General features: G+C 50.0%; 51 protein-coding genes, 4 tRNA genes and 1 other RNA gene (2 of these 56 running past the window's edge). 28 read left to right on the plus strand and 28 right to left on the minus strand.

Translation table 11 applies throughout. The features are described from left to right. On the minus strand, positions 1–449 hold the 5' end (the start) of the coding sequence (gene thrS / locus AC9UFE_RS00840) for a threonine--tRNA ligase (RefSeq protein ID WP_509545101.1). Its footprint begins 1,456 nt before the window's first position; the window shows 449 of its 1,905 coding nt (coding positions 1–449); its start codon is at positions 447–449; the stop codon falls past the left edge of the window. A gap of 201 nt (positions 450–650) precedes the next feature. On the opposite strand from thrS, the gene AC9UFE_RS00845 reads away from it, so the two are divergent. Further along, positions 651–1,223, plus strand: coding sequence for a VIT1/CCC1 transporter family protein (locus AC9UFE_RS00845; protein ID WP_509544780.1), 573 nt, complete (start codon positions 651–653; stop codon positions 1,221–1,223). Here AC9UFE_RS00845 and mqo read toward each other — a convergent pair. From mqo to AC9UFE_RS00870, 5 genes are all read right to left on the minus strand, one after another. After that, positions 1,220–2,686, minus strand: a complete 1,467-nt coding sequence (gene mqo / locus AC9UFE_RS00850) for a malate dehydrogenase (quinone) (protein ID WP_509544783.1) — start codon at positions 2,684–2,686, stop codon at positions 1,220–1,222. The two genes, AC9UFE_RS00845 and mqo, sit on opposite strands and share 4 nt — an antisense overlap. Before the next feature lie 35 nt (positions 2,687–2,721). Continuing rightward, positions 2,722–2,793: transfer RNA gene (locus AC9UFE_RS00855), tRNA-Val, on the minus strand. A 10-nt stretch (positions 2,794–2,803) separates the two neighbouring features. After that, positions 2,804–2,874, minus strand: a tRNA-Cys gene (locus AC9UFE_RS00860). A 24-nt stretch (positions 2,875–2,898) separates the two neighbouring features. Continuing rightward, positions 2,899–2,970 (minus strand) — tRNA-Gly (locus AC9UFE_RS00865). Positions 2,971–3,067: 97 nt separating this feature from the next. Further along, complete coding sequence (locus tag AC9UFE_RS00870) at positions 3,068–4,327, minus strand: ammonium transporter (protein ID WP_509544786.1); 1,260 nt, start codon at positions 4,325–4,327, stop codon at positions 3,068–3,070. Positions 4,328–4,477: 150 nt separating this feature from the next. Here AC9UFE_RS00870 and nhaA point away from each other — a divergent pair, with 150 nt between their 5' ends. Then, entirely contained in the window at positions 4,478–5,641 is a 1,164-nt protein-coding gene (nhaA, locus tag AC9UFE_RS00875; protein WP_509544789.1) for a Na+/H+ antiporter NhaA, read from the plus strand. On the opposite strand, the gene zapE is transcribed toward nhaA, so the two are convergent. Continuing rightward, complete coding sequence (gene zapE, locus AC9UFE_RS00880; RefSeq protein WP_509544792.1) at positions 5,604–6,626, minus strand: cell division protein ZapE; 1,023 nt, start codon at positions 6,624–6,626, stop codon at positions 5,604–5,606. The genes nhaA and zapE overlap by 38 nt on opposite strands. Before the next feature lie 48 nt (positions 6,627–6,674). Here zapE and AC9UFE_RS00885 point away from each other — a divergent pair, with 48 nt between their 5' ends. From AC9UFE_RS00885 to AC9UFE_RS00905, 5 genes are read left to right on the plus strand one after another with little or no spacing between them, the layout of a single operon-like run. After that, entirely contained in the window at positions 6,675–7,577 is a 903-nt protein-coding gene (locus tag AC9UFE_RS00885) for a sulfurtransferase (protein ID WP_509544796.1), read from the plus strand. After that, positions 7,578–8,009: a SufE family protein gene (locus tag AC9UFE_RS00890; protein WP_509544798.1), complete on the plus strand. Its 432-nt coding sequence runs from the start codon at positions 7,578–7,580 to the stop codon at positions 8,007–8,009. Continuing rightward, entirely contained in the window at positions 8,006–8,659 is a 654-nt protein-coding gene (locus AC9UFE_RS00895; RefSeq protein ID WP_509544800.1) for a dihydrofolate reductase family protein, read from the plus strand. The genes AC9UFE_RS00890 and AC9UFE_RS00895 overlap by 4 nt, the downstream gene beginning before the upstream one ends. 48 nt (positions 8,660–8,707) lie before the next feature. After that, positions 8,708–9,277 (plus strand): DUF3000 domain-containing protein, encoded by a 570-nt coding sequence (locus AC9UFE_RS00900; RefSeq protein WP_509544802.1) that lies wholly within the window; start codon positions 8,708–8,710, stop codon positions 9,275–9,277. Position 9,278: 1 nt separating this feature from the next. Beyond that, positions 9,279–10,562 carry an HRDC domain-containing protein gene (locus AC9UFE_RS00905; protein WP_509544805.1) on the plus strand — a complete coding sequence of 428 codons (1,284 nt, stop codon included), beginning with the start codon at positions 9,279–9,281 and terminating at the stop codon, positions 10,560–10,562. Here AC9UFE_RS00905 and dxs read toward each other — a convergent pair. Genes dxs through dut form a run of 5 tightly spaced genes read right to left on the minus strand, consistent with a single transcriptional unit; the run spans position 10,513 to position 16,890 of the window. Next, entirely contained in the window at positions 10,513–12,453 is a 1,941-nt protein-coding gene (dxs, locus tag AC9UFE_RS00910) for a 1-deoxy-D-xylulose-5-phosphate synthase (protein ID WP_509544807.1), read from the minus strand. The two genes, AC9UFE_RS00905 and dxs, sit on opposite strands and share 50 nt — an antisense overlap. 18 nt (positions 12,454–12,471) lie before the next feature. Further along, complete coding sequence (gene acnA / locus AC9UFE_RS00915) at positions 12,472–15,153, minus strand: aconitate hydratase AcnA (RefSeq protein WP_509544809.1); 2,682 nt, start codon at positions 15,151–15,153, stop codon at positions 12,472–12,474. Positions 15,154–15,205: 52 nt separating this feature from the next. Continuing rightward, a complete protein-coding gene (locus tag AC9UFE_RS00920) occupies positions 15,206–15,877 on the minus strand; it encodes a DUF3159 domain-containing protein (RefSeq protein WP_509544812.1) in 672 nt (223 codons plus the stop codon). Continuing rightward, a complete protein-coding gene (locus tag AC9UFE_RS00925) occupies positions 15,877–16,455 on the minus strand; it encodes a DUF3710 domain-containing protein (protein WP_509544814.1) in 579 nt (192 codons plus the stop codon). The genes AC9UFE_RS00920 and AC9UFE_RS00925 overlap by 1 nt, the downstream gene beginning before the upstream one ends. Continuing rightward, entirely contained in the window at positions 16,456–16,890 is a 435-nt protein-coding gene (gene dut / locus AC9UFE_RS00930; protein WP_509544817.1) for a dUTP diphosphatase, read from the minus strand. A 25-nt stretch (positions 16,891–16,915) separates the two neighbouring features. Here dut and AC9UFE_RS00935 point away from each other — a divergent pair, with 25 nt between their 5' ends. Continuing rightward, entirely contained in the window at positions 16,916–17,374 is a 459-nt protein-coding gene (locus AC9UFE_RS00935) for a DUF3093 domain-containing protein (protein WP_509545103.1), read from the plus strand. Here AC9UFE_RS00935 and AC9UFE_RS00940 read toward each other — a convergent pair. Next, entirely contained in the window at positions 17,371–17,652 is a 282-nt protein-coding gene (locus AC9UFE_RS00940; RefSeq protein ID WP_509544819.1) for a DUF4193 family protein, read from the minus strand. The two genes, AC9UFE_RS00935 and AC9UFE_RS00940, sit on opposite strands and share 4 nt — an antisense overlap. A gap of 156 nt (positions 17,653–17,808) precedes the next feature. On the opposite strand from AC9UFE_RS00940, the gene sepH reads away from it, so the two are divergent. Then, positions 17,809–18,771: a septation protein SepH gene (gene sepH, locus AC9UFE_RS00945; protein ID WP_509544822.1), complete on the plus strand. Its 963-nt coding sequence runs from the start codon at positions 17,809–17,811 to the stop codon at positions 18,769–18,771. Here the strand turns inward: sepH and AC9UFE_RS00950 are convergent. Then, on the minus strand, positions 18,768–19,892 hold the full coding sequence (locus AC9UFE_RS00950) for an alkaline phosphatase family protein (protein WP_509544825.1): 1,125 nt from the start codon (positions 19,890–19,892) through the stop codon (positions 18,768–18,770). The two genes, sepH and AC9UFE_RS00950, sit on opposite strands and share 4 nt — an antisense overlap. A 15-nt stretch (positions 19,893–19,907) precedes the next feature. On the opposite strand from AC9UFE_RS00950, the gene AC9UFE_RS00955 reads away from it, so the two are divergent. After that, on the plus strand, positions 19,908–22,301 hold the full coding sequence (locus AC9UFE_RS00955; protein WP_509544828.1) for a DNA gyrase/topoisomerase IV subunit A: 2,394 nt from the start codon (positions 19,908–19,910) through the stop codon (positions 22,299–22,301). Here the strand turns inward: AC9UFE_RS00955 and AC9UFE_RS00960 are convergent. Further along, entirely contained in the window at positions 22,298–24,379 is a 2,082-nt protein-coding gene (locus AC9UFE_RS00960) for a DNA gyrase/topoisomerase IV subunit B (RefSeq protein ID WP_509544831.1), read from the minus strand. The two genes, AC9UFE_RS00955 and AC9UFE_RS00960, sit on opposite strands and share 4 nt — an antisense overlap. 150 nt (positions 24,380–24,529) lie before the next feature. Here AC9UFE_RS00960 and AC9UFE_RS00965 point away from each other — a divergent pair, with 150 nt between their 5' ends. Further along, a complete protein-coding gene (locus AC9UFE_RS00965; protein WP_509544834.1) occupies positions 24,530–24,742 on the plus strand; it encodes a DUF7455 domain-containing protein in 213 nt (70 codons plus the stop codon). 16 nt (positions 24,743–24,758) lie between these two features. Here the strand turns inward: AC9UFE_RS00965 and AC9UFE_RS00970 are convergent, their stop codons facing one another. Next, positions 24,759–26,183 (minus strand): RNA polymerase sigma factor, encoded by a 1,425-nt coding sequence (locus tag AC9UFE_RS00970; protein WP_509544837.1) that lies wholly within the window; start codon positions 26,181–26,183, stop codon positions 24,759–24,761. Between the two features lie 184 nt (positions 26,184–26,367). On the opposite strand from AC9UFE_RS00970, the gene AC9UFE_RS00975 reads away from it, so the two are divergent. Then, positions 26,368–27,207 (plus strand): SDR family NAD(P)-dependent oxidoreductase, encoded by an 840-nt coding sequence (locus AC9UFE_RS00975; protein WP_509544840.1) that lies wholly within the window; start codon positions 26,368–26,370, stop codon positions 27,205–27,207. Here AC9UFE_RS00975 and AC9UFE_RS00980 read toward each other — a convergent pair. Then, entirely contained in the window at positions 27,196–28,116 is a 921-nt protein-coding gene (locus AC9UFE_RS00980; protein WP_509544843.1) for a proteasome assembly chaperone family protein, read from the minus strand. The two genes, AC9UFE_RS00975 and AC9UFE_RS00980, sit on opposite strands and share 12 nt — an antisense overlap. 30 nt (positions 28,117–28,146) lie before the next feature. On the opposite strand from AC9UFE_RS00980, the gene AC9UFE_RS00985 reads away from it, so the two are divergent. From AC9UFE_RS00985 to AC9UFE_RS00995, 3 genes are read left to right on the plus strand one after another with little or no spacing between them, the layout of a single operon-like run. Then, the gene (locus AC9UFE_RS00985; RefSeq protein ID WP_509544846.1) at positions 28,147–29,622 is read left to right on the plus strand and encodes a leucyl aminopeptidase; all 1,476 of its coding nucleotides are present in this window, start codon (positions 28,147–28,149) and stop codon (positions 29,620–29,622) included. Between the two features lie 58 nt (positions 29,623–29,680). Then, complete coding sequence (gene lpdA, locus AC9UFE_RS00990) at positions 29,681–31,060, plus strand: dihydrolipoyl dehydrogenase (RefSeq protein ID WP_509544849.1); 1,380 nt, start codon at positions 29,681–29,683, stop codon at positions 31,058–31,060. 31 nt (positions 31,061–31,091) lie between these two features. Continuing rightward, entirely contained in the window at positions 31,092–32,516 is a 1,425-nt protein-coding gene (locus AC9UFE_RS00995; protein WP_509544852.1) for a 2-oxo acid dehydrogenase subunit E2, read from the plus strand. Here AC9UFE_RS00995 and AC9UFE_RS01000 read toward each other — a convergent pair. Beyond that, positions 32,513–33,229, minus strand: coding sequence for a hypothetical protein (locus tag AC9UFE_RS01000; protein WP_509544855.1), 717 nt, complete (start codon positions 33,227–33,229; stop codon positions 32,513–32,515). The genes AC9UFE_RS00995 and AC9UFE_RS01000 overlap by 4 nt on opposite strands. 87 nt (positions 33,230–33,316) lie before the next feature. Here AC9UFE_RS01000 and lipB point away from each other — a divergent pair, with 87 nt between their 5' ends. From lipB to glnA (AC9UFE_RS01020), 4 genes are all read left to right on the plus strand, one after another. Then, entirely contained in the window at positions 33,317–33,952 is a 636-nt protein-coding gene (gene lipB / locus AC9UFE_RS01005; RefSeq protein ID WP_509544858.1) for a lipoyl(octanoyl) transferase LipB, read from the plus strand. Beyond that, positions 33,949–34,956 (plus strand): lipoyl synthase, encoded by a 1,008-nt coding sequence (lipA, locus tag AC9UFE_RS01010; protein WP_509544861.1) that lies wholly within the window; start codon positions 33,949–33,951, stop codon positions 34,954–34,956. Before lipB ends, lipA begins: the two co-directional genes overlap by 4 nt. Before the next feature lie 14 nt (positions 34,957–34,970). Then, on the plus strand, positions 34,971–35,672 hold the full coding sequence (locus tag AC9UFE_RS01015; protein WP_509544863.1) for a DUF4191 family protein: 702 nt from the start codon (positions 34,971–34,973) through the stop codon (positions 35,670–35,672). Between the two features lie 90 nt (positions 35,673–35,762). After that, positions 35,763–37,187, plus strand: coding sequence for a type I glutamate--ammonia ligase (glnA, locus tag AC9UFE_RS01020; RefSeq protein WP_509544866.1), 1,425 nt, complete (start codon positions 35,763–35,765; stop codon positions 37,185–37,187). Here the strand turns inward: glnA (AC9UFE_RS01020) and AC9UFE_RS01025 are convergent. Next, positions 37,184–40,135, minus strand: coding sequence for a bifunctional [glutamine synthetase] adenylyltransferase/[glutamine synthetase]-adenylyl-L-tyrosine phosphorylase (locus AC9UFE_RS01025; protein ID WP_509544869.1), 2,952 nt, complete (start codon positions 40,133–40,135; stop codon positions 37,184–37,186). The genes glnA (AC9UFE_RS01020) and AC9UFE_RS01025 overlap by 4 nt on opposite strands. A gap of 6 nt (positions 40,136–40,141) precedes the next feature. Beyond that, the gene (gene glnA / locus AC9UFE_RS01030) at positions 40,142–41,479 is read right to left on the minus strand and encodes a type I glutamate--ammonia ligase (RefSeq protein ID WP_509544872.1); all 1,338 of its coding nucleotides are present in this window, start codon (positions 41,477–41,479) and stop codon (positions 40,142–40,144) included. Positions 41,480–41,517: 38 nt separating this feature from the next. On the opposite strand from glnA (AC9UFE_RS01030), the gene AC9UFE_RS01035 reads away from it, so the two are divergent. Together AC9UFE_RS01035 and panB are read left to right on the plus strand one after the other, a co-directional pair. Continuing rightward, a complete protein-coding gene (locus AC9UFE_RS01035; protein ID WP_509544875.1) occupies positions 41,518–43,161 on the plus strand; it encodes an NAD+ synthase in 1,644 nt (547 codons plus the stop codon). A gap of 8 nt (positions 43,162–43,169) precedes the next feature. Beyond that, positions 43,170–43,979 carry a 3-methyl-2-oxobutanoate hydroxymethyltransferase gene (gene panB, locus AC9UFE_RS01040; RefSeq protein WP_509544877.1) on the plus strand — a complete coding sequence of 270 codons (810 nt, stop codon included), beginning with the start codon at positions 43,170–43,172 and terminating at the stop codon, positions 43,977–43,979. Here the strand turns inward: panB and AC9UFE_RS01045 are convergent. Continuing rightward, positions 43,976–44,155 (minus strand): SPOR domain-containing protein, encoded by a 180-nt coding sequence (locus AC9UFE_RS01045; RefSeq protein ID WP_509544879.1) that lies wholly within the window; start codon positions 44,153–44,155, stop codon positions 43,976–43,978. The genes panB and AC9UFE_RS01045 overlap by 4 nt on opposite strands. Before the next feature lie 52 nt (positions 44,156–44,207). Here AC9UFE_RS01045 and map point away from each other — a divergent pair, with 52 nt between their 5' ends. Next, positions 44,208–45,077: a type I methionyl aminopeptidase gene (map, locus tag AC9UFE_RS01050; protein ID WP_509544882.1), complete on the plus strand. Its 870-nt coding sequence runs from the start codon at positions 44,208–44,210 to the stop codon at positions 45,075–45,077. Between the two features lie 12 nt (positions 45,078–45,089). After that, complete coding sequence (gene ppgK / locus AC9UFE_RS01055; protein WP_509544885.1) at positions 45,090–45,845, plus strand: polyphosphate--glucose phosphotransferase; 756 nt, start codon at positions 45,090–45,092, stop codon at positions 45,843–45,845. A gap of 1 nt (position 45,846) precedes the next feature. On the opposite strand, the gene rnpB is transcribed toward ppgK, so the two are convergent. The 7 genes from rnpB to AC9UFE_RS01090 all read right to left on the minus strand — a co-directional run bounded on the left by rnpB (position 45,847) and on the right by AC9UFE_RS01090 (position 51,537). Continuing rightward, an RNA gene (gene rnpB / locus AC9UFE_RS01060) (RNase P RNA component class A) lies at positions 45,847–46,195 on the minus strand. A gap of 26 nt (positions 46,196–46,221) precedes the next feature. Then, positions 46,222–47,379, minus strand: coding sequence for a bifunctional RNase H/acid phosphatase (locus tag AC9UFE_RS01065; RefSeq protein WP_509544888.1), 1,158 nt, complete (start codon positions 47,377–47,379; stop codon positions 46,222–46,224). Further along, a complete protein-coding gene (locus AC9UFE_RS01070; RefSeq protein WP_509544891.1) occupies positions 47,343–48,059 on the minus strand; it encodes a zinc ribbon domain-containing protein in 717 nt (238 codons plus the stop codon). Before AC9UFE_RS01070 ends, AC9UFE_RS01065 begins: the two co-directional genes overlap by 37 nt. Beyond that, positions 48,059–48,874: a Nif3-like dinuclear metal center hexameric protein gene (locus AC9UFE_RS01075; protein WP_509544894.1), complete on the minus strand. Its 816-nt coding sequence runs from the start codon at positions 48,872–48,874 to the stop codon at positions 48,059–48,061. Before AC9UFE_RS01075 ends, AC9UFE_RS01070 begins: the two co-directional genes overlap by 1 nt. 4 nt (positions 48,875–48,878) lie before the next feature. Beyond that, positions 48,879–50,930: a cytosine permease gene (locus AC9UFE_RS01080; RefSeq protein ID WP_509544897.1), complete on the minus strand. Its 2,052-nt coding sequence runs from the start codon at positions 50,928–50,930 to the stop codon at positions 48,879–48,881. Positions 50,931–50,970: 40 nt separating this feature from the next. Further along, positions 50,971–51,043, minus strand: a tRNA-Val gene (locus AC9UFE_RS01085). A 35-nt stretch (positions 51,044–51,078) separates the two neighbouring features. Then, a complete protein-coding gene (locus tag AC9UFE_RS01090) occupies positions 51,079–51,537 on the minus strand; it encodes a peroxiredoxin (protein WP_509544900.1) in 459 nt (152 codons plus the stop codon). Between the two features lie 206 nt (positions 51,538–51,743). Here AC9UFE_RS01090 and aceE point away from each other — a divergent pair, with 206 nt between their 5' ends. The 5 genes in view from aceE to AC9UFE_RS01115 are tightly spaced (at most 39 nt apart) and all read left to right on the plus strand, a layout consistent with a single transcriptional unit that may run on beyond the window. Further along, positions 51,744–54,425, plus strand: a complete 2,682-nt coding sequence (gene aceE / locus AC9UFE_RS01095; RefSeq protein ID WP_509545105.1) for a pyruvate dehydrogenase (acetyl-transferring), homodimeric type — start codon at positions 51,744–51,746, stop codon at positions 54,423–54,425. Beyond that, positions 54,412–55,596, plus strand: a complete 1,185-nt coding sequence (locus AC9UFE_RS01100) for a PucR family transcriptional regulator (RefSeq protein WP_509544903.1) — start codon at positions 54,412–54,414, stop codon at positions 55,594–55,596. The genes aceE and AC9UFE_RS01100 overlap by 14 nt, the downstream gene beginning before the upstream one ends. After that, positions 55,593–56,519: an ACP S-malonyltransferase gene (locus AC9UFE_RS01105; RefSeq protein WP_509544906.1), complete on the plus strand. Its 927-nt coding sequence runs from the start codon at positions 55,593–55,595 to the stop codon at positions 56,517–56,519. The genes AC9UFE_RS01100 and AC9UFE_RS01105 overlap by 4 nt, the downstream gene beginning before the upstream one ends. Further along, positions 56,519–57,517, plus strand: coding sequence for a beta-ketoacyl-ACP synthase III (locus tag AC9UFE_RS01110; protein ID WP_509544909.1), 999 nt, complete (start codon positions 56,519–56,521; stop codon positions 57,515–57,517). The genes AC9UFE_RS01105 and AC9UFE_RS01110 overlap by 1 nt, the downstream gene beginning before the upstream one ends. A 39-nt stretch (positions 57,518–57,556) precedes the next feature. Next, positions 57,557–57,671, plus strand: the 5' portion of a protein-coding gene (locus tag AC9UFE_RS01115) for an acyl carrier protein (RefSeq protein ID WP_509544912.1). Its footprint extends 134 nt past the window's final position; only the first 115 of its 249 coding nucleotides appear in the window; its start codon is at positions 57,557–57,559; its stop codon lies beyond the right edge, outside the window.

Below are 57,671 nucleotides of genomic sequence, written 5' to 3' on the forward strand. Positions count from 1 at the left end.
TTTGCGTCCGTGTTGTGATAAATCGTTAACTCGCCTGCGCCAACTTCGGCTGAACCTTCAGCCAAGTCGCTTGATCCTTTGAGTGAAATTAGTTCCAGCTTGTAAGGCTCGGCAGACAACTGGCTGCGGGCCTCGTCTTCAGAAACCGCTGTTCTCACAAAACGTTGCCCGGAGCGAATAATCCGCTCCATTTCTTTTTCGATACTTTTTAGATCCTCCGGCGTAAAAGGCTCAGCAACATCAAAGTCATAGTAAAAGCCGTCAGCAATGGGTGGGCCTATGCCCAATTTCGCCTGAGGGTTAATGTTTTGTACCGCTTGCGCAAGAACATGAGCGGTTGAATGCCTAAGAATGCTCAATCCGTCTGGGGACGAGATGATCACTGCCTCAACCGAGTCGCCATCTAAAACAATGTGTGCGAGATCCCTGAGCTCACCCGAAACGCGCATCGCAACAACAGACTTGTCGGTAAACAGCTCAAAGCCAGTACTCCCAACCTTTACCTGCTGTTTGACGCCATCTACAACGATGGATATCTGCTGTTCCAATTGAATCTTCCATTCTGACCTGCGACTATGGTCAATCCTAACCAGCTAGGAGCTTTCGCCTTGGTAACATTGCGAGTCTAGATAAGCCTTGGAAGAAGAAAAATGGAAACCGCTCAGCCTCACGTGATCAGTAAAGAGCTTGCCAAAAAGCTTAATTGGCTAAGAGCAGCCGTCCTGGGCGCAAACGATGGCATCGTATCCACTGCAGGACTCGTGATGGGTGTGGCAGGAGCAACAACTGACAATGGTGCAATTCTGATTGCTGGAGTTGCTGCTCTAGTTGCCGGCTCAATTTCGATGGCTGGCGGTGAGTACGCTTCTGTTAGTGCCCAGCGCGACAGCGAGATTGCATCTCGCTTGAAGCGCGAAGGAAGCAAGCGAAAATTTGCAAAGGATGATCACGTATCACCGATGGCTGCGGCTGTAGCATCTTTTTTCTCATTTGCGCTTGGGTCAGTACTTCCAATCGTTGCCATTACTGGTCCGTGGACTCAATATCGGGAAGCAGCGACGATAGTTTCCGTTGTCATATCCCTAGCAATCACAGGCTACGTTGCTGCAATTATCGGAGGAGCGAAGCCGCTTCGCCCCGTGCTTCGAAACGTTGCCGTGTCGCTAGTGACGATGGCGGCGGCGTACGGGGTTGGAACGCTACTTGGCGTAGCGGTGGCCTAAGCTTTCAGCTTTAAAGTTCTTGCTGTCGCGCTGAGCGATTCACGCGCTTTAGATGGATCATCGTTTAGCTTCAATCCATAGCTTGGTACTGAATCTGCAATGTCCTTGATCCAAGGGTTCTGGCTTTCCGGAAACATCCTCGAGGCAACATCAAGCATCACCCTGGTCGCAACCGATGCCCCAGGAGAGGCTCCAAGTAAGCCTGCGATGGATCCATCGGCTGAGCTGATTACTTCAGTCCCAAACTGTAAAACTCCTAGGCCTTTTACCGGCTTGATGACCTGGGCTCTCTGTCCAGCTTCGTAGAGTTGCCAATCTTCTGCTCTGGCGTTTGGAACAAACTCTCGAAGACTTTGAATTTTCTGTTTTGAAGATTTGAAAATCTCTTTGACTAAGTAGATAACCAATGGGAAGTTCTTGACAGCAACAGAGAGGTAAGAAACGATGTTTCCGAACCGAATTGACGCCGGAAGATCAAGCCAAGAGCCGTGTTTTAGGAACTTAAGATTCAATCCTGCGAACGGCCCGAAGAGTAATGATGTTCTACCGTCAATAACTCTGGTGTCTAGGTGAGGAACAGACATTGGAGGGGCGCCAACTGCGGCTTGCGAGTAAACCTTTGCCTGATGCCTTGCAACCAGTTCAGGGTTTTCTGTCTTGAAAAAATGTCCACTCACAGGAAAAGTGCCGTAGCCATTAATCTCTTTGAGCTTGGCCTTCTGAAGAAGCTTTAGTGCCCATCCCCCAGCCCCGACAAATACTCGAGGTGTGGTGAACTCAAATCTTGAAGTCGAGTTTTTTCCAGTTATTTGCCATAAGCCCTCCTTTTTCCGAAGAGAGCTCACCTCATGGCTTGTCAGCACTTCAACGTTCTTGGTCTTGAGCCATTCATAAAGTTGCTCGGTCAGCGCACCGTAGTCGACATCTGTTCCCTGTTCGATTCTGGTTGCAGCAATTTCAGATGCTGGGCGACCTTCGATCATTAGAGGAGCCCACTTGCCAATCTCCTCAAAGTCTTTCGAAAACTCGATTCCGGCGAAAAGCGGTTGGTCTTTGAGGGCCTTGAAGCGACGCTCTAGGTAGTCAACGTCCTTAGCGCCTTGCACAAATGTCATGTGTGGAACGGAGTGAATGAATGTCTCTGGATCTTTGAGGACACCTTCTTTCACCAAGCTGGACCAGAACTCTCTTGACTCCTGAAACTGCTGGTTGATTGAAATGGCCTTTTCTGCTGATGGCAAATTACCAGGTCGGTCATCTGGCATGTAGTTCAATTCGCAAAGAGCTGCGTGTCCGGTTCCAGCGTTGTTCCAAGCGTTGGATGACTCCAAAGAAACTTTGTCTAGACGTTCCAGAACTATCATTTTCAGTTCCGGATTTGCCTGGCGAAGCAATACTGCCAAGGTGGCGCTCATAATCCCGCCACCCACGAGGACCAAGTCGTACTGCCTAGCTGTTGGCACTTACTTTCCTTCTTTGAAGCCTCGATATATTCTTGTGGGCGATACTGGGTTCGAACCAGTGACCTCTTCCGTGTCAGGGAAGCGCGCTACCACTGCGCCAATCGCCCGGGTAATTCGAGGTGAAGACGGGATTCGAACCCGTGTAGACGGCTTTGCAGGCCGCTGCCTAGCCTCTCGGCCACTCCACCGATGCGTAGCTCATGGCCACTGCGAGCGGATGACGAGATTCGAACTCGCGACCCTCACCTTGGCAAGGTGATGCTCTACCACTGAGCCACATCCGCGTGCAACCTAGGTTGCTTGGCTACTCTAACCCAAATCCAAGCTAGCTGCCAGTAGCCCCGATGCGAGCCTTGACTCTAAAGGGCACGCATCAACTAGCTAGTTCTGGCGGTCGCTTCCAAACGAATAAGCCTCTTCACCATGGACTGAAGTGTCTATTCCGGCTAGCTCGGCATCGGCTTGGACCCGGAAGCCCATCGTTTTCTCGATTGCGAATCCAATGGCGAGGGCCATCACGAAACTGTAGCCAAAGACTGCGGCTGCACCTATTGTTTGAGCAATCAGTTGATCAAAGCCGAATCCAAAGAACAATCCAACATCAACGCCAACCAAACCAATAAACAGTGTTCCAATGACACCTCCGACTAAGTGGATTCCCACAACATCGAGCGAATCATCAAAGCCGAATCTGAACTTCAAATCAACTGCCAGAGCGCAAAGCGATCCAGCAACCAAGCCCAGCACTATTGCCCAAACCGGGTCAATCGAAGCACAGGCTGGGGTGATTGCAACCAAGCCGGCAATCGCACCAGAGGCTGCTCCAATCGATGTTCCTTTACCGTGACGAATTTTCTCGATCGAAATCCAACCGAGCATCGCTGCTGCAGGGGCAGCAATGGTGTTGATTACAACTAGGGACGCAATTCCATCAGCAGCCAACTGTGATCCGGCGTTGAAGCCAAACCACCCGAACCAGAGTAGTGACGCGCCAATCAGGGTTAGTGGAACGTTGTGAGGCTGTGTTATTCCTTTAGAAAAGCCAAAACGCTTTCCTAAAACTATGGCTAGCGCCAAAGCTGCAGCCCCGGCGTTAATGTGAACAGCCGTTCCTCCAGCAAAATCAATGGCTCCTAGCTTGTCAACAATCCAGCCACCGTCATCTTCAGGAGTGAAATTGAATACCCAACCTGCCACAGGGAAGTAAACGAAAGTTGCCCAAAGGCCCGCGAACACCATCCAGGCGCCAAATTTTGCCCGGTCAGCAATTGCACCCGAAATCAGGGCAACCGTGATGATTGCAAACGTTGCCTGGAAGCTAACGAATGCAAGTTCCGGAAAAGCTCCTACCGGATTCTCAGACTCCGTCACTTGAGCACTTAGGCCCAGCGAGCTGGTGTCGATTCCTACGATGTGCGGAATCCCTATCCACCCTGTGTCGCCTACGTCCGCAAAGGTGATCGCGTAGCCATAGAGCACCCACAAAACAGCTATCAGTGCTAGCGAACCGAAAGAAAGCATGATCATACTCACGACTGATTTTGCCTTCACGAGCCCACCGTAGAAAAAAGCGAGTCCTGGAGTCATTAGCAGCACTAACGCGGCTGAGAACAGAACGAATGCGGTATTTCCTTGATCCATGGGGTGCCTTTCTCGAAAGAACGTGAATGCAATTGTTAGCTCGATGCTGGCGTCTTAAGGTTTCAACTAGTTACTTGCTGGATTTCCAGAATGTTACGAACTCCAATACGAGATGAACATCTTGTTTCGTAAATGAGGTATTTTTGAAGTATGAAATCTGAACGCAACGCTGCCATGATCATGATGACAGCCGCGATGATTGGGCTGGTTCTGGCAAACTCGCCATTTGGGGAGCCACTGCTCGACGCAATCGCCTACAAGCTGAATCTGGAATTTATCGGAATCCAGATCACCGTTGGTCACACAATTTCTGACCTATTTCTGGCTGTATTTTTCTTAGTGGCGGGTTTGGAGCTCAAGTACGAGCTCAAGAGTGGAGCGCTATCATCTCCAAAGAAAGCAATGGTTCCAGTTATTGCCGCCTTGGCCGGAGTTATAGTTCCTTCCGCGATCTACGCCTATCTAAACTGGGGCACCGAAGGAATCGTTGGATGGCCTATCCCCGCCGCAACTGACATCGCATTCGCTCTTGGCGTCCTAGCGATTTTTGGAAGAGGAATGCCTTCCGCAGCGCGTATTTTCCTGCTAGCGCTGGCAATTTTTGATGACCTAATTGCGATTAGCATCATCGCTATTTTCTACACCACAAAACTGGAGCCTGCCTGGCTGATTGCCAGCGCGGTGGTTGCCGCTGCCTTTAGATTTGCAGAGACCTCAAAGTTTGCAAACAAGTGGCTTGTTAGGGCAGTGTTTGGCTTGGTCCTTTGGTACACGTTCTACCAAAGCGGCGTACACGCAACTGTTGCCGGTGTGATCCTAGGAATCTTGATTCCCGCTGTCAGAGCACACACAGTCATGAACAAGGTGCAACCAGCAACTAATTTCTTTATTCTCCCAGTTTTTGCCTTCACGGCAGTTGCAGTTGTCATGCCAACAATGGCAGGCGATTCGCAGCCGGTGTTCTCTGGAATCTTCTTTGGTCTTGCGGTTGGTAAAGTCGTTGGAATTTCTATAGCTGCAGTTATCGCAAACAAGCTTTTGGCACCAAAGGATCGACTTCCATTATCCGTGCTTGATTTCATCCCGCTAGGTCTGTTGGCTGGAATTGGATTCACGGTTTCACTTCTGATTGCGCATCTGGCATTCATTGATGATCGAGAGCTCTATGCTCAGGCAACTCTTGGTGTTTTACTTGGCTCGTTTGTGGCAATGTCGCTCGGTGGAGCGGCCTTATGGTTTCGAGGTAGATGGCACCTATCGAAAAAGAAAAAGAAGCCTAAGCCAGCTCGGTCAAAGACCCGATCCGCGAAATAGCTCGAAGGTACTTCTTTCTGTAACCGCCGGCAATGTGCTCATCTGAGAACACTTCTGTTAAACCAATACCGGTTGAAGCAATCGCAACCCTTGACTCATAGAGCCTGTCTACGAATGAAACGAATCTAAGCGCTGCGTTCTGGTCAGTGAGCTTGTGGGCGGAAGTCAAAATCAAAACGTCTATTGACTCGATCAGCTTTAGAAACTTTGAAGGATGCACCTTGGCTAGGTGCTGAAGTAATTTGGAAAAGTCGTCACGAGACACGTTTTTGCCCGAGGCCAGTGAGTCTCTGATTAGCTCCTCGATATCAGAATCAGATAAGGCAGCGGTGTGCCCATCGATTGGTCTATGGCGATAGTCTTCACCATCAACGCTCACTATCTGGAATCTATCTGCCATCGCAGCAATCTCCCTTGCAAAGTCTCTTGCAGCAAACCTTCCCTCTCCTAGCGCATTTGGAGGGGTGTTCGATGTTGCTGCAAATCGAATACCTTTTGAACCGAGCTCAGACAATAGCCTGGACATCAGCATTGTGTCGCCTGGATCATCAAGCTCAAACTCGTCTATGCAGATCAGTTGGTACTGACTCAGGTGCTTCAGGGCGTCAGCAAACCCCAGAAGGCCTATCAAACTGGTGTAGGCCAAGAAGCTTCCAAATGCCTTCTTGCCGGCAAACTCGTGCCAGATTGCGGCCAAGAGATGTGTTTTTCCAACCCCAAAACCACCGTCTAGGTAAATCCCTGAGTATGCGGGAGCTTTCCCCTTGGAAAACAGTGACTTCATAACTCCTGGTTTTACGAAAGCCCTTGCTGAAGCTAGGGCCGAGGCCTGAGAAGGGAAGTCGGAATTTGGCAGATAGTTATCGAAGCGCGCCTTGGTAAACTCTCTGGGAGGAACCAGTTGATTCAAGACCTCACCAAGGGTGGGGTTGGGTTGAATTTCAACCAGGGAACAAATTGTTCCTGAATTGGTTGACAATAGCACCGCCTACATGAGGATCAATTGAATCCCCAAGTCTACAAGGAGATAACTTTGCCAATCGACATTGACAGTTCCGAGAAGTTTGGACAGTACGCAGACCCATCAGCTCTTGTGAGCACTAAATGGCTAGAAGAGAATCTTGGCAAGCCCGGTCTTGTTTTGCTCGAGTCCGATGAGGACGTTTTGCTTTACCAAACCGGTCACATCCCAACAGCTCTGAAAGTCGACTGGCACACCGACCTAAACGACCCAGTAACCCGCGATTACATCGACGGTGAAGGGTTTTCCAAGGTGTTTTCAAGACTTGGAATCAACCGCGAAGACACCATCGTTTTGTACGGCGACAAGAGCAACTGGTGGGCTGCCTACGCTCTTTGGGTTATCAAGCTCTTCGGTCACGAGGACGTTCGATTACTAGATGGCGGAAGAGATAAGTGGACTGCCGAAGGCAGGGAACTCACCAAAGACGAGACCAAGGCTGTAGCTTCCAATTACCCGGTTATTCAAAGAGACGACAGCACGCTTCGAGCATTCCGCGATGATGTTGTTTCTCACTTTGGAAAGCCGCTTATTGATGTTCGTTCCCCAGAAGAATATGCCGGTGAGCGTCTAACGGCTCCTGGTTACCCGGACGAGGGAGCATCCCGCGCGGGCCACATACCATCAGCAGCATCGGTGCCCTGGTCAAAAGCATGCAACGAAGATCAGAGCTTTAAGGATCTAGCTGGACTAGAAGAGGTCTATCTAAAAGGCGCCAAGCTAGATGGCCATTCCGATGTCATCGCGTATTGCAGAATCGGCGAGCGTTCATCACACACCTGGTTTGTCTTAAAGTATCTACTGGGTATTGAAACCGTTAGAAACTATGACGGCTCATGGAGCGAGTGGGGTTCTCTTGTGAAGGCACCTATTGCATTAGGTAGCGAACCTGGCCCGGTACCACAGCTGGTCTAATTGGCAACATTAGAACTTCCGGAAACTCTAATTGAGGACTTTGCCTCAATCAGAGAGTCTGAACGACTTGATTTGTTGCTGGAGTTCTCAGAAGCGTTACCTGAGTTACCTGATCGGTACGCCGATCACCCAGAGCTACTCGAAAGAGTCGAGGAGTGTCAATCTCCCATTTTCTTATTTGTGGAGATTGACGAAAACAACTTAACAAGGTTGTTTTTCAGCGCTCCACCGGAAGCTCCCACAACTAGAGGATTTGCAAGTTTGCTTTTTAGTGTCATCGATGGGCTAAGCGTGCAAGAGGCTCTCGATTTTGACATTGACTTTCCTTCGAAGCTATCGCTTCAGAAAGTTGTTTCCCCATTGAGGCTTCGCGGGATGATCGGAATCCTGTCCCGCATCAAGCGTCAACTTCGGGAAAAATCGAGTCAATGATTACAGGGCGTTCTGGGCTCGCGCTTTCCAGTCAAGTCACTAATGTAGAAGAACTCGCGCTTAGTTACGGTAGCTGGACTGGGATACGCACTAACCATGTCATTAGCGCTAGCGGTAACTTCTTCGATGAGTCAGGATCGTCGAGGGGAATATCCACCAAAGAGGATCTTGCGCTTTTGCTGGCACTTCGAAGACAAGCAGACGTTGTCATCGTGGACGCAAAGACTGCCCGCAACGAGAGGTACAGGAAGCTATCGTCAGCGCACCTAGCGATTGTCTCAGCTTCTGGAAACTTTCAGTCGATCCCAGCAGTAATCTCCATAAGTGAAGTGACTCTTTTTAGTCCGAACACGCCAACTAGCGACAGCGAATTTAATATTGAACATGTCGCTATCGACCCAGCCGAACCTTTTGTTGCTTTACTGGCTTGGGCTAACCAAATGAAGTTCAGCTCCATGCTTCTTGAGGCAGGACCGACCCTCACAAGGGTGTGCTTCGAAACCGCTGAAGTCGCACAATCTGCAATAACGGTCACTCCAAGGCTTCCTGAAGATCTGCTAGAGCGACCGTTTAATCCTTTTAGCCATGAAGGTTCACTGGTGTCTCTTGCAGAGTCTGAGGACGCGACATTCGCCCTCTGGAGCTACTAACGGCGTGGCTAGCAGGTAAATTTAGGGAGGGCTCTTAAGCTGGAAAAAATGCTTGAGATCGCGGATGTGACCGATACAGCTGCTGATTTTCAGCTAGCTGTGATGTCCTTGCGTCAAGCAGACATTAGATCAGATCTAAACGTCACAGAGATTCCCTCCCCTGAAAAACTTGCCAGGCACTCGCTTGCTCTGGCCGCCCACGTTGGAGCAGAGTCCCACGCTGCGCAAGCGGACGCGGGCACTGGAAGATTTGTGGTGCTGAATTCCGACACCCCTCAAGAGGGTTGGGGTGGAAACTTTCGCATCATCTGTTTTGCCAAATCTCCCCTCGAAACTGACATTGGCCAGGATGAGCTGATCACAGACGTTTGCTGGGCTTGGTTAGAAGACTCGCTAAAGGCTCGTGGCGCCGGTTACACCCTTCAAGCTGGAACCATCACAAGGATTATCTCTCAGGGATATGGATCCATGTCTGGTCAAAGTGACCATGCCGAGTTGGAACTTCGCGCGTCCTGGTCACCCACTGACTCAAATTTCGCAGCTCACCTAGAAGCCTGGCAGGATCTTTTATGCATGATGTCTGGATTGCCTCCGGAATCAGGAATAAGCAGAATCTAACTTGGCTGCAGAAGATCCAGACCTACTAGATACACCTTCGCTGACTCTCGAGAAACTTGCAGCCCCGAAAACGAGATATCATCTGATTGAGAACTCTCAAGAGCTCGCGACTGCACTTGAGCTTCTGCTAAAAACTCAAGGCCCCGTCGCAGTTGATGCGGAAAGAGCCTCAGGTTTTAAGTATTCTCAGCGCGCGTACCTTATTCAGCTAAAGACAGAAAACTCTGACATTTTTCTATTAGACCCGACATCAGATACTGCATTGGTGGAGTCTAAAGAGTTCTCAGAGCTTCGAAATTTTCTTGGCGATAGGCAGTGGATACTCCACGCTGCAACTCAGGACATACCGTGCCTTCAAGAACTTGGATTGCACCCCAAAGCAATCTTCGACACTGAGTTAGCTGGGCGGCTAACAGGCCAGCCAAGAGTCGGCCTTGGTTCTTTAGTTGAATCACTACTTGGTATAGCAATAGCAAAGGAGCATTCCGCTGCTGATTGGAGCACGAGGCCCCTACCGGAGAGCTGGTTGAACTATGCAGCCCTCGATGTTGAGCTCCTACATGAGCTTCAAGCAAGCCTGACGGGCTTGCTTGACCAACAAGGTAAATCGGGCTGGGCTGCCGAAGAGTTTGAAAACCTGCTTTCATTCAAGCAAAAGCCAGCGAAGCAAGATCGCTGGCGCGGAATATCCGGCCTTAGTAAAGTTTCGGACCAGTTGTCCTTAGAGATCGCAAGACAACTTTGGATGGCGCGGGAAGAACTCGCCATCAAGATGGACGTCTCACCCGGGAGGTTGGTTCCTGATGCAGCCATTTTGGCCGCGGCAGTAGCAAAACCTAGAACTAGACCCGAGCTGGCATCACTACGAACCTTTACTGGTCGAGCTTCAAGAAGTTACTTGGATCTATGGTGGGAAGCGCTGCAATCATCCTATAAAGCTACTGTTCTTCCAGCTATCAGAGCAGAGAAGACAGAAGGGATTCCAAACCATCGCAACTGGGCAGCTAAGTACCCGGAGGCTGATCGGCGTTTGCGTCACGCAAAGAATGCTTTGACAAAAATTAGCGAGAGCTCAAATTTGCCACTAGAGAACTTGCTCACGCCAGATTATTTACGCCAAGTTTGTTTTGCGCCATCAGAACCCTCAACTCTTGAGAATGTTAGACAAGCTCTTTTGGGTTTTGGGGCAAGAGCGTGGCAGGTCGATCTAACGGCAGAAGCAATACTGGATTCAATTAGTCGGCTAGACGAGCCTGATCTGAAACTACAGAGTCCTCAGGAATAGCCCTCGCGTGCGGCACTCTCGCACCAAGCACTTGAGCCACAATCTCTCTGGAAATATCTTGTGCGTTGAGACCAACGCGGTCCAATATTTCATCTCTTGAGGCATGCTCCAGAAACTCATCGGGTAGTCCGATCTCGCTGAGGGCCGTATCAACCTGAGCCGCGCGAAGATCCTGGCGCACTCTGGTACCTATGCCACCAACTCGAATACCATCTTCGATTGTGACAACAAGCCTGTGCTTGCTCGCAAGGCTAACTACAGAGGCAGGAACTGGAATGACCCAACGAGGATCAATTACTGTTGCACCAATTCCCTGATCTGCAAGCATCTTGGCAACTTGTAGTCCCACGTGAGCCATTGAACCAACGGTCAAGATAAGTACGTCTTTAGCTGGGCTCTCCATAAGTACATCAACGCCGTCATCTAGTCGTCTTATTGCTTCGATCTCTTGAGAAACAGAACCCTTCGGGAACCTAATAACAGTCGGTCCATCAGATACTTCGATTGCTTCATTGAGCTCTTCAACCAGCCTCTTGCCATCTCTAGGTGATGCGATTCGGATGCCAGGAACAATCTGTAGCATGGCCAGATCCCACATACCGTGATGGCTAGCGCCGTCAGGACCAGTTACACCCGCACGGTCCAGCACAAAAGTGACTCCTGCCTTGTGCAAAGCAACATCCATCAAAACCTGATCAAACGCGCGACCCATGAAAGTGGCGTAGACAGCCACAACAGGATGCAGCCCTCCAAAAGCCATTCCAGCCGCGGAAGTCACCGCATGCTGCTCGGCGATTCCAACATCGAATACCCGCTCTGGATACTTCTGGGCAAACTTGTGAAGCCCTACGGGAATTAACATCGCTGCAGTAATCCCAATTACGTTGGGCTTGTTCTTTGCAATCTCAACCATTTCATCTGCGAAAACGCCGGTCCAACTCTGCTTGCCTGAATCTCCAACAGCTTTTCCGGTGTCTGGATCAATTTGACCAACCGCGTGGAACTGATCAGCTTCATCGCTCACAGCCGGTTCGTAACCTTTACCTTTTTGGGTAATTGCGTGCACGATAACTGGATTGGCATACTTCTTTGCCTGCTTTAGGGCTTCTTCCATGGCGTTCATATCGTGACCGTTAACTGGACCGATGTACTTCAAATCAAGATTTGGGAAGATTCCCTTAGGTGCGAAGGTGCCAAGTAATCCCTTAGCGGCACCGCGCAATGTCGAGTAAGCCATTCTTCCTGGCATACCGAATTTATAGAAAACCTTGCGAATAAGTCTGTAAAGCCTGCGATAAATACGTTCGGTTCGAATGCCGTTGAGATACCTGGCCAACCCACCGATAGTTGGTGCGTATGATCTTCCATTGTCGTTGACAACAATCACCAGCTTGCGGTCGTTGTCGTCGCTGATGTTGTTGAGCGCTTCCCAGGTCATGCCACCTGTGAGAGCACCGTCTCCAACAACCACAATCACATAGCGATCGTCCTGTTTTGTTAGGCGATAGGCCTTTGCGATGCCGTCTCCCCAAGATATAGAAGATGAAGCGTGTGAGCTTTCAACAATGTCGTGCACCGACTCGGAGCGTTGTGGGTAGCCGGCTAGACCCTCCTTGGAGCGCAAATTGTCGAAGTTCTTTCTTCCAGTAAGCAACTTGTGAACATATGACTGGTGACCGGTGTCAAAAATGATGCTGTCTTTTGGTGAATCAAATACTCGGTGGATAGCAAGAGTGGTTTCAACCACACCCAAGTTAGGACCTAGGTGCCCTCCAGTTTTTGCAACCTTGGATATTAAAAACTCACGAATATCCGATGCGAGTTCGATGACCTCAGCGTCCTTTAGACCCTTCAGGTCCTCCGGTCCATTGACCCTGTCTAGAATGCTCATTTTGGTATGTGACTTCCTCTATGCCTTTACTAACGATCGAAGCACATACTGCAAGATTCCGCCATGGCGGAAATAGTCAGCTTCTCCAGGGGTGTCGATTCTCAAAGTCGCCTCAAACTGAACAGTTTGCTTTCCAGGCTTGGAGTGCTCACTTGGCTTGGCAAGTACCTGCAGGGTTTTAGGTGTAACACCCTCGTTTAGTTTCTCAACTCCGGAGATGTCAAAAATCTCCGTGCCATCAAGGCCCAATGAGTCAGCCGAAGATCCGGACGGGAATTCCAAGGGCAGGACACCCATTCCAATTAGGTTGCTGCGGTGAATGCGCTCGAAGCTTTGGGTGATGACAGCTCGAACACCAAGCAAGCTGGTACCCTTTGCAGCCCAGTCCCTTGAAGATCCAGAACCATATTCTTTCCCGCCAAGAATTACTAGCGGTGTTCCAGCGGCCTGATAGTTTTCTGCAGCGTCGTAAATAAAAGCCTGATCCCCTGAGGTAGTTGTGAAGTCTCTGGTGTAACCACCCTCAACATCTTGAAGTAGCTGGTTACGCAAACGAATGTTGGCAAATGTTCCACGAATCATAACCTCGTGATTTCCACGGCGAGATCCATAGCTGTTGAAATCAACCCTTGATACTCCGTGCTCGGTTAGGTACTTACCGGCAGGTGAATCAGCCTTGATTGATCCAGCTGGACTGATGTGATCAGTTGTCACAGAATCACCGAGCTTCGCAAGCACGCGAGCTCCGTGGATATCTGTAACCGGTGTGGGGTCCATTTTCATTCCGTCGAAGTAAGGCGGTTTGCGAACATAGGTTGACTTGGCATCCCAAGAAAAGGTATCTCCGGTTGGAGTCTCAAGAGATTGCCATCTCTTATCACCATCGAAAACACCTGCGTACTGAGTGGTGAACATATCCGAGTTGATTGACGAGTCAATAGTGTTTTGCACTTCCTCGGGAGTCGGCCAGATGTCTCTCAAGAAGACATCTTCTCCGGAAGAGTCTTCACCAAGCGAATCTTTCTCAAAATCAAAATCCATGGTTCCAGCTAGCGCGTAAGCAATTACTAGCGGCGGCGAGGCCAAGTAGTTCATTTTCACATCCGGATTGATGCGTCCCTCAAAGTTTCTATTTCCAGAAAGCACAGCGGTAACAGCTAGGTCGTTTTCGTTCACTGCGGCAGAGATTTCCTCATCAAGAGGTCCGGAGTTTCCAATACACGTTGTGCAGCCGTAGCCAACCAGTTGGAAACCCAGAGCGTCTAGGTCCTTAGTTAATCCGGCCTTGTCGTAGTAGTCGGTAACAACCTTTGATCCAGGGGCTAAGGATGTCTTGACCCAAGGCTTTGCTTTCAGGCCCTTTGCAACAGCTTTTCTTGCAAGAAGTCCCGCCGCCATCATCACAGAAGGGTTTGAAGTGTTGGTGCAAGAGGTTATCGAAGCGATGCTCACGTGTCCGTTGTCCATCGAGAAATCTTTTCCGGATACCTTTGCTGGCTTAGAAGCTTTTGAGGAGTAGGTAAGGATGTCTTTCGCGAACTGATTCTTTGACTTGGACAATTCGATTCGATCCTGGGGACGCTTAGGCCCGGCTATTGATGGAACAACGGTTGAAAGGTCAAGCTCTAGGTATTCGCTGTAACTAGGTTCGATCGAAGGATCGTGCCAAAGTCCCTGCGCTTTGCTGTACTGCTCGACAAGTTCAATTTCAGCTGGCTTTCTCCCAGTAAAGCGAAGGTAGTCAAGAGTTACTGCGTCAATTGGGAAGATTGCAACAGTTGAACCAAACTCAGGGCTCATGTTTCCAATTGTTGCTCGGTTCGCTAGAGGCACTGAGGCTACCCCTGCTCCATAGAACTCAACGAACTTACCCACTACACCGTGCTCGCGAAGTTTCTGAGTGATGGTCAGCACAACATCAGTTGCCGTTGCTCCCATCGGAATCTGACCAGTGAGCTTGAAGCCAACAACTTTTGGAATGAGCATGGAAACTGGCTGGCCAAGCATCGCAGCCTCGGCCTCAATTCCACCAACACCCCAACCCAAAACTCCAAGGCCGTTAACCATTGTGGTGTGGGAATCGGTTCCAACACAGGAGTCTGGGTAGGCAAGTAACTGTCCATTAACGTTCCTGGTCATCACGGTGCGGGCTAGGTACTCTATGTTGACCTGGTGCACGATTCCGGTGCCAGGAGGAACTACCTTGAAATCGTCGAACGCCATCTGCCCCCAACGAAGGAATTGGTAGCGCTCAGCGTTTCGCTGGTATTCATATTCGACGTTCTTTTCAAAAGCATCCGCGGACCCCGCGACGTCGATAACCACCGAGTGGTCGATAACTAGCTCAGCTGGAGCTAGCGGGTTAATCTTCTTTGGGTCTCCCCCGAGATCAACCATGGCTTCGCGCATGGTTGCCAGATCTACTACACATGGGACACCAGTGAAGTCCTGCATGATCACTCGTGCCGGTGTGAACTGAATCTCAGTGTCCGGTTCCGCCTTTGGGTCCCAGTCCAGAATGGATTGAATGTGAGAAGAAGTTACGTTAGCTCCATCTTCAGTTCGAAGAAGGTTCTCCAGAAGAATCTTTAAGCTGTAGGGCAAGGTCTTGGCCTCTAGCTTGCTGATGTCGAAGATGCGGTAGGACTCGGTGCCCACCAAAAGATCGCGCCCTACGCCGAAACTGTCAATCTTTGACATCTATAACTCCTAGGTATTTGAGCAAATGAGCTCCAGCTATCAAATTTACCACTTACCGGGTCCGAAGCACCGTGGCTCGAAGTATCAGCCAGGTCACCAGGATAACCAGCGCATAAAGCGGTGGACCCATGGCCACTCTTGCGGTTGCCAGTAGTTCAACGCTTCCAGCTAGAAAAAGAGGAACCTGGACGGCCAGCCGAAGACTGAAAAACCCTACCCACATCGCAGTAACCAGTGAGTAGATCGTTAGTTTCTTTCGGTCCTTGCGCCAACTGGTTGCATTGCCTCGAAGAATCTCTACCAAAACACCAATAATCGGCCAGCGAACCAAGATTGAGATCAAAAGGACACTGCCGTAAACAGCGTTGGTAATAAATCCCGGTACAAAGTAGTCAACTGCATCACCGCCTTCGCGAAGAGCAAGCCAGGCAGCAAAACCCACGGCTATAGCACCGATTAGTGCGCTGCTTGCAGATTTGCGTGTGATCAAGCGATAGAGAATAAACAGCGCTGAAGTTCCACCCGCTAACGAAACCGCAATAATCGCTTCACCGGTTAGGGCAAAGCTTGCCCCAAACAGCACGCTTGGCAAAATCGTCTCTGTGATTCCAAGCTTTCCGCCCATGCCTTCTAGCAAGGATTTTCCATCAAGACTGAGGTTGCCGTCAGTGGAACTAATTCCAAGCCGCTTCGCGGCAGAAGCGCGAACTTTATCGTCGCTCATTAGCTCACACTCTTTTGGGCGCCCGCTGGAGCAACAAGTTCTAAAAGTTCCTTTGGTGGCATTGGTGCGCTACCGCGAACCACGGCAACGGATCTAAAAATGTCAATCATGTGTGACATTGATAACGTGTCACCAAGTGCGAGGCCACTTATTACACCGCGTAGGAACCACTTTGGGCCATCAACCCCAATAAACTTTGCCAGCCTCGAAGTGCCATCTCTAGTTGGTATCTGAGCGTTTAGCTCAGGACCCAAAGGACCAACCACGCTCTCAGTTTTGCCACCCTGTGCCGTTATTGACTGCTCTAGAGCAGATCGAACCTCGTGCCAGACTCCTTCGGCTCCCGGGGCACTAAACGCTTGAAGTTGTAACGTGGAGCCCCTGTGCTCGACCGTTAGTGCCACGATTCGATTAGTTGCTTCTTCAACTTCGAGCTTGTAAACAACGTCATCTCGCATTGGAAGCTGGATGGCTCCAAAATCAATGCTGGGGCGAACCTGAATCAATTCGGTAATGTCAAACGGGCCAGCACTGAACCGATCAAGCGGCTGTGACTTAGTAGTGCCGTAATTATCCACTTACTTGTTTCCCGTCGATCCAAAGCCAGATTGGCCCCTGTCGCTGTCAGGTAGTTGTTCAACTGCGATGAAGTCCGCGCGCTCTACCTTTTGAATTAGCAGTTGAGCGATGCGGTCTCCTTCCTCCACATCAAAGGATTCAGAGGAAGAGTTATAGAGCGTGACCATAATCTCGCCGCGATACCCGGCGTCAATCGTGCCCGGTGAATTTAGAACCGTTACACCATGCTTTAGAGCAAGACCAGAACGAGGGTGAACTAGACCTACAAACCCAGACGGCAAAGCTATCGAAACTCCAGTTGGAACGAGTTCGCGGCTACCAGGGGCAATTGAAAGCTTCTTGGTGGAGCGAAGATCTGCTCCAGCGTCACCAGCCTTAGCGTAGCTAGGCTCGAAACCTGGAAGTGCTGAGATTAGAACAGGTACGTCAGTCATAGATTCCCAGCGTAATCTATTGAGTGTGACTGAACTAGTAAAGCCTGATTCGTTGCTCTACAGCGAGCGTGTGCTTCCCAATTTTGGGACCTTTGCCGCAGTATTTGTGCTGTTGCCATCAACGGTGATAATCGCTGAGCCATTTGACCTAATAATTGGGCTAGTGGTGGGCCTGATTGCCGTTTCCACAATTTGGGGTTTGCTTGTATTCAGAGCACCAAGGATTCAGGTTTCAAAGAACCATCTCCGGGTGGGCAGGGTGTCGATCGCTAGAAACTTAGTTGGAACACCCCAAGCCATAGACAAGAGTGAAATATTTGCAGAACGTGGTCCAAACCTTGACCCTGCTGCCCACAAGGTTTTTCAAGGATCGGTAAAGACAGCTGTGAAAATCCCGGTTACAGATCCCGAGGATCCGACTCCCTACTGGCTGGTGTCGACAAGAAATCCAAAGAAGCTAGTTGAGGCGCTTAGCAAATCCTAAGAATCACACTCGGAACAGATAGGGCCGTTCTTGGTCTTTCTCGCAACTAACGAACGGTGCTTGACGATAAAGCAGTTCGAGCAGGTGAATTCATCTTCCTGAGGCGGCAAGACCACTACTTCGAGATCTTCTGAAACCACGTCTGGGATTGAGAAAGAGTCCCCGGCGTCAATGTCTTCGGTGTCCGAAGCCGCTTTGGCGGGGCCGCGTTCCTTTATGGCTTCGAGCGACTCTGTGTCGTCGTCAGCTTTTCTAGGAGCGTCGTAATCGGTAGCCATGGTTGGCCCTTTCTTTCGTTCTTTAGGCGCTAGTAGTGTCTAACAAATACCCCCCAATAGCAAACTGACACAGCGTTAATTTCCTTGGAATTTGCCGTGTTTTTGCGCTTCGAGAACAAGCTTGCTGGCAAACTCTTAGACAGGAGATAGCAAGCCATGAAAGACATCAGATTCTTGGGTTCAGACGGTGATTTTCTATTGCTGGAAGACTCCGAGGGTCAAAAATATCGCCTACTTCTGGATCAGCCACTCCGAAGCGCCATTAAGAACGAAGTTCCCCGGATGCTGGATCAGCCCAGGTTGAGCCCGAGGGAGATCCAAGAAGAAATACGTGTGGGCCGAAGCATTGAAGAGATTGTCCAAGCCAGCGGCGCTCCAGTTGACTACGTTATGAAATTTGCTCAACCAGTTCTCGATGAACTAAATCATGCGGTCTTGAATGCACTAACTGTTCGCCTCGAAGTGCCAGGTGACCGATTCAACAATCCAACAACTCGGGAATTTGGAGAAATCATCAAGGCAAGACTTGCTGCCAGCGGAGCAGGAATTGAAAAATGGTCTGCCATGAAAGCCCCGGAGCATGGGTTCTATATTTACTGCGAGTACGAACTTGCTGGCAAGCAAAACAAAGCCACTTGGCTCTACGACCCAAAGCGTCTAGCACTTATCCCAGAAAATGAGTCAGCGATTTCACTCTCATCCGGAGACCGGATAGCTAGTCCAGCGCCTAAGTTGCGTCCGGTACAAACCCCAGCCTCAGACTTCACTTCAAATCTTGCAGACACCGTTGAAATCGTTCGTGAAGTACCCAAGGTGACACCGACACCTCTTCAGGAATCAGCTGCGCCACTCACACCGATCTCCGACACTGCTGACCTATTGGAAGCGCTTCGAAAAAAGCGTAACGAGCGAGAGCTGCTAGAAGAGCAAGAAGACATTCCCTCCACGGACTTTTTGTCCGTTGTTCCCGACTTCGAAGAGCAAGAGTCGTTTTCAGAAGAAGACGTGAGTCAGGACCCTCCAGAAGTTACCCCCGAGACACCACCGGCCAACAAAAGAGGAAGGGCATCTATCCCAAGCTGGGACGAGATAGTCTTTGGAACTAAAACCGAAGATTAGAAAACAATTAGTGGAACTTCCCATTCCGCTTGCATCATTCCCCCGTGTTGACCGATCATCAAAAGAGATCTTGATTTCGCAAAACCGCGATGGTAAACAACACGATTTGATTTCGGCAGAAGAACAAGATCAGGGGAAATCAGAATTGCCTGATGTGACAATTCTGCGAGCCACTTGGCCTCTACTAGTTCGGCAACGGTTACGACATCGCATACGTTTCCAACTTCTTGGTTGATCTGTTCTAGCTTTGAAGCGAGATTGACGGATTCCGGAAAATACAGAAAACCAACTCTTGGATCGCCGCCGATTTGCTCAAGATCGTCAAAACAGTCGTATTCATCAAGATATATGTGTCTATCCATCGGAACGTCTATGACTCCGTGGTCGGCAGTCAGAATCACGCCATCATTCGAACTTAGCGATCGTGCAAATTTGGCCAGTTCGGCGTCCAGGTCTTCCAACTTGTTTAGCCATCGCAGAGATTTTGAGCCATAGCGATGTGCGAGTTGATCAAGTTCGGGAAAGTAGAGGTAGGTCAAGCTGTTTGGAACGCTGAGAGCCTTTTTTGCCGATGAAAAACGATCCTCGAAGCTAGCGGCTGGAATGTATTTTGCATTTGGCATTGTTGCCAACGTGAAACCTGACTGGTCGTATTCCAAAGGGCCAATTGTTGAAACAATCACACCTTGAGCGGCGGCTGTTTCGGAGATCGTGTCCAGATCCTGATACTTGCGCGGGTCTAATTCGGAACCAAGGTCGTTTAGAAAGTTTATGTTTTGCTTAATTGCTCGGTCGTACACTCGGTGACCCAAAACTGCATGACTACCATTTGGTTTACCGGTTGCCATCGAAGTTAAGCTCGAACTGGTGGTTGCCGGAAAGCCGGCGAATAGTGAACTGGCTGCTTTTAGCTTCTGGTTCAAAAATGAGGCATGCCCGGCGGCTGATCTGATATTTTCAGTTCCAAGGCCATCCACGAGAATTACTAGATAACTCTTCTTCTTAGCTAGTTTGAGCGGATTGTCTGCTGAGTCGAGCGCAAGATACGCACTCGAGTAGGCATCGGAAAGCCTCCCGAGTGATTTGGGAACAGAAGGTAGCATCGAAGCTAAGTTTGCCACAGCAACAGGAAGACCATGGCCAAAGATCCTATTGAAGTAGTTCCAGAGCGCATCTTCGACATCGACCTCTCGAAGGAGATGCAGGATTCGTTTCTTGAGTATTCCTATTCCGTTATTTACTCAAGAGCATTGCCCGACGCTAGGGATGGCCTTAAGCCTGTTCATAGGCGCATCGTCTACCAAATGGGTGAGATGGGTCTTCGTCCAGACAAGGGTCATGTGAAATCCGCCCGAGTAACTGGCGAGGTCATGGGAAAGCTCCACCCCCACGGTGATAGCGCTATCTATGACGCACTAGTTCGAATGGCCCAGCCGTTCTCACTTCGCGCTCCACTAATTGACGGTCACGGAAACTTCGGAAGCTTGGACGATGGGCCAGCTGCGGCTCGGTATACAGAAGTAAGACTCTCTGCGGCAGCCCTAATGATGAATGAGGGCTTGAATGAGGATGTCGTTGATTTCAAGCCCAACTACGACGCTCAGCTTTCAGAGCCCGAGGTTCTACCTGCTGCTTTCCCGAATCTTCTAGTAAACGGGGCTTCTGGAATTGCCGTTGGTATGGCTACCAACATGCCTCCTCACAATATGCGTGAGGTTATCAAAGCGGCAATACACCTTCTTAAGCACCCAAAGAGCACGCTCCAGGATCTAATGAAAATCGTTCCTGCTCCAGATTTTCCAAACGGTGGAATCATCATTGCCGGGGAGGGAATCGCTGAGGCATACGAAACCGGCCGCGGCTCTTTCAAGACGCGTGCCAGGGTTTCGGTTGAGAGCGTTGCCCCGAGAAAAATGGGGTTGGTTGTAACCGAGCTTCCCTATTTGATTGGCCCGGAAAAGGTAATCGAAAAAATCAAGGAGGGTGTCAACAGCAAGAAGATTCAGGGTATATCTGATGTGATTGATCTGACCGATCGCAGCAACGGACTAAAGCTGATTATTGAGCTCAAGACTGGCTTCGACCCACAAGTAGTTCTTGATCTTCTTTACCGCTACACCCCAATGGAAGATAGCTTCGGTATCAACAACGTGGCTCTCGTTGACGGTCAGCCACAAACCCTCGGACTTCGAGACCTACTGGGTGTCTATCTAGCTCACCGGGTTGTTGTCACCAAGCGTCGCAGTCAAAACCGCCTGGGTAAGCGTCAGGCCAGATTGCACCTAGTCGAAGGAATGCTGCTTGCAATCGTGGCGATCGATGAGGTCATCAAGATTATTAGGGCTTCAGAAGAGGTGCAAGAGGCCAAAACCAAGCTCATGAAGAAGTTCAAGCTCTCTGACATCCAAGCCGAATACATACTGGAACTTCGACTCAGAAGGCTAACTAAGTTCTCCAAGCTCGAATTAGACAACGAGAAGAAACAGCTTAAGAAAGAGATTGAGGAACTCGAGAAGATTCTTTCTTCCGACAAGATCTTGAAAGAACTAGTTGCCACTGAGCTGCAAGAAGTTGCTGACAACTACGGCGATGACCGCCGAACATCAATACAAGCCGAGGAAATTGCTGCGCCGGTTTCCAGCGGTAAAGATCAAGTATCGGCGCAGCTAACCGACTCCCCCACAGCCGTTACTCTAACTTCGAACGGACGTGTTTTCCGATCAGAGTCATCTGATGCACCAACCTCAAGAAAGCTTGGATACAGAAGCTGGTTCCCTTCCACGACTCGATCTGACGTAGTTTTCATTACAGACCTCGGGAGAATGCTCAGAACTCACATCGGGGATATTCCAGTCGGTGAGTATGGCGCCCAGAACCCTGGCCCAATGGCCGCGGAATTCCTGGGAATCGGCAAGAAGGAAAAAGTTATCGCAATCATTCCGGTTGACGATAAGAGCGTGGTTGCCCTCGGGACCAAAAATGGAACTGTAAAAAGAGTTCTTCCAGACTTTCCTCAAAAATCAGACTTCGAATGCATCAACTTGAAAGCTGGCGACAAACTAGTGGGAGCTGCACTTTCGGAAGAAAACGATGAACTCGTTTTTATCACTCAGGACGCGCAGCTACTTCGATTCGATGCCAAGACCGTCCGACCTCAGGGTAGAAACGGCGCGGGAATGGCCGGAATCAAGACAGAGTCAGAGGTCATATTCTTTGGTGTCCTAAAGCCAAAGGACAAGAACATCGTCTTCACGATCGCAAACAGCTCCAAATCTCTCCCTGGAACGGATCCCGGGGCTTTCAAGGTCAGCAAGATTGATGAATTCCCCAAGAAGGGTAGGGCTACCGGTGGAATGAGATCTCACAAATTCACTAAGGCTAGAGATCAGATCGCTTTAGCTTTTGTTGGTCCAGAGACATTCCAACTACTCGACGCCAAGGGTAAAGCAATCGGTATTGAGTACGAAATTCAAAAGCGAGATACCTCGGGAGACGCAGCACCAGCCATTAGCTTTATCGGATTAGCTTAGGCGTCGATTCTTTCTCGCTCTAAGGTGTCTGCAGAGTCGATAATAAAGTCTCTTCTTGGACCGACCTCATTACCCATCAACAGCTCAAACATTTTCTCGGCTGCCGCGGCATCTTTTACGGTGACTCTCCTAAGGGCGCGCTTTGATCGGTCCATGGTCGTTTCGGCCAGTTGTTCGGCGTCCATCTCTCCGAGTCCCTTATAGCGCTGAATTGGTTCTTGGTAACTCTTCTTGGCGGTCTTTAGTTTTGCAAGTAACTTCTCTAGCTCGGCCTGCGAATAGGTATAGATATGCTCGTTTGCTTTGGTCCCAGGATTTATCACCGTCACTCGATGAAGCGGTGGCACCGCCGCATAAACTCTTCCAGCCTCAACCAGGGGCCGCATGTATCTAAAGAAAAGGGTCAATAGCAATGTTCTGATGTGTGCGCCATCAACATCTGCATCGCTCATTAGAATCACTTTTCCATACCGTGCGGCAGGAAGTTCAAAGCTACGACCGGAACCTGCTCCCAGCACTTGGATAATCGATGCGCACTCTGTGTTGGAGAGCATGTCGGCTACCGAGGCCTTTTGAACATTCAGAATTTTGCCTCGTATTGGAAGCAGTGCTTGGTACTCGCTGTTACGTGCCAGCTTTGCGGTTCCCAGAGCCGAATCGCCCTCAACTATGAAAAGCTCTGAAACTTCAGTCTCGGATGTTCGGCAGTCAACAAGTTTGCTAGGCAATGACGAGCTCTCGAGGGCGTTTTTTCTGCGCTGGGTTTCCTTATGAGTTCTTGCAGACACTCTCGATTTTGTTTCGGCGACTATCTTCTCTAGGACAAGAGCCGATTGGGTCTTGTCGTCTCTTTTACCTGAAGAGAATCTCTCGTTAAGTCGCTTGGCGACAATTGCGGAAACAATGTTCTTTACTGCAGGCGTCCCAAGAATCTCCTTGGTCTGACCTTCGAACTGTGGCTCAGCCAGGCGGACCGCAACAACAGCTGTTAGCCCTGCAAGGATGTCTTCTTTTTCGACCTTGTCGTTGCCAAGCTTTAGCTTTCTAGAATTTGCCTCAATCTCGGCACGGATCGCCTTCACGGCTCCTTGTTCAAAGCCAGAGACGTGGGTTCCACCCTTGGGTGTTGCAATGACGTTCACAAACGACCGGAAGCTGGTTTCGTAACCGGTTCCCCAGCGAAGCGCAATGTCCACCTCACATTTTCTAGTGACCTCGGTGGAAACCATGTTTCCTTTTTTGTCGAGAACCGGAACTGTCTCGGTGAACTCTGTTTCTCCCCGGAGTCTCCAAATTGCTGTCAGAGCTGCGTCAGGAGCAAGGAAGTCAACAAACTCCGAGATGCCGCCGTCAAACTTGAATTCTTGCTTGGTGGCTTTGCCGCTTCTTTTGTCCACGACCGAAAGCACTAAGCCAGGAACTAGAAAGGCTGTTTGCCTGGCTCGATCTTCAAGATCTTTCAAATCAAAAGCTGTCTCTTTTACGAAGATTTGTGGGTCTGGCCAATACCTGACTCTTGTTCCGGTTTTGTTCTTGGCTACTTTCCCAAGAACCTTGAGTTCGCTTTTCTTGGCAAAAGCCTTGAAGGGGTTTTGTGGAGAAATTGATTTCTTGTCGTCGAAAACACCTGGTTCGCCACGATGGAACGACATTGCCCAGGTTTGGCCGTTTCGATCGACTTCAACATCCAATCTTTCAGACAATGCGTTTACAACAGATGCACCAACACCGTGCAGACCTCCAGAAGCTGCGTAGGAGCCGCTTCCAAACTTTCCACCAGCGTGCAGTTTGGTGAAAACAACTTCAACACCGGAAAGTCCAGTTTTTGGCTCTATGTCTACCGGAACTCCGCGCCCGTCATCTTCCACGGTGACGCTGCCGTCCTTGTTCAGCTCGATCGTCACGTGCTTGCCGTGACCAGCTAACGCCTCATCAACGCTGTTATCGATGATCTCCCATAAGCAGTGCATGAGTCCGCGGCCATCGGTAGAGCCGATGTACATACCAGGGCGCTTACGTACAGCCTCAAGGCCTTCTAGGACGGAGAGATGTCTAGCTGAATAGTCTTCACTTGCCACTATGAAATGCTAATCTCGGCGAAGCCCTAGACAGTCTCCAAACACCCGAAGTCGTGAAATAACTTCGCAGTTAGCGAAATATGGACCTATTTGAACGAAAGCGAGTGTTTGGTGTGCTCAAATAGGAGCCGGAAGGGAAACAATCGAAAAATGCAGCCATTAGAAACTCAAGACCAGAACCCAAGTGAAGTACTAAGTGCAGCTGACCGCTGCGACGTGTGTGGAGCTCAGGCTTACATTCGTGCTTCTCTTGCTACCGGCGAGCTGCTTTTTTGTGCCCACCACGGCAATGCCAACAAGGCCAAGTTAGAGCCAATTGCAAAAGGTTGGCTAGACGAAACCGCCAGACTGCTAAGCAAGTAGTTTAAGAGAACTTAAGCTACTGCTCCAAGTAATCGCGCAGCATCTGGGATCTGGACGGGTGCCTAAGCTTCGACATCGTCTTTGATTCAATCTGTCTTATTCGCTCACGCGTCACGCCAAACTCTTCACCAATTTGGTCGAGAGTCTTCTGAACTCCATCGCCTAAACCAAACCTGCTCTTGATTACCCCTGCTTCCCGCGGATGCAAAGATCCAAGAATTCTTTCTAGCTCACGCTGCAGCATGGTGAAACCTACGGCGTCCGCTGGAACAACAGCCTCGGTATCCTCAATCAGGTCACCGAACTCGCTGTCACCATCTTCACCAAGTGGTGTGGAAAGAGAGATTGGCTCGCGCCCATACTTTTGAACCTCGACGACCTTTTCCGGTGTCATGTCTAACTCTCTAGCTAGTTCTTCTGGAGTTGGTTCGCGACCGAGATCTTGGAGCAACTGCCTCTGCACTCTGGCTAGTTTGTTGATGACCTCAACCATGTGAACCGGAATTCGAATAGTACGTGCCTGATCAGCCATGGCCCTAGTAATGGCTTGGCGAATCCACCAAGTTGCATAGGTAGAGAACTTGTAACCCTTGGTGTAGTCAAACTTCTCTACAGCACGGATAAGACCTAAGTTACCTTCTTGAATCAAATCCAAAAATTGCATACCGCGTCCGGTGTAACGCTTTGCTAGTGAAACAACAAGTCTGAGGTTAGCTTCCAAAAGATGGCTCTTGGCTTTTTGACCGTCCTTGACAACCCAACGAAGATCGCGCTCTAGGTCTTTGGAGAGCTGGCGCTTGCCAGCCAATTTCTCTTCGGCAAACAAACCAGCTTCAATTCTTTTAGCAAGCTCAACTTCGAGCTCGGCATTCAAAAGTGCGACTTTACCGATTTGCTTTAGGTAGTCCTTTACAGGGTCAGCTGTGGCGCCGGTAATGGTAGTTGTCTGGGCTGGGATGTCATCTTCTTCGGTGTTCTTAAGAACAAATCCGCCACCGGGAACAACAACCTCTTCAACTTCTTCAACGGCTAAGTCAATTTCAACAGCTGTGATATCAACGGCTTCTGCAACGTCGGCAACGATGTCCTCAACCGACTCGAGAACATCATCATCGTCGTCGTCAAGCTCGTCTTCGGGAAGATCTCCAGCCTTTGATTTAGTGGCTTTAGTTTTGAGCGAAGATTTCTTTACTTTCTCTGCTGGTCCAGTTGAGCCAGACTTTGACTTTGGGCCTGGTTTTACAGCGGCAGGCTTGGAAACTTTTTTAGCGGCAGGCTTCGCAGGTTTTGCACTTTTGTTCCCCGCAGGCTTAGCGGCAACTTTTGACTTGGCACTTTTCGGAGCGGCCTTTGATGTGATTGGCGCTTTCTTGACCTTCGGGTCAGCTTTCAAGGAGGCTTTAGGGGAAGCCTTCTTTGGAGCTACTGTCGCTTTCGCCACTCTGACCTTTCGATACTGCCTTGATTTCGGGAATTACTAAGACCCATGTCAAGTCGAAAAGTTGCTTCGACGACTGGGTCTTCTCCAATTATGGCACCTATTTGCATGTGTTCTTGCGCACGGCACCCTGGACTAGCTAGAACCTTGGTTTGGGCTGATCTATTCCTGTTCTAGCCTTAGACACATGCCATTAGCGATCATCACGGGGGCCAATACTGGGCTGGGTTTTGAAACTGCCACAGCCTTGGCATCCAAGGGATACCAAGTTCTTATTACTAGTCGAAGCGCTTCCAAGGGTAATGAGGCTGTTGCTCGAATCACTAACGCCAACCCAATGGCCATGGCCTCGATGCTGGAACTTGATCTCTCGTCCATGGAATCAATCAACAGCTTTGTTTCTAACTACAGCGCCAGCTATGGTGCATGGGACGTGCTGGTAAACAATGCCGGAGCAAAGATACTTTCTAATTACTCCGAGACAGATTTTGGAGTCGAATACCACTTCGGAGTCAACGCCGTCGGCCATTTTGCACTGACGATGGATCTACTAAAACACCGCGCAGAGAATTCTCGAGTGGTTTCCGTAGCTTCGATCATTGCAAGAGTTGCGCCCAAAAAACTCGGGCCTGCGGGTTCAAGAGATAACTACCAAGCAGGGATGAGCTATAGCGCGAGCAAACTTGCAAACCTTGCTTTTGCCCTGGAGCTGGAAAATCTTCTTGGCTCGAATTCATTTTCATCTTTAGCTGCTCATCCAGGTTTTGCAAGAGCAGAGCCCTATGGCCCCAAGACCACTAGGTTCTTTGAGTCGTTTCTTGCTCAGTCGGCAAAAGCCGGTGCGAGACCAATAGTTGAAGCTGCCTCTAACATGAAAAATCCAGGTGGGTCGTACCTAGGTCCAAAATATTTCGAGCTTTGGGGAGATTCTGCTTCGGCCAAGATTCCATCAAGGCTGACGCAAGAAGAACTCAGGCATAACTGGCAAATTCTGGAAAAACTTTCCGGAAAAAATCTAGTCGTTTGATTCGTCGGGCTTGTTTCTTTGGCGAGAAGCCAGATAACCCTCAAGCTCTGCAGCGATTTCTTCCGCGTTTGGCAACTTAACTGAAGGTTTTCTAATTGGAGCTCTTGATGGCCCAGTCACTTCATTTTGGTAACCCTGCTCCAAGGTGGAAATCATTTTCTGCAATTCTGCGTTCTCTGAAATCTGATCGTTCAACTTGGTAAGAAACTCTGTGCCGTCGTCTCGAAGGTCATCGGTTGGAAATACTAAACCAGTTGAGGAAGAAACTAACTCAAAGGCAGAAACCGCAGCTTGCGGGAAGTCGTTGTCGGCCAAGTAGTGCGGACACAACAATACGTAGCCGACAATTGGGAGGCCAGTCTTGGCAACTTTGAACTCCAGAAGATGTAAGACATTGCCTGGAACCTGAGTTTGAGGTTTCCATTCGGAAAGCTGGTTCACGATGTCCATACGGTTTCCAGAAACTGTGACACCTGTTTCTCTGGTGTGAGGAATTGGGAAAGGAATCGAATGCAACCAGGTCACGTCTTTGACCTGAAGGCGCTTAATTAGCCTTAGAACCGCATCCGTAAATGCGTCCCATCGAAAATCTGGCTCGTATCCATGCAGAAACAAAAATGGCTGGTTCACCTCGTCATGCACTAGATAAAGCGCCAAACTTGCTGGCTCGTAATCTTCGATGTGGTCTTTCTCGAAGAACATCACAGGTCTCCTGGACCTGTAATCAAGCAACTCGTCGTTATCAAAGTGCAGCACCTGCGAAGAATCAAGATTTGCAAAGATGTGCTCTGAAAATTGGTTTAGAACCCCACCTGCATCAGTGAATCCAGTCAATCCGGCAATCAAGTGCAGGCCGGCTGGGATCTCTTGGTGATCAGGCTCGAAGTGATAGATGGGCTCGGATGACATGAATCAATCCTAAGCAATGTCTCGATTATCATGGTCAACATGACAAAACTAAAGCACGCCATTAGCGAAACTTCCCCAGCCGCTTCAAAATCGACTGCCTATGTAATAGGTGTAAAAGCGGATGGGGCAAAGTCAGCACTTGCCAAATCCAGTCTTGATGCCAAATTCCTAGCTTCCATCAACTTGGAATCTCTTGGAGTGAGTTCAGCGTTGGGCAAGACCTCAAAGTTTTCCGGGCCAAGTTCGAGCGTTGTTCTTCTGATTGGTTTAGGGGCCTCGCCAGACCTTGACTCGCTAAGGTTTGTAGCTGGAGTCGCCGCTCGCGAGTTAGGTGGATCCGAACACGTGGTGCTCGATGTTCCAGTGAAATCGGCTACCGAAACTTTGGCACTATTTGAGGGCTTCTTGCTTGGCAACTATGACTTTCAAAACTACAAGTCAGAGCCAGTTAAGCGCAGCCTGTCCAAGCTAACGATTGTCTCTAAATCAAAACCGAAGGCAGCGGAGCTTTCAGCGATTGAAACGGTTGTTACAGCCGTGCACGCCTGTCGCGACCTGGTGAATCAACCAGCAAATGATTTATACCCTGAGGTGATGACCCAGCAAGCCAAGAAGGCATCCAAAGGTCTGCCGATCAAGGTAACCGTTTGGGAAGAAAAGGATCTTGTCACAGCAGGCCTTGGCGGAATCCATGCCGTAGGTAAAGGATCGTCCCGGCCTCCGCGACTTGTGAAGTTGGAATACAAGCCTGCTGGTGCAAAGACCTCGTTGGCCCTAGTGGGCAAAGGAATCACGTTTGACACCGGAGGGCTTTCCCTCAAGCCTGCAGAGTCAATGGTTGGCATGAAATACGACATGACTGGTGCTGCTGCAGTCATGCAAGCTCTGGTGGCAATAGCGACTCTGGGTATAAAGGTAAAGGCAACCGCTTGGCTTTGCCTAGCGGAGAACATGCCTTCTGGCTCGGCGACCAGACCAAACGACATTATCAAGATCAGAAACGGTAAGACCGTTGAGGTTCTCAACACTGACGCTGAAGGGCGACTGGTTCTTGCAGACGGATTATCTATGGCCGTTGAAGAATCCCCCGATTACTTGATCGACGTGGCGACCCTAACCGGTGCCGCCACTATCGCTCTAGGTAATAGGTATGCGGGATTGATGGGAGACGAGGCAGCAATCAAAAAGGTTGAGAAAGCCTCAGAGTCTGTTGGTGAGCTGGTTTGGCACATGCCGCTTCCGGAAGAGCTAAGACCTCTGCTTGATTCCGACATTGCAGATATAGCGAATGTAAAAATTGGAAACAGGGCCGGTGGAATGCTAATCGGAGGTTTGTTCCTTAGGGAGTTTGTTGGCGCTGACCAGGCAAAAAAGCCAGCCTGGGCACACCTTGATATTGCAGGGCCTGCAAACAACGACTCCGCTGCCTATGGCCACACACCAAAAGGAGCCACCGGCGTAACCGTGAGAACTCTGATCCAGCTGGCGCGGGACCTAGCAAACTAGACAACAGTAGTAAACTCTTCTAGTCCCCAGAAGAATCCAACAACTAGGAGCATTTGCCTTGTCTGAGAACTCATTCGATGTTGTAATCCTTGGTGGCGGAAGCGGCGGTTACGCAGCTGCTCTTCGCTCAGCCCAGCTAGGTAAGTCTGTTGCCCTAATCGAAAAAGACAAGCTTGGTGGAACCTGCCTCCACCGCGGTTGTATTCCAACCAAGGCTCTGCTTCACTCAGCAGAGATTGCTGACAACACCCGGGAGGCTGCCTCCTATGGCATAAACGCTACTTTCGGCTCAATCGACATGCCAAAAGTCAATGCTTACCGCGATTCAATCGTCGACAAGCTTTTCAAAGGCCTTACTGGGTTGGTGGGCGCTGGCAAGAACATAACTATGGTTGCTGGCGAGGGCCGACTAACTGGTCCAAAAACTGTCACCGTAAACGGTGATACCTACACCGGTACAAATCTCGTTCTAGCAACCGGTTCATACTCCAAGACTTTGCCAGGCCTAGACATTGGCGGAAGAGTAATTACTTCTGATCATGCACTCAAGCTGAACTTTGTTCCAAAAAGCGTGATTGTTCTTGGTGGCGGAGTAATTGGTGTTGAGTTTGCTTCAATCTGGCGCTCATTCGGTGCCGAGGTAACAATCATTGAAGGCCTTCCTCACCTGGTTCCAAACGAAGAAGAATCAATTTCCAAGGCTCTTGAGCGCGCTTATCGCAAGCGTGGCATCGATTACAAACTTGGTGTTCGCTTCTCAGGAGTTGAGCAAACCGACACTTCCGTTACTGCGGTTCTGGAAGATGGCACTCGCGTGGAAGCCGAACTGATGCTTGTGGCGGTTGGTCGCGGACCAAACACAGCCGGTTTGGGATACGAAGAGCAAGGTCTCACGATGGATCGTGGCTGGGTCATCACCAATGATCGTCTACAAACAAACTTGCAAGGGGTATACGCAGCAGGAGATATCGTTCCAGGTGTTCAACTTGCACACCGTGGATTCCAACAGGGTATTTTTATCGCTGAAGACATCGCGGGATTAGCACCAGCTGTTATTGATGAAGACGGTATCCCAAAGGTGACTTACTGCGAGCCTGAGATTGCCTCTGTTGGATTGTCTGAGGCAAAAGCCAAGGCAAAGTTCGGCGCCGAGAACGTTTCGACCTACGAATACAACCTCGCCGGTAACGGAAAGTCAAACATTTTGGGGACCGCTGGATTTATCAAGCTCGTTCGTCAAAACAACGGGCCTGTTGTCGGTGTCCACATGATCGGTTCTCGAGTTGGAGAGCAAATCGGTGAAGGCCAACTGATCGTGAACTGGGAAGCACATCCTGAAGATGTTGCCAGCTTGGTCCACGCTCACCCAACCATGAACGAGGCCATCGGAGAGGCTCACCTAGCCCTTGCCGGTAAGCCACTGCACGCCCACGCTTAGAATTAGAAAATACCCACAAGGAGTTTAGAAAATGAGCGAATCCGTAGTTCTACCGGCCCTCGGTGAATCAGTAACCGAAGGCACAGTAACTAGATGGCTTAAAAAAGTCGGAGACTCAGTCGCTGTTGACGAACCACTTGTAGAAGTATCAACCGACAAGGTCGACACCGAGATTCCTTCACCGGTAGCTGGTGTTATCGAGCAGATTTTGGTTCAAGAAGACGAGACAGTCCAAGTTGGCGCAGTGCTAGTAATCATTTCCGGCGGATCTGGTGCGGCAGCAGCTGCGCCAGTAGCGCAAGCACCGGCTGCACCTCCTGTTGCACCAGCAGCTCCCGTTGCTCCACCTGTTGCACCGCCAGCACCTGTGGCTGCGCCAGTAGCTCCCCCAGTTGCACCACCGGTTGTAACACCAGTAGCTACACCAATGATTTACACACCGGCTGCTCCCGTTACTCCAGTTGTTCCTGTTACACCGGTAGTGCCCGCGACCCCGGTTGCACCGGTTGCACCGGTTGCAGCACCTGCAGCTACTGCAGCTACTCCATCTATGGACGCAGGATATGTGACTCCGCTTGTTCGAAAGCTCGCTCAAGATTCTGGAGTGGATCTAACTCGCGTAGTTGGCACCGGTGTTGGTGGAAGAATTCGAAAAGAAGATGTGATGTCCGCAACAGCCGGCTCTTCACAAGCAATGTCTTCTCCTGCGGCCGCGCACGTGCCGGCACCAGTTAGTGCCCAGCGCGGAACCACAGAGCCTATGTCAAGGCTAAGAAAAGTGCTTGCGGAGCGCGCAGTAGCTTCCATGGTTTCCTCGGCTCAGCTAACAACCGTGGTTGAAGTTGATGTGTCACGAATTGCCGAAATGCGTAAGGTAGTGCAGCCAGCGTTCCTTGCAGCAACTGGAACAAAACTGAACTTCATGCCGTTTTTCTTCCTGGCGGCAGCAGAGGCTCTTAGGTCTCACCCGAAGCTAAACGCTTCTATTGAGGGCGAAATGATCAACTACCACCCAACCGAGAACATCAGCTTCGCGGTTGACACTGAGCGTGGACTTCTTACCCCGGTCATTAGAGACGCAGCAACATTGAATCTTGCACAAATCGCATCCCAGATCGCAGACCTTGCTTCTCGCACTCGCGAGAACAAACTAAAGCCGGATGAAATGATGGGCGGCACCTTCACGCTGACCAACACCGGCTCCCGTGGCGCATTGTTTGACACTCCTGTTGTGTTCTTGCCCCAGGTTGCAATTTTGGGAACTGGAGTTGTTCAGAAGAGACCAGTTGCAATCACAACAGCTGATGGACAAGAGTCAATCGCGATTCGCTCGATGGTTTATCTAGCTCTTAGCTACGACCACCGTCTAATTGATGGTGCGGACGCTTCGAGGTTCCTGGTGGACGTGAAGGCAAGACTAGAGTCTGCTAACTTCCAAGCAAACCTGGGAATCTAACCCCCCAGTTCAAAAACCGCACCTTCTCCTGAGGTGTCAATGCGATGGTTTACCAAACGCTCCCTGCCGTCGGCGCAAACCGCCTTACCAGTTACCTTGGCAGCTGAACCAATGGTGTTCTCAACAACAATGTTCAGTTGACCTAACTCGGTTTGCCTTTGAAGCTCCATTCCTGCGCCAAGTGTTACCTCGTAGTCCAAAGATTCGCTCAACCAGTTTTCGAAATCGGCTGGATTCAAATCGACAACGCAAGTGTCCGCAACTGGAGCCGCAACCACACTCTGCTTTTTTTGTTGACTACCACCCCAAAAGATTCCAAGGGCAACTACGCAAACAATAGAGGCCAGCGGCAGGGCTAAAGGCTTTAGATCAGGTTTCGGTTTGCTCTCAAGCTCAACGAAACCAATCCCTTCGAGGTGTACTTGCTTACCGCGGGAGGTATTCGCGATTTGAAACAAGCTCCCGATGAGATCTCTGGCATCTGATGAGTCTGGAATCAGTACGGCCGGGGTATTACCAAGTGTTATCAGCGTCTGTCTTGGAACAAGATGCTCAAGAGATTTGAAAATTTGAACCCAGCTCGGTCCATAGAAGACATTCAAAACTAGTAGTAGACAATCTCCTCGCGGGTTTGTCAGACAAGTGGCCTCCACACCTCGGAGTTTGAGCTTCTGGCCTATTGAGTAGCCCAAAGCATTCAGTTTTCTAGACACCAAAGCACGCATCCCTAGACGCTAGTTTGCTGCAGCTAGAAATTGAGACCCGAGGCTAAGGTTTGGGATAACTCTTAGACTTGATTGGTGCCCGAATTTCTAGTTGCAGGCTTCGATCCTGATTTCGTTGGATACAACGACGGGCTTCGGCTTCAGCGCGAGGTCCATAAAGAAGTAGTTGCCAAGACCAGGCCAGACACCGTCATTTTGCTTGAACACAGCAGCGTATACACAGCCGGGAAAAGAACTGAGGACTCTGAGCGCCCAGATGATGGCACCGAGGTCATCGAAGTCGATCGCGGGGGAAAACTCACCTGGCATGGACCCGGCCAACTGGTTGGCTACCCGATTATGAAACTTCCAGAACCTTTTGATGTCGTGGGCTACGTACGCTTTCTCGAGCAAGTGCTAATTGATGTTTGTGCTGATTTTGGATTAGCAACCGAGCGGGTAGCTGGGCGCTCTGGAGTTTGGGCCCCTACCGGTGACACACACCTAAAGGTTGCGGCCATTGGAATTAGGGTTTCAGAACGGGTGGCGATGCACGGCTTTGCCCTGAACTGTTCAAACTCAATGGAAGCCTACGAACACATCGTGGCTTGTGGGATTGACGATGCTGGAACTAGCTCGATTACCGAGCTAACGGGGTCTTTGGTCACTCCAGCTATGGCTGCAGAGCGAGTAAAGATCAGGCTTACCGACATTGCTAAAGTTGTCCTATGAGCCAGATAGAACAGGGTGAAAAGCCTGCCAAGAAGATGCTTCGCATCGAGGCTCGAAACTCGGCTATCCCGATCGAACGTAAGCCCGAATGGATTAGAACCGTTGCAAAAATGGGTCCTGAGTATCAGGCCATGCAAAAACTTGTTAAGGCTGAGAATTTAAACACCGTTTGCCAAGAAGCAGGCTGCCCGAACATATATGAATGCTGGGAAGACCGCGAAGCCACTTTCCTGATCGGTGGCTCGCAGTGCACGAGGCGTTGCGACTTCTGCCAGATTGACACCGGTAAGCCAGTGGCATTCGATCCTGATGAGCCTAGGAGAGTTGCGGTTTCTGTAAAGCAAATGCAACTTCGCTACGCGACTGTTACCGGTGTTGCAAGAGATGATCTTCCAGATGAGGGTGCTTGGCTCTATGCCGAGACAATCAAGCAAATTCACAAGAAGTCTCCTGGTACCGGTGTTGAGATCTTGGTTCCGGACTTCTCAGGTAACCCACTTCTTCTAAAGAAAGTTTTTGACGCCAAGCCAGAAGTATTTGCGCATAACGTCGAGACTGTACCTCGTATCTTCAAGGAGATACGCCCTGCCTTTAGTTACGAGAGGTCACTTGATGTAATTACTCAAGCCAGAAACTACGGCCTTGTTACTAAGTCAAACTTGATTCTTGGAATGGGTGAAACCATTGAAGAAATTTCTCAAGCTATGAAGGATCTTTACGATGCCGGAACCGACATCTTGACCATTACCCAGTATTTGCGACCAACTCCAAAACATCATCCAGTTTCGCGCTGGGTAAAGCCGCAGGAGTTTGTTGAGCTCAAAAATGAAGCGGAGAAACTTGGCTACTTGGGTGTGCTTAGTGGTCCCCTGGTTAGGTCTTCCTATCGCGCGGGTAGGCTATGGGCTCAATCTATGAACAAAAAGGGACTTCCGGTTCCAGAGAATCTCCAACACCTGGCAGAAGCAGCAGCAAAAGATGGCTTCTCGCAGGCCGTTGCATAACAAGTAAGGAAATGATGGCAGAGAAAAAGCCGAAGATTAAAAGAGAGCCAGGCAAAATCAAGCAACTGTTACAGGTCTATAAGCTAACTGCCAAGGCAGATAAGAACTTTGTTCCACTAGGAATACTTTCTTTTGTTGGACCAATGGCAATTGGTATTGTCGCAATCCTGCTCTTCTTTATGGACCAGCCACTTTCGATCTTCCTATGGTCTATTTCCACTATCTTGTTCTCTCTGCTTCTGACATTGAGTGTGCTTTCCAGAAGAGCAGAGCGAGCGGCATTCATGAGAATTTCTGGACAGCCAGGAGCTGTCGCGGCAGTTATTAGCTCAACGCTAAAGCGCGGATATTCAACCAGTGAAATGCCGGTTGCCGTTGACCCCAAATCAAGAGATGCCGTTTACCGAGCTGTTGGTAAGGCTGGGGTTGTTTTGATTGCCGAGGGTAACTCTGCTCGTCTACGGCAAATTGTTGAAGACGAGAAGCGCAAGGTCTCTAGGGCTATTCCAGGGGTCACCGTGTCGGTGCTTTCCGTTAACGAACAGCCAGGATCGGTCCCGCTTTACGCCTTGACCAAGGCCATTTACAAGCTCAAAAAGACCCTCAGCCGAGCTGAGATCTCCGTGGTTAATAAGAGACTCGCCGGACTTGGCCTGAACATCCCTATTCCTAAAGGAATTGACCCGAACCGGATTCGTGCCGGCCGGAGAATGTAGATTTTACATTCCCGAAACATTTCAAAAACTGTTTGAAACATCTAGCTAGCTAAGATTTGTCTATAACCAGTTGATTTGAAGGGAACCCTAATGTTCAAAACCGCCGCAGAAGTAGTCAAGTACATCAAAGACCACGACGTAAAGTTTCTAGACGTTCGCTTCACTGATTTGCCTGGTGTTCAGCAGCACTTCAACCTTCCAGCGGCCATGATTGATGAGCAGTTCTTCATCGACGGTCAGCTCTTTGACGGTTCATCAATTAGAGGTTTTGCTTCAATTCATGAATCAGACATGCAACTAATTCCTGATGTAACTACAGCTTTTCTGGACGCGTTCCGCGTTGAAAAGACTTTGAACATGGTTTTTGACATCTACAACCCAAGAACTGGTGAAATCTACAGCCGTGACCCACGTCAGGTTGCCAAGAAGGCTCAGGCCTATCTTTCAACTACCGGCATTGCCGACACGGCGTATTTTGCCCCAGAAGCAGAATTTTTCATCTTTGACGATGTTCGTTACGAAGTAAAAGCCAACACCGCTTACCACTTCATCGACAGCTCAGAAGCTGCCTGGAACTCAGGTCGTGAAGAAGCAGGCGGAAACTTAGCCAATAAGACTCCATACAAGGGCGGCTACTTCCCTGTGTCTCCTGTTGATCAGCACGCAGACATTCGCGACCAGATCGTACTAGAGCTAGAAGCAGCAGGACTATCTGTTGAAAGAAGCCATCACGAAGTAGGTACTGCAGGTCAGGGCGAAATCAACTACCGCTTTGACACTTTGCTTCGCGCCGGCGATGACATCTTGAAGTTCAAATACATTGTGAAAAATGTTGCTCATTCATTTGGCAAGACTGCAACCTTTATGCCAAAGCCGCTATTTGGTGACAATGGTTCAGGTATGCACGTTCATCAGTCACTATGGAAAGATGGCAAGCCACTGTTCTACGACGAAAGCGGTTACGGTGGCCTAAGCGACATGGCTCGCTGGTACATCGGTGGAATCCTAAAGCACGCGCCAAGCTTGCTTGCCTTTACAAACCCGAGCGTTAACTCCTACCACCGCCTTGTACCTGGCTTTGAAGCTCCGGTAAACCTTGTTTACTCAGCTGGAAACAGATCGGCTGCAATTCGTATTCCACTTACTGGAACGAACCCAAAGGCCAAGCGCATTGAGTTCCGAGCTCCTGATGCATCATCGAACCCATATCTTGCTTTCGCTGCCATGCTTATGGCCGGTCTTGATGGAATCAAGAACCGAACTGAGCCACACGAGCCAGTAGATAAAGATCTCTACGAGCTGCCACCAGAAGAAGCCAAGTTGATTCCCCAGGTTCCAGGAACTCTTGAAGAGGTTCTAAAGGCGCTAGAGGCAGATCATGACTACCTGCTTGAGGGTGACGTATTTACCAAGGATCTAATTGAAACCTGGATCTCTTACAAGAGAGAAAAGGAAATAGCTCCTTTGGCACTTCGTCCACACCCTTACGAGTTCGAGCTTTACTACGGCGTTTAGTCGTAAAAAAGTTTCTCGAACACAGCTCTAGCTCTTCGAGTGGTGGCTAGGTAATCCTGCTCTAAAGCTCCTGCCCCACCACGAGGATACTCAAGCAATCTGGCAACAGATTCGAGTTGCTGACGGTCGGTTGGTAAGACATCAGTTCGCTTGTTTTGCGCTAACATCACGGCAGAGCGAATCGCGGAAGATAGCTGCCAAGCCTGCTTGAGCACAATTGCATCGGATGCCTGAACGAATCCTGCAATTTCCAGCTGCTCAAGAGCTTGCAGGGTGTGAGGCGTTTGTAGGCTCGTGTTTGAACATCCGTGCTTCAGTTGAAGAAGTTGCACTAACCACTCGACATCGCTAATAGACCCCCGGCCAAGCTTTAGATGCCTTGCTGGGTCAGCGCCGAGCGGAAGCCTTTCGACTTCTACCCTGGCTTTGATTCTCCTTATCTCAACTACTGCAGCCGCTTCAATTTGTTCTGGATAGCGATAGTGATCAATCAGAGCTACAAACTCGTTCTTAACTGAATCTTCTCCAGAAATAACTCGTGCTCGAAGCAGGGCTTGAGATTCCCAAGTTCCAGCCCAACGTTTGTAGTAGCTGGCGTAGGAGTCAATCGATCTAACAATGGGGCCGTTCTTGCCTTCTGGTCGAAGATCCAAATCCAGTTCGAACTCAAGAATTTGATCAGAGCAGAGCCTACGAATTTCAGAAACCAGCTCTTGGGCCTCAGTTTGCGCGATGTTCACATCGTCAACCGTGGGTTTGTATACAAACATCACATCAGCATCGGAGCCAAAACCAAGCTCTGCTCCGCCAAACCGACCCATGGCAACAATTGCAAGTTCCTGGCTCAGGGTCTCGAGCTTTTCACGCATCGCGTCAGTGGCAAGAGCTTGCATGCTCACAAGATATGCCTCTGTGAGATCAGATAGGCCTTTTGAGGTTGCATCAAGATCGAGTGAGCCGACAACAAATCCAATTGCTACCCTGAGAGTCTCTTTCCTCCTAATTGCCTTGATGCTGGCTGCAGCCAAATCCGGATCTTCATGCCGGGAAATAATGGCTTGGAACTGGGTAAGTAACTGCTCCATTTTTTGTGGCACGAGCTCTTCTTCGCGTTCAAACCAGGCAGCTGCTTCTGGCATGCGCTCAAACAATGAAGTTGCTAAGCGGCTCGTTGAAAACACTTGCGTCATGCGCTTGGCGGCTCCTGAGGAGTCACGAAGCATTCGAAGGTACCAGTGCGACTCTCCTAGATCTTCGCTCAGTCTTCTAAAAGCCAAGAGTGCAGCATCGGGGTCTGTGCCCTCGGCGAACCACTGCAGCAACACTGGAAGAAGCTGTCTTTGAATAGATGCGCGCCTTGACAGGCCAGAGGTCAACGCGGTGATGTGCGAAAGAGCGCTTTGGGTATCTTGAAAACCAATTGCACCGAGTCGATCCTGGGCCTGAGCGCTTGTAAGCTCAAGATCTTCTTGACTGAGTCCTGAGACCGCGCTTAGTAGTGGCCTATAGAAAAGCTGTTGGTGTAAATCGCGAACTTCTAGCTTTACCGCTTCCCATCTTTGAACTAGCTTCACAGCGCTTAGCTCCAATGACAGTGCCCGTGCAATTGCTCTTCTGGAGCGCTCATCACCTGGCATCAGATGGGTACGTCTTAGCTGACTGAGCTGAATTCGGTGCTCGAGCAGCCTGAGGAAGCGATAGTGATCGCTAAAGCGCTTCCCATCTTCTCTGGCGATGTATCCGCCAGTTGCCAAAGCCTCTATTGCCCCGAGGGTGTCTTTTTTGCGAAGCGAGCTATCAGTTCTTCCGTGAACTAATTGCAGTAACTGAACAGTGAACTCAATATCTCGCAGACCTCCCGGGCCAAGCTTTATTTGCGCATCAACTTCGTTGTTTGGAATGTTGTCGGTTACAAGCTGTCTCATGCGCTGAACTGATTCGACAAAGTTATCTCGGGCTGTAGATTCCCAAACCTTTGGTTGGGTAACGGCCAAGTATTTCCCACCCAGCTCGGCGTCTCCAGCAATTGGCCTTGCTTTCAAAAGAGCCTGAAACTCCCAGCTCTCAGCCCAGCGCTCGTAATATGTTTTATGCGAATCCAAAGATCTAACTAAAGCACCCGCTTTACCCTCAGGTCGCAAGTTGGCATCTACTTGCCAAAGTGCTGGTTCCGAATCAGGCTGGTCCATAATTCGCATCATCCGACTGCAAACCTTGGTCGCAATCTCAAGGGCCCTATCGGTTTCGATTTCGCTAGAAGCAGGTTCAGCAACATAAATGACATCGACGTCAGAGATGTAGTTCAACTCCCTCGCACCACACTTACCCATACCAATAACAGCAATCCGGGTATTGGCTAGATCCTGTGCTGGATAGTGAGTCGGGTTCGCCTGATCAGATAGTTCTGTCCTAGCAAGAATAAGTCCCGCTTCTATTGCAGCAGCTGCCAAATCTGCAAGCGCTTCGGCAACGGCTCCGATTTGGCCAGCGGGATCTTGAGCGTTTACGTCAAAGATTGCAGTTTTTAGTAGCTGCTGCCTATAGGCAACGCGAATTGCCGAAACGCTACTTGCTGCTTTGGTGAGAGACGCAAGAGATGAGTGAGCTGTAGGTAGCGCTGGCTCTTGCATAAAGAGTTCGAGTTCGGCTGGCTCGCGCGACAGAAACTCAAAGAGCCCAGCTGAAGCGCCAAGAACTTTGCATAAACGCCCAAAAGCGGGTTTATTGGCTGAGATTGACTTGATCTTTGGGGTGTTATCCCTGGTTAGCCGAACAAGGAACTCGAGGCACAGGTCTGGATCCTGGGTACTACCGATCGGGTCAAGAAGTGATGATTCGCTAAGAACTAATTGGTTGGAAAGAATCGAGAGTTTCTGCTGAGCTTGATCAAGATCGATAAAGCCAGATCCAGCAAGCTCAGATAATCCGGTGCTGCGCTTTAGGGCCATTAGCTACTAAAGAGTTTCTAGATTCCGCTTTAGTTCAAATGGGGTTACCTGAGTTCTGTATGCAGCCCACTCCGCTCTCTTGTTAGCAAGCATGTGGCTAAATACTTGCTCACCGAGAGTTTCTGCTGCAAGTTCTGACTCTTCAAACTTTCTAATGGCGTGATCGAGGGACTGTGGCAGGGGTTCGATTCCCATAGCGCGGCGTTCGGAGTCGGTTAAATTCCAAACATTGTCTTCGGTCTCAGCAGGTAGCTCATACTCTTTTTCAATACCCTTGAGTCCAGCTGCTAGCAGCAAAGCGTAGGCAAGGTATGGGTTCGCTGCTGAATCGATTGCTCGATACTCAATGCGAGAAGACTGCCCCTTGTCTGGCTTGTATAGCGGAACACGAATCAAGGCTGAACGGTTGTTGTGGCCCCAGCAAACAAAGCTTGGAGCTTCGCCGCCACCCCAAAGACGCTTATAAGAATTCACATACTGGTTGGTAACCGCCGTGATTTCTGGAGCATGTCGCAATAGTCCTGCCATGAACTGACGGCCAACCTTAGACAAGCGATACTGACCGCTGGCGTCGAAGAACGCGTTAGTGTCACCTTCGAATAGTGACATGTGAGTGTGCATTCCAGATCCTGGATGCTCAGTGAAAGGCTTTGGCATGAAGGTGGCATAAACGCCCTGCTCGATGGCAACTTCCTTGATAACAGTTCTAAAGGTCATGATGTTATCTGCCATGGTGAGCGCATCTGCGTAGCGTAGGTCGATTTCGTTTTGACCAGGTCCACCTTCGTGGTGGCTGAACTCAACTGAAATGCCAAGCTGCTCGAGCATGGTTACAGCTCTTCTTCGGAAGTTGTGCGCTGTGCCACCTGGAACGTTGTCGAAGTAACCAGCGTTGTCAACAGGAATTGGACCCTCCGGTCCAATCTGCGAGGACTTTAGAAGATAGAACTCAATCTCAGGGTGAATGTAAAAAGAGAAGCCAAGATCGCTGGCTTTAGCTAGAGCCCTGCGCAAAACATTTCTTGGGTCAGCTGCTGCTGGCTGTCCATCTGGGGTCATAATGTCGCAGAACATTCTGGCGGTTGGGTCAACGTCTCCTCGCCACGGAAGAATCTGGAAAGTTGATGGATCTGGAGCTGCCAGCATGTCGGCTTCGTAAGCTCTAGAGAGTCCCTCAATTGCTGAGCCATCAAAACCCAAGCCTTCGGCGAAAGCACCTTCGACCTCGGCAGGTGCAACGGCAACCATCTTTAGAGTTCCAGCGACGTCAGTGAACCAAAGACGAACGAACTTAACGCCTCGCTCTTCGATTGTCCGGAGCACAAAATCGCGCTGCTTATCCATGAAAAACCTCTTCCTTGCCTGCTACTAGGCTAATACTTATGCCCGCTCTTCGCCTAGCCATGGCCCAGATAAACCCAACTGTGGGTGACCTTGCAGGAAATAGCGCAAAGATTCTTGAAAAAGTGCAGCAGGCTCAAGACCTAGGTTCAAACTTGGTGCTGTTTCCAGAGTTGGCACTAACTGGTTACCCAATTGAGGATCTAGCCCTCAGTAAAGACTTCCTAAAGGACTCCGGTAAGGCCCTGGAGAACCTCGCACAAGAACTGGCAAAACGCGGCCACGGTCATATTCGAGTGGTTGTTGGCCATCCGGCACTTGCCAAGAACCCCACGTCTTGGGCCATTGGGCAAAACTGCGCGAGCTTGATTTTTGAAGGCAAGGTCGAAGCGAGCTATGCCAAGCATCACCTCCCGAACTACTCAGTGTTTGATGAATATCGAGTGTTCGTTCCGGGAGATCAGCTACTAACCTTTGAAATTCATGGGCTTCGTTTTGCAACCGTGATTTGCGAGGACATTTGGCAAGCAGGCGGTCCGGTTTCCCAAATCGCAAGCCATAAAGTTGATCTCACCCTGGTGCTCAATGGATCCCCTTTTGAAAGGTCAAAAACCGACACCAGGCTTGAATTGGTGCAGGATTTAGCCGCCAAGCAATCCACTGCTGTTGCCTACGTCAACTTAGTTGGCGGGCAGGACGATTTGGTTTTTGACGGCAACAGCTTCCTCGTAGATGCCAGCGGTAGAGAAATTGCCAGGGCAAGGCAATTCGAGACAGATCTTATTGTTCTCGAGATCCAGAACAAGAGCGCAATCAAGGCAGTGAGCGAATCAACCAAAACCCAAGGTGACCTAGCCCAAGTTTGGAATGCTTTAGTTCTTGGAGTTCGTGATTACGTTCAAAAGAATGGATTCAAGTCAGTCGTACTTGGTCTTTCTGGTGGAATAGATTCAGCTGTCTGCGCTGCAATCGCGGTTGACGCCATTGGCGCCAAAAATGTCTTTGGAGTATCGCTGCCTAGCAAGTATTCATCAGAGCATTCGCTGTCTGATGCGGCCAAATTAGCAAAAAACACCGGTCTTGTGTATTCGACCGAACCAATTGAGCCCTTCGTGGAGCAGTTCGTTGACAACCTTTCACTTGAGGGCCTCGCCGCAGAAAATCTGCAAGCCAGAATCAGAGCGGTTATTCTGATGGCAAAGTCGAACTCCGATGGACACCTGCTGCTATCTACTGGCAACAAGACCGAGCTTGCGGTTGGTTATTCAACAATCTATGGCGACGCAGCAGGCGGATATGCGCCAATAAAAGATGTTCAAAAGACACTTGTTTGGGGTCTTGCAAAATATCGCAACGAGCTCGCTACCCAAAATAGTGAAACTCCACCAATTCCCGAGTCTTCAATCTCCAAACCACCTTCTGCTGAATTGCGACCGGATCAACTAGATCAAGATTCTCTGCCCGAGTATGCGGTGCTAGATCGCATCCTTGAGCTGCACGTCGAACAGCGGATGTCTCAGTCAGAAATCATTGCCGAAGGTTTGGATGCTTCAACCGTTGAGTCGGTTATTGCCCTAGTAAGCGCTTCGGAATGGAAGAGACGGCAAAGTGCGATAGGTCCAAGAATTACTAAACTTGCCTTTGGGCGGGAACGAAGAGTTCCAATTACCCGTTGGTCTATCTAGGAGATATCGTGGCAAGCGAAATTAAAAAGGTGCGAACAAGTTCGCTAGCTGAACTAAAAACCTCTGGAACAAAGTTTTCCTGCCTCACTAGCTACGACGCCACTACAGCCGAGATATTTGATCAAGCCGGAATTGAAGTGATCTTGGTCGGAGACTCTGCGGGTAACACTGTGCTGGGTCACGACAGCACCCTCGAGGTAACTATTGACGAGATGATCAGCTTTGGAAAAGGCGTGAGCTCTTCGGTAAAGCGAGCCCTGGTAGTAGTTGACATGCCCTTTGGTTCTTATGAGGTATCTCCAACTCAGGCTCTAGAGAACGCAATTTCAATCATGAAGCGATCTGGAGCGGAGGCTGTAAAGCTCGAGGGTGGATTAGATCGCGCCCCACAGGTCAAGGCAATTGTTGCCGCGGGCATACCCGTGATGGGCCACCTTGGCTTTACCCCGCAGTCGGTTCACGCTCTTGGTGGTTTCAAAGTTCAAGGCAGAGGGGAAGACGCCGCGAACCTGGAAAAGGACGCATTGGCTTTGCAAGAGGCCGGGGTTTTCGCAATAGTTCTTGAAATGGTGCCATCTGATCTGGCCAAAGATCTAACAAACAAGCTTGCGGTGCCAACTATTGGTATCGGAGCTGGTAACTCCACTGATGGGCAGATTCTGGTCTGGCAGGACTTTGCGGGACTTTCTAGCGGCAACAGGAAGTTTGTAAAGAAGTTCGCTGACCTAAGAACCGATCTTGCGAAGGCGGCAAGTAGCTATCGTGCTGAGGTTCTATCTGGTGAGTTTCCAGGCAAGGAACACTCCTTCGATAGCTAGTCTTCGAGCTCTTCATCCTCAAGCCATTTACTGGCCCGCGATCTAACAATCTCTTCGGCGTTAGCGGCTTGCTGCTTAGTCTCAAAAGGGCCAATTCGATCAAGCGAAGAACTCTTCAAACCAAATTCAACTTGTTTGGTTTTTATGTTGAACCAGTACTTTGACTCTTCAGACATTATTGCCTCCTATGAAGTGAGCCTAGCGGGGAGCGTTGAATAGAATGGAAAAATGCCTCGCGACAAAGTCTCTGGATCACTAACGCCTGGAGTGGTGTCAAAAGCCCTCTCGGTGCCCAAAAGCATAATCAGGCCAGAGTACGTCGGAAAGAAAGCGCCGGCCGAATGGACCGGTGGCCATGTCAAAAATCCAGAGCAGGTAGAAAAGATCCGAACTGCTGGAAAGCTCGCTGCACAAGCTATAGAGCTAGCTGGAAACAGCATCATTGTCGGCATGAGTACAAATGAGCTCGATGTTATCGTGCACGATTTTTTGATCTCAAATGGGGCTTATCCTTCGACTTTGGGCTACCGCGGCTTTCCAAAGTCTTGCTGCACATCAGTAAATGAAATCATTTGTCACGGAATCCCTGACGACCTAGAGATTCAAGACGGCGACATTGTAAACATCGACGTGACCGCCTATCTGGATGGCTTCCACGGGGACAGTAATCAAACATTCAAAGTTGGCAATGTTTCCGAAGAAGTATCTTTGCTTGTTGACCGAACCAAAGAGTCACTCGACCGGGCAATTGCCGCGGTGATGCCAGGGCGCCCAATCAACGTAATTGGAAGAACAATCGAGTCCTACGCTAAGCGGTTCAACTACGGAGTTGTTCGAGACTTCACCGGTCACGGTATTGGCGAAGCGTTCCATTCCGGACTAGTTATCCCCCACTACGACGCGGCACCGCTCTATTCAAACACCATGGAAGTAGGGATGGTTTTCACCATTGAGCCGATGCTCACGCTGGGTACTCACGAGTGGGACATGTGGCCAGATGGCTGGACTGTTGCCACCAAGGACAAATCAATCACCGCGCAGTTTGAACACACTTTGGTTGTGACCGAATCTGGAGCCCAGATTCTGACACTGCCCTAAAATGGGAAAGTTATGAAAAACGCAATTGGCATAGATATCGGTGGAACCGGTATCAAAGGAGCGTTGGTTAATCTCAAAAAAGGCGAGCTAGCTACAGAACGAATTCGTTTTGACACCCCTGATGGAGGAAAGCCAGCCAGTGTTGTCGAGCTAGTAGTAAAACTTGTCAAACAGATCGACGCACCAAAAGATACTCCAATTGGAATATGCTTCCCGGCGCCTGTAAAAAATGGCGTCACTCTTTCTGCCGCAAATGTCTCCGACGAATGGATTGGTCTGAAAGCTGCGAAGTTATTTTCTAAAGCACTTGGTACTGAGGTCGTTTTGCTAAACGATGCGGATGCCGCCGGGGTTGCTGAGATTAAATTCGGTGCCGGTCAAGACCGTAAGGGTCTTGTTTTGATGTGCACGTTAGGTACCGGTATCGGTACCGCACTGTTTATGAACGGTAAGTTGATCCCAAATACCGAACTTGGGCACATCGAAATCGACGGAGTCGACTACGAGACAAAGGCTGCCTATTCAGCCAAAGAACGAGACAACCTCAGTTTTGAGCAATGGTCCCAGGTTCTTTCTAAGTACTTCGATCGGCTGAACCGGTTGTTCTACCCTGACCTGATTATCATCGGCGGAGGGGTTTCGAAGGACCACGGCAGTTTTGTACACATGATTGAATCCGATGTTGAAATAGTTACAGCAAAATCTAAGAACAACGCTGGCATCATTGGTGCCGCATACTTTGCTGCGAAGCACCACAGCAAGGATTAAGTGGATGGGCCGGCTATTACGCCGGGTTTTGTACTTTTTGCAAAGTGACGATCATCTATCTAGGACGTTGGTTGCCCAACGTCTCAAGCGACCTACCCGTGAACTTGAGCGAGCAGCCCTCAAGCGTTCACTGTTTGGTCTTGCTCCAAATGAGGTTTACCTAGCCGATTCAATCACTTGAATCGCTGGTGGTCTCTTACACCACCGTTTCACCCTTACCGATTGCTCGGCGGTTTGCTTTCTGTTGCACTATCTCTCGGGTTACCCCGGGTGGGCGTTACCCACCATTTTGCTCTTTGGAGCCCGGACGTTCCTCGTCAGTAAACTGCCGCGACCGTCTTGCCGACCCATCCAGTGACAAGTCTAGCCAGCGTGGTCAAGAAGATAAATGCGAAGTTGAATTCACGCAGACTACCTCGGCGCCCTCACGGCCCCAGAATCGTGCAATCGAAATCGAAGCAGGGCCAAGATCTACCCGCCAAAAGCCAGCAACCGAGGCATCGTTTGCAATTCGAAGCAGCCCCCTAATTGGCATCACGTGTGCAACCACCACTACCGTCTTGCCAGCAAAATTCTCAAGTATGAAATCTAGGCTTCGATTCACCCGAACATCAAAATCCTTTAGTGATTCCCCGTTCGGTGGGGCAACCTCGTAAGACCCGCGCCAGCGCTGATAGTGCTCCTCGTGACCTACGAACAACTCTTCGTTGGTTAATCCATCCCAATCACCAAAGCCAATTTCCCTAAGGTCAGCGAGCTCAACTTGCTCAGCGCCTAACTTCTGAGCAATCTTGGTAGCGGTTTGGGTAGCGCGCTTAATGGGCGAATGAATAACTGCAGCTGGCTTTTCTAGAAAGCTAAACGCTCCCGAACTTCCAACCCTAGCTAGCTCAATTGCAACCTCAATAGCGTCTTTGTTTCCAAGATCCGAAAGGTCTGGGTTCTCCCCGTCTCCCCCAGAGATCTTTCGACCTTCAGTTAGTGCAGTCCTACCGTGTCTGACCATTATTAAAGTCGTGGCCTGAGATACCGAAGATTGTGGTGCGCGAATCGATGAGGGTGCAACGTGATTGAACTCGCCCGCGGCAGCAGTTGGGGCTGGTTCACCATCCATAGCCTTATTGGCAAGTGCGTCGGCCAAAACATTCTGCTCTCTCGGAATCCATACAAACTCAACATCTTTTCCTGCAATGAGCTGCTGAACTCTTGCCCCTAAGGAAAGCATGTCTGGATGTTTGATCTTCCAGCGACCGCTCATCTGCTCGACAACAAGTTTGGAGTCCATCCGAACCACAATTTCTGCAGCAGGATCAATCTCGAAAGCTGCCTCAAGAGCAAAGATCAGCGCTGAATACTCAGCAACGTTGTTGGTTGCTATTCCTACGGCCTGCGATATCTCTCGAACAATGTTGCCAGTTGCCGCGTCGATAACGACCGCTCCAGCTCCGCTCATTCCAGGATTACCCCTTGAACCACCGTCGGCTTCAATAATTAGTTTCATGTGCGCACCAGGAAGGCTTGGCAGTTTGGACATTCGGCTAGTTCTTCAGCTGGCAGCGCCATGAGCTCCTCAAAGCTTGTTGCCGTAATGGAGAGCCTGCAAGCTCCACAATCTCTGCCGGTCAATCTTCCAACTGCGACTCCGCGACTGTATTTTCTCTCGTAAGCAGCTGCAAGCTCTTGATCGATGCTAGAAACAGCACTATTGCGCTCGGTGTGAACTGTCTCGGCCAAAGATCCAAGATCCGCCAGCTCAGAGGAGATTTTCTCCTGCAACGCTGCCAGGTTTGCGTCGGCCAAGTGTTTTTCTTGCTTTAGATTTTCATGAACTTGCTGAGCGCCCTCCAAAAGTTCCATGATCTGTAGCTGAGCATCTTCGAGCTCACTTTTCCTGGTACCTAAAGTGGCCAGTTCGTGCTCAATTCCCTGTGCGTCTTTGGATGAACTAGTCGAAGTTAGTAACTGCTTATCCTTAGCGATCCGATTAGCGACTAGCTCAAGATCAGCCTCAGCTCTTGCTAGCTCCATCTCAAGATCACCAACGGCATTTCTGGCATCAATCAGAGAATCGGACAGCCGCAAAGTTTCAGCCGAAGCGGCCTCAAGCGCAGCTTCTGCCTGGGCTTGCTTTCGGGAATTTGAAATTTTTGCAAGCTCGACATCGTGAGCCGCGATGGCCAGCAGCTGTTTTTGATCAGTTAGGCTCGCGATCATTAGAGCTTCCCTGGAATAGTTAGCGACCATGGGTCTGTAGTTATTTCACTAACCACAAAATCCACACCAGCCACAAGCTTGTTAAGTTGCGCCGCAGCCGGAGCGAGCCAGAGGCTTTCTGCCGCGAAGTGGGAGATGTCAATTAGGCAGATAGAAAGAGTCTTGTCACTTACTGCATCTAAGCTCACGTGATGTTTTAGATCGCTTGTCACAAAACACTCTGCACCTGCTTTAATCGCATCTGGAAGAAAGCTAGCTCCTGAGCCACCAACCACGGCAACTCTAGAAACTTTCTCATTAGTGTCTCCAGCTACTCGAATAGGAGCGTGGGTGGCAGGCAAAAAATCACTAATTCTTTGGGCGAGTTCTCGCACTTTTAATGGTTGGTCTAGAGTGCCAATTCTGCCGTGGCCTGCATCATTTGAGGTGGCAACTAGCGGAACGCAAGTCTTGATACCAATCTTGCTCGCCAAGACATCAGATACTCCGCCGGCGACAATGTCGGCATTGGTGTGTGCGGAGAACAGAGCAATTGAATTGGTAATGGCATAAGACAGGATGTCGCCTTTTAGCTCGCCTTCAGCGACAGTGTGCACGCCCTCTAGAAGGAGGGGGTGGTGAGAAACAATTAGTTGGCACTGCTTGGCTTTAGCTTCTTGCAAAACAGCCAGTGTTGGGTCTACACAGAAAAGAACTTTACTGACTTGCTGGTCTGCAGACCCACAAGCAAGCCCTACTTGATCCCATTCGTCTGCACCGGATTGCGGCCAGAGGGTTTCGAATACCGAAAGAAGGTCAGATAGCTTTACTGTCATATGACTAGTTAGCCGTGTCTAGGTATTCCTTGAGTTCCTCTCGGCGCTCATCCAACTCCGCGAGCTTAATTTCCTGTTTTCTAATTCGTGGAATTCCAAACAGAACCGGAAACAAGATAGCAAGACCGAAGGCCATTGCAATTCCAATGTTGGAACCAGCGACATCGAAGATAGCTGGGGTGAAATCGCCCAAATAGCCAGCCCAGAAAGAAAGTATTCCTGCTCCATTCAGATAACCAAAACCAAGCGCTATAGCCAAAATGAAACCGATCAAGTTAACAAAGTTGAATCGACCGTAGAAACCGTAGTCCCGAGTCAGCGAAACCTCGTGGTAATCACGTGAGCGTATCAAGGCGTCGGCAACCACGATTCCGGTGTATGAGGCAGCGACCACCGAAACTAGGATTAGCAATTCAACTAGTAGAGCCAACGCGGATGAGGTTGCCAGCAGCACGCTGGAAACCAAGGTTCCGGCGAGCAAGAGTATGGAAAGCAACAAAACAGCGACCGCACCCGGAAGTTTTGCCCCGGTTGAAGCTAGAGCACCAGCCAGTGAATAGACCGAGTTTGCCAAAAGCTGCAGCACGGAAAGCCCAACCGCAACTACCAAGCCAATAAAGACCCAAATAGGAGCTGCGGCAGCCATTGTTGGAATCAATTGGTCGGTTAGCAGCAGCCCAAAGCTTTCTTCCGCCATGAAGATCCACAACACTCCCATCACTCCAACCGCAAGAGGAATAAACAGCGTTGACACAAAAGAAAGGAAGAACACCTTCGCACCAGGAGTCTCGACCGGCAGCTTCCTGGCAAAGTCACCGCTTTGCGAGAAAACGGTGAAGCCGAACAGCACAAAACAGAAAATCGCTAGATCTATAAGTGAAGGTGCGCCCAGTAATTCACCCTGCTGCAAGTCCAGTATCGAGTTGGCAGAGAGGACAAAGTAACCAATTCCAACAATTCCAACTAACGAGAAGGCTCCGGCCAACTGCTGAGCTCGAAGCATGGCAATACCACCGAAACCGGCAATCAATGAAGCAATTAGAACCATCGGAATCGCAGTTAGCATCAATGCCGTGAATTCAGCCGGAAATACAAACTGCGCACTAATAGCTGTAAACCAAGGCTGTATAGACATCAGCGGAGACATAATTCTCGCACCAAAGATAAGTAGTGCAATTGACCAAATAACTTTTACAAGCAACATGGCAATTGCCGGGAAGACGTTACCCCAAACTCCAAATGCAGCTCTAGATACCACTGCTATTGGGCTGGAGCCGCGCTTAGCAGCAACAGATCCAATTCCAGCCAGAACAGCTGTCATGACAATGAGCCCAGCAATCACAACAAGTGACTGCGCCAAAGACGCGCCAGATTCCTTAAGGAAAGCAGCTAATACCAAAACTAGAGGCGAAGAAGCTATCGAGATCCATGACCAACTGAGTGCGGCGGCTTTTCTAGTTCTACTTACCCCAATAACCTGATTTTCGTCTTCATCCTCAGCGAGCTCCGTCTGAACAGGAGTTTCTGTTGGATTGGGTGACACGTCGGCTAGTGATTCTTCTTCACCGGAAATTAGCTGATCGAAACTGATTTGTTTGCTTGCAGGTGCTAAGGCTGGCACTGGTGGCGACAATGGAGCGGAAACTTCGTTTTCAAAATTGTCTTCGTTGGTTCCAGCATTGACATAGTTCCTGTTTAGAGCCGCAACGATTTCATCGACACTGGCCTCTTGCGCTATCGCCGGCACTGGGGAAACAGCTGGCGCGACTGCCACTGGGTTAACTACCGGTGGGGCGGCGGGGGCAATAATTGGATCCGGTTCAGCGGCTTGAGGCTCCGGCTCGCGAAGATCAGCGGGAGCAGAGGCGGCTTGCATTTGCGCTTGCAGTTGCCACTGCGAGTAAGCGAAGGAATCTTGCTGCCTCAATAGATTTTGGGCTTCGATAAGAGCCATAGCAGCCATTAGGCCATCCGGTTGAGACTGTAATCTCATGACCTCGGCGTTTAGCTCGTCATCTGACATCGAGCGAGGAGTTGGTGGTGTTGGAGATTCCATGACCAAATCCTAACGCCGGGCTATCCTGGGTCGCTATCTGTGGGCCCTACCGGGCTCGAACCGATGACATCCACGGTGTAAACGTGGCGCTCTACCAACTGAGCTAAAGGCCCTCAAACATGCGCCATAAGGCAACTACAAAACTCTACTACAAAGCCGCTAGTGCCTCTTTGTAGCTTGCTAGGTCCCTGGCTTCACCCGGGCCGTTTACAAGCTTGGACTGAATCACGCCTTCTTTATCAATCAAGAAGGTGCCGCGCTTGGCAATGCCAGCTTCTTCCATGAAGACCCCGTATTGCTTGGCTACGCCGCCGTGCGGCCAGAAGTCGGCCAAGACCTGGAATTTGTAGCCTTCCTGGTCAGCAAAGATCTTCTGGGTGTATTTAGAGTCCACTGAAATGGCTAGTAGTTCAACATCAGCTGTCTCAAACATAGAAGTATTGTCTCGAAGCTCGCAAAGCTCTCCAGTACAGGTACCCGAGAAAGAGAGTGGATAGAAAACTAGCACCACCGGCTTTTTGCCGATATAAGAGGACAGCTTCACTGGCTCCCCGTGCTGGTTGTTTAGCTCAAAATCTGGGGCCTTTTCGCCTACTTCTGCAGCCATTGCATCTCCTTGGTTTTTTTGACTGGTTCAATAGTAGAGCCAAATATTGGGTTCAAATGACCCCAATTTCTGTAGGTAAACTCTTATTTGGTTCTACCCAGAACCCTAAATGGTTCGCTGTCAAAAAACTTGTGCGAAGACTCTCTTTAGAAAGGATTTCATTGTCTATTAACAACAATGACGCCTATGCGGTTTCCAATCCAGACATGGATCCTCAAGAGACCTCAGAGTGGCTGGAATCTCTTTCTCAAGCCTCAGCCAGCCGCGGTCGCGGTCGCGCCAGAGAGCTAATGCTCAACCTACTGAGGCGCTCACACGAACTTCAGCTAAACGTCCCGCTGGTTCCAACTACCGATTACATAAACACAATTTCTCCAGAAGACGAACCGGTTTTCCCTGGTGATGAAAAGATTGAAAGAACCTATCGTTCGTGGATGCGTTGGAACGCAGCGATGCTCGTGCATCGAGCTCAGCGGCCCGGCATTGCGGTCGGTGGACACATCTCTACTTTTGCTTCCTCTGCTTCTTTATATGAAGTCGGTTTCAATCACTTCTTCAAGGGTCAAGATCATCCATCAGGTGGAGATCAGATATTTGTTCAAGGTCATGCCTCCCCAGGTCCCTACGCGAGGGCATTTTTGGAAGGCAGGCTTTCTGAAAACCAGCTAAATGGTTTCCGTCAAGAAAAATCACATCCAGGCGGAGGGCTCTCTTCATACCCTCACCCGCGTCTAATGCCAGAGTTCTGGCAATTCCCAACGGTTTCGATGGGACTTGGTCCTATCAATGCGATTTACCAAGCGCAGTTCAATCGTTACCTACACAACCGAAACTTCCGCGACACCTCCGCCCAGCACGTTTGGGCGTTTCTGGGAGATGGCGAGCTCGATGAAGTCGAAAGCCGCGGAGCGTTGCAACTTGCCGCCAACGACGGACTAGATAACCTAACTTTTGTTGTAAACGCCAACTTGCAACGACTTGATGGTCCGGTTAGAGGTAACGGCAAGATCATTCAAGAGCTGGAATCCTTCTTCAGAGGCGCCGGCTGGAACGTAATCAAGGTCATCTGGGGTCGTGAGTGGGATCCTCTTCTAAGCTCAGACGCCGAAGGCGCACTTGTAGATTTAATGAACAGAACCCCCGATGGTGACTACCAAACCTACAAAACCGAGTCAGGAGCTTTCGTAAGAGAGAACTTCTTCGGTCGCGACCCAAGAACCGCCAAGATGGTCGAGTCGATGACCGACGATCAGCTCTGGGGGCTAAGACGAGGTGGCCACGACTACAAGAAGATCTACGCTGCCTACAAGTCCGCCACCGAACACAAGGGTCAGCCGACGGTAATTATTGCTAAAACCATCAAGGGTTATACCCTCGGAAAGACCTTCGAGGGTCGAAACGCAACTCACCAGATGAAAAAACTCACCCTGGCAGATCTAAAGCAGTTCCGAGATGAGACTCACATTCCAATCTCCGACGCTGAGCTAGAGCGCGATCCATACCAGCCTCCGTATTACAAGCCAAGCGATTCAACTCCAGAGATCCAGTACATGCATGAGCGTCGTCGCGAATTAGGTGGCTACCTTCCGGAAAGAAGAAGCAAGTATGTGAGCTTTGCTCTTCCCGAAAACAAAACCTACGACATTGCCAAAGCGGGATCGGGAACTCAAGAAGTTGCCACCACCATGGCGTTCGTAAGACTCCTCAAGGATCTACTTCGTTCAACCGAACTTGGACCAAGAATTGTTCCAATCATTCCTGACGAAGCTAGAACTTTTGGAATGGATGCATTCTTCCCTACCGCCAAGATTTACAACCCTGCTGGGATGCATTACCTATCGGTTGACCGCGATCTATTACTGAACTATAAAGAGTCAGAGACTGGACAGATCCTACACACCGGAATTAACGAAGCGGGATCGGTAGCTGCCTTCACCGCAGTTGGCTCTAGTTACGCAACTCAGGGTCAGCCGATGATTCCAATCTATGTTTTCTATTCGATGTTTGGTTTCCAGCGCACTGCCGATGCAATTTGGGCCGCCACTGATCAAATGACTAGAGGGTTTATGATTGGCGCGACCGCAGGTCGCACCACTCTAACCGGAGAAGGTTTACAGCACGCCGATGGTCACTCTCCGCTACTGGCATCAACCAACACCGCGGTGATTAGCTACGACCCGGCCTACGGATATGAAATTGGTCACATCATGCAAGCAGGACTGGAGCGCATGTATGGCGAAAATCACAAAGACCCAAACGTGATTTACTACCTAACTGTTTATAACGAGCCATACGTTCAACCAGCCGAGCCAGAAAACGTGGATGTCGATGGAATTTTGCGCGGTATTCACCGCGTGAGCGAAAACCAGGCGCCGGGGCGCAAAGTGCAGATTCTTGCTTCTGGAGTAGCCCTCCCTTGGGCCTACGAGGCTCAGGAGCTGCTAGCTAAGGACTGGGGCGTGTCCGCTGATATCTGGTCGGTAACTAGCTGGACCGAGCTCCGTCGTGATGGTCTGAACAAAGACCGCGAGAAGTTCCTATACCCAAACAACGAAGTTGAGCCAGCGTACTTAACTAAGAAGCTACAGAATGCCTCTGGGCCATTTATTGGAGTGAGTGACTACATGCACGCGGTTCCAGACCAGATTCGCGCTTGGGTTCCAGGCGACTATGCCACTTTGGGAGCTGATGGTTTTGGATTCTCAGATACCAGACCTGCTGCGAGACGTGAATTCAAGATCGATGGTCCATCCATCGTGGTTAGGTCGCTGCAGCAACTGGTAGCTCGTGGCGAGCTAGATCATTCAGTATTACAACTGGCTATCGATCGCTACCAGCTACACAACGTAAACGCAGGAACAAGCGGAACTGCCGGTGGCGAAGCCTAAGGACGAGACCCTGGAGTGGTTGCAATCCATCGCTGGAGAACTAGCAACCACCACATTAGCTCGCCTTGATAAGACACTCCCCTGGTACGCCAAGATGCCCGCTGCTAGAAGATCGGCAGTTGGACTAGTTGCCCAAGCAGGCATCACCTCGTTTCTTTCTTGGTACGAAGATCCAACTTCGCAGCCTTGGGTTGCGGCCGATGTTTTCTCAACTGCACCACGAGAACTGCTTCGCTCGATATCCTTGCAAGAAACCTTGCAACTTATTCGCGTTGTCGTTCAAGTCGTTGAAGACCGGGTAGTCCAAGAACACAGCGAGCTTCGCGAAGCAGTACTGCTTTACTCCAGAGAGATAGCTTTTAGTGCGGCTGATGTTTACGCCAAGGCAGCGGAGGCCCGAGGTCTTTGGGATGCCAGGCTAGAAGCGCTGGTAGTAGACAGCATTCTAAGTGGTGAGAATGAAGAAGAACTTTCTTCCAGAGTTTCCGCTCTTGGCTGGCGAGCACGTGGCGCGGTTGCAGTAATGATTGGTGGCTCGGATCAGAGCACCGACGTCGACACTTTACGACGAGAAGCACGAAGGAATGGCGCAGATGTCCTGGTTGGCATTCACGGCGATCGACTGATTGTTGTGGTTGGACAAGTACCAGAGGAGAATCTGGACCCTGCAAAAACCGCAACGCTTCTTGCGCTCTGCCGTGGATTAGCGGATAGCTTTACTAACGGGCCGATAGTGGTGGGTTCCGAGGTTCCATCAATAACTGATGCCCACAAGTCAGCCCGTTCAGCTCTTTCTGGCTTCTCTGTGGTTGGGGCTTGGAACAAGGCCCCAAGACCCACCTCAGCAGATGATCTACTCGCTGAGCGAGCACTCGCTGGCGACATGTTGGCGAAAACAACCTTGATCAACAAGATCTACCAGCCGCTTAGAAAAAACTCTCCGGATTTGCTAGATACGCTCGTAACTTACCTAGAAACAGGTCGGTCACTTGAGTTAACTGCTAGGGAGATGTTTGTTCATAGCAACACCGTTCGCTACCGCCTAAAGAAGATCTCTGAGCTAATTGGTTGGGACGCGACCGGGGCCAGGGAGTCATTTGTCCTTCAGGTTGCAACCCTGCTTGGAAAAATGAACGAGCCTGAGCCAACCATGAGATCGAGAGAATCTTGATTGCCCTTACTTGTCCCGGTCAAGGGGCCCAAACGCCCGGCTTTTTGGCTCCCTGGTTGGAGCTTGAATCGTTCAAAACGGAAATAGAAAAGTATTCAGCAATTCTTGAAATGGACTTAGTTCACTTTGGAACCGAAGCCGACGCTGATCAAATCAAAGACACAAAAATAGCGCAACCACTAATTGTTGCCGCGTCGATGGCGTCTCATGCTGCTTTGATTGGTGCATTGCAAGATGAATCATTATTTGAAGGTGTCGCAGGTCATTCGGTTGGTGAAATTGCAGCCGCAAACATTGCGGGAGTTTTAGATGACGAAGCTGCGCTGAAGTTTGTAAAGGCAAGAGGAGAGCAGATGGCTATGGCTGCTTCGCTTGAAGCAAGTTCCATGGCAGCGGTAGTTGGCGGTGAGCAAGACATTGTTCTCGAACACCTTTCCAACTTGGGCCTATTCTCGGCCAACTACAACGGCAAAGGGCAGATCGTTGCAGCTGGATCTTCCTCCAAGATTCAAGACCTGATATCTTCTCCCCCAGCCGGAACAAGGGTGGTCGGATTGGCTGTAGCAGGTGCTTTTCACACGTCATTTATGGAAACAGCCAAAGTTGCGCTTAGTTCTTTGGCTAGTTCTATCAGAACTGAAAATCCTAAACTGCTACTTTGGTCCAATAGCGATGGATCAAGAGTTGACAGTGGAGATAAGTTTTTGGATTTGCTAATTAATCAAGTATCTAAACCGGTGCGCTGGGACAAGACCATGGATTCGATGTTCTCTGATGGCGTGAGCGCTGTTATCGAGCTTTTGCCAGGTGGCACCCTTACTGGAATCGCGAAGCGAGCTATGCCCGGAGTAGCAACCCTGGCACTGAAGTCACCGGAAGATATTGAAAAGGCCGTCTCATTTGTCCGGGAGCAAGCTAACTGATGGCGAAGCTCAATCAAGCAGAAACTATTGCCTTCTCCAAGATTTACTCTCTCGGGGCTTCACGAGGAGACCTGACCGTTACTAACGATGACATAGCTGGACCAATCAACTCATCTGATGAATGGATCAGACAACGCACCGGAATCGTGACCAGAATGCGCGCTAGCCAAGACAGATCCCTAATGGACATGGCTGTCGAGGCAAGCAATGAGGCAATTCAGAAAGCTGGCATCAAACCATCCGAGATTGAAGCCGTAATCTTTTCCACCATCACTCATCCCTATCAAACTCCTTCAGCCGCATCGCTGCTGGCAGAACTTGTTGGAGCTAACCCAGCACCTGCTTTTGATATTTCAGCTGCTTGCGCTGGTTACTGTTATGGGATTGCTCAAGCAGACTCGCTAGTTCGATCTGGAACAGCGAAGTATGTTCTGGTTGTTGGTGGCGAGAAGCTAAGCGATTTCGTAGATCCAACCGATAGATCAATTTCATTCTTGCTAGGCGATGGAGCAGGAGCTGCCATTGTTGGTCCATCTGACTCCCCTGGAATATCTAAAAGCGTTTGGGGCTCAGATGGATCTAAATGGGAAGCGGTTGGGATGACCGGGTCGCTACTTGATTTCCGCGATGGCACCGGAAGCTGGCCAACCCTTGTTCAAGAAGGACAGAGCGTCTTCCGCTGGGCAGTTTGGGAAATGGTAAAAGTAGCAAAGCAAGCTCTTGAGGTTGCAGGAGTTAAAACGGAAGAGTTAGCCGCTCTGGTAACTCACCAGGCCAACGAACGAATTATTGACGAAATGGCGAAGCAGTTGGCTCTACCTGAGTCGGTGGTTGTTGCGAGAGACATCGTCACAACGGGTAACACCTCAGCTGCCAGCATTCCACTAGCTATGCACGCACTTATGGCAGAGGGCCGGATAAAATCTGGTGATCTAGCGCTACAAATTGGCTTTGGGGCTGGTTTGGCCTACGGGGCTCAAGTAGTGGTTGTGCCCTAAACTTACAATCGGTCAATTAAACAACTAGGAGATAAAAAAATGGCACTTTCTGCAGCAGAAGTACTTAGCGGACTAGCAGAGATCGTTCACGACGAAACCGGTATCGCTACCGATGCGGTACAGCTAGACAAGTCATTTACTGACGATCTAGACA

The sequence above is a fragment of the Rhodoluna sp. genome (assembly GCF_044239955.1).
GTDB lineage: Bacteria > Actinomycetota > Actinomycetes > Actinomycetales > Microbacteriaceae > Rhodoluna.

Excerpts from the sequence above, each read along its gene's own strand:
- AC9UFE_RS01075 (WP_509544894.1), bottom strand. The coding sequence starts at position 48,874 with ATGACAGTAAAGCTATCTGACCTTCTTTCGGTATTCGAAACCCTCTGG.
- AC9UFE_RS00995 (WP_509544852.1), top strand. The coding sequence starts at position 31,092 with ATGAGCGAATCCGTAGTTCTACCGGCCCTCGGTGAATCAGTAACCGAA.
- AC9UFE_RS01090 (WP_509544900.1), bottom strand. The coding sequence starts at position 51,537 with ATGGCTGCAGAAGTAGGCGAAAAGGCCCCAGATTTTGAGCTAAACAAC.
- AC9UFE_RS00845 (WP_509544780.1), top strand. The coding sequence starts at position 651 with ATGGAAACCGCTCAGCCTCACGTGATCAGTAAAGAGCTTGCCAAAAAG.
- AC9UFE_RS00900 (WP_509544802.1), top strand. The coding sequence starts at position 8,708 with ATGCTTGAGATCGCGGATGTGACCGATACAGCTGCTGATTTTCAGCTA.
- AC9UFE_RS01035 (WP_509544875.1), top strand. The coding sequence starts at position 41,518 with ATGCCCGCTCTTCGCCTAGCCATGGCCCAGATAAACCCAACTGTGGGT.
- AC9UFE_RS00920 (WP_509544812.1), bottom strand. The coding sequence starts at position 15,877 with ATGAGCGACGATAAAGTTCGCGCTTCTGCCGCGAAGCGGCTTGGAATT.
- AC9UFE_RS00975 (WP_509544840.1), top strand. The coding sequence starts at position 26,368 with ATGCCATTAGCGATCATCACGGGGGCCAATACTGGGCTGGGTTTTGAA.
- glnA (WP_509544872.1), bottom strand. The coding sequence starts at position 41,479 with ATGGATAAGCAGCGCGATTTTGTGCTCCGGACAATCGAAGAGCGAGGC.
- AC9UFE_RS00870 (WP_509544786.1), bottom strand. The coding sequence starts at position 4,327 with ATGGATCAAGGAAATACCGCATTCGTTCTGTTCTCAGCCGCGTTAGTG.
- AC9UFE_RS00985 (WP_509544846.1), top strand. The coding sequence starts at position 28,147 with ATGGTCAACATGACAAAACTAAAGCACGCCATTAGCGAAACTTCCCCA.
- map (WP_509544882.1), top strand. The coding sequence starts at position 44,208 with ATGCCTCGCGACAAAGTCTCTGGATCACTAACGCCTGGAGTGGTGTCA.
- nhaA (WP_509544789.1), top strand. The coding sequence starts at position 4,478 with ATGAAATCTGAACGCAACGCTGCCATGATCATGATGACAGCCGCGATG.
- ppgK (WP_509544885.1), top strand. The coding sequence starts at position 45,090 with ATGAAAAACGCAATTGGCATAGATATCGGTGGAACCGGTATCAAAGGA.
- glnA (WP_509544866.1), top strand. The coding sequence starts at position 35,763 with ATGTTCAAAACCGCCGCAGAAGTAGTCAAGTACATCAAAGACCACGAC.
- sepH (WP_509544822.1), top strand. The coding sequence starts at position 17,809 with ATGAAAGACATCAGATTCTTGGGTTCAGACGGTGATTTTCTATTGCTG.
- AC9UFE_RS01080 (WP_509544897.1), bottom strand. The coding sequence starts at position 50,930 with ATGGAATCTCCAACACCACCAACTCCTCGCTCGATGTCAGATGACGAG.
- AC9UFE_RS01065 (WP_509544888.1), bottom strand. The coding sequence starts at position 47,379 with ATGTCCAAACTGCCAAGCCTTCCTGGTGCGCACATGAAACTAATTATT.
- AC9UFE_RS01015 (WP_509544863.1), top strand. The coding sequence starts at position 34,971 with ATGGCAGAGAAAAAGCCGAAGATTAAAAGAGAGCCAGGCAAAATCAAG.
- dut (WP_509544817.1), bottom strand. The coding sequence starts at position 16,890 with ATGACTGACGTACCTGTTCTAATCTCAGCACTTCCAGGTTTCGAGCCT.
- AC9UFE_RS00940 (WP_509544819.1), bottom strand. The coding sequence starts at position 17,652 with ATGGCTACCGATTACGACGCTCCTAGAAAAGCTGACGACGACACAGAG.
- AC9UFE_RS00895 (WP_509544800.1), top strand. The coding sequence starts at position 8,006 with ATGATTACAGGGCGTTCTGGGCTCGCGCTTTCCAGTCAAGTCACTAAT.
- lipA (WP_509544861.1), top strand. The coding sequence starts at position 33,949 with ATGAGCCAGATAGAACAGGGTGAAAAGCCTGCCAAGAAGATGCTTCGC.
- AC9UFE_RS01045 (WP_509544879.1), bottom strand. The coding sequence starts at position 44,155 with ATGTCTGAAGAGTCAAAGTACTGGTTCAACATAAAAACCAAACAAGTT.
- aceE (WP_509545105.1), top strand. The coding sequence starts at position 51,744 with ATGGATCCTCAAGAGACCTCAGAGTGGCTGGAATCTCTTTCTCAAGCC.
- AC9UFE_RS00955 (WP_509544828.1), top strand. The coding sequence starts at position 19,908 with ATGGCCAAAGATCCTATTGAAGTAGTTCCAGAGCGCATCTTCGACATC.
- acnA (WP_509544809.1), bottom strand. The coding sequence starts at position 15,153 with ATGTCAAAGATTGACAGTTTCGGCGTAGGGCGCGATCTTTTGGTGGGC.
- AC9UFE_RS00965 (WP_509544834.1), top strand. The coding sequence starts at position 24,530 with ATGCAGCCATTAGAAACTCAAGACCAGAACCCAAGTGAAGTACTAAGT.
- AC9UFE_RS00980 (WP_509544843.1), bottom strand. The coding sequence starts at position 28,116 with ATGTCATCCGAGCCCATCTATCACTTCGAGCCTGATCACCAAGAGATC.
- AC9UFE_RS01110 (WP_509544909.1), top strand. The coding sequence starts at position 56,519 with ATGGCGAAGCTCAATCAAGCAGAAACTATTGCCTTCTCCAAGATTTAC.
- AC9UFE_RS01025 (WP_509544869.1), bottom strand. The coding sequence starts at position 40,135 with ATGGCCCTAAAGCGCAGCACCGGATTATCTGAGCTTGCTGGATCTGGC.
- dxs (WP_509544807.1), bottom strand. The coding sequence starts at position 12,453 with ATGAGCATTCTAGACAGGGTCAATGGACCGGAGGACCTGAAGGGTCTA.
- AC9UFE_RS01070 (WP_509544891.1), bottom strand. The coding sequence starts at position 48,059 with ATGATCGCGAGCCTAACTGATCAAAAACAGCTGCTGGCCATCGCGGCT.